General features: G+C 70.2%; 56 protein-coding genes, 1 tRNA gene and 1 rRNA gene (1 of these 58 only partly in view). 16 read left to right on the top strand and 42 right to left on the bottom strand.

Translation table 11 applies throughout. The annotated features are described in order from the left end of the window. Nucleotides 1-417: the 3' end of an AMP-dependent synthetase/ligase gene (locus AKH00_RS15730; protein ID WP_050723721.1), read on the top strand. 1,416 nt of this gene lie to the left of the window's left edge; only the last 417 of its 1,833 coding nucleotides appear in the window; its start codon lies beyond the left edge, outside the window; it ends in the stop codon at nucleotides 415-417. Nucleotides 418-477: 60 nt separating this feature from the next. Here the strand turns inward: AKH00_RS15730 and def are convergent, their stop codons facing one another. The 3 genes from def to AKH00_RS15715 all read right to left on the bottom strand — a co-directional run bounded on the left by def (nucleotide 478) and on the right by AKH00_RS15715 (nucleotide 6,184). Then, nucleotides 478-969, bottom strand: a complete 492-nt coding sequence (def, locus tag AKH00_RS15725) for a peptide deformylase (protein WP_050723720.1) — start codon at nucleotides 967-969, stop codon at nucleotides 478-480. After that, on the bottom strand, nucleotides 969-2,711 hold the full coding sequence (locus AKH00_RS15720) for a MinD/ParA family ATP-binding protein (RefSeq protein WP_050723719.1): 1,743 nt from the start codon (nucleotides 2,709-2,711) through the stop codon (nucleotides 969-971). Before AKH00_RS15720 ends, def begins: the two co-directional genes overlap by 1 nt. 65 nt (nucleotides 2,712-2,776) lie before the next feature. After that, a complete protein-coding gene (locus AKH00_RS15715; RefSeq protein WP_050723718.1) occupies nucleotides 2,777-6,184 on the bottom strand; it encodes a pyruvate carboxylase in 3,408 nt (1,135 codons plus the stop codon). 93 nt (nucleotides 6,185-6,277) lie between these two features. Between AKH00_RS15715 and AKH00_RS15710 the strand changes: the two genes are divergently transcribed. Then, on the top strand, nucleotides 6,278-7,090 hold the full coding sequence (locus AKH00_RS15710; protein ID WP_050723866.1) for a ParA family protein: 813 nt from the start codon (nucleotides 6,278-6,280) through the stop codon (nucleotides 7,088-7,090). A gap of 87 nt (nucleotides 7,091-7,177) precedes the next feature. Here the strand turns inward: AKH00_RS15710 and AKH00_RS15705 are convergent, their stop codons facing one another. The 3 genes from AKH00_RS15705 to AKH00_RS15695 form a co-directional block, all read right to left on the bottom strand. Beyond that, nucleotides 7,178-7,723, bottom strand: coding sequence for a MerR family transcriptional regulator (locus AKH00_RS15705; RefSeq protein WP_050723717.1), 546 nt, complete (start codon nucleotides 7,721-7,723; stop codon nucleotides 7,178-7,180). Between the two features lie 98 nt (nucleotides 7,724-7,821). Then, nucleotides 7,822-8,508, bottom strand: coding sequence for a transcriptional regulator FtsR (gene ftsR / locus AKH00_RS15700; protein WP_050723716.1), 687 nt, complete (start codon nucleotides 8,506-8,508; stop codon nucleotides 7,822-7,824). Further along, nucleotides 8,508-8,993 carry an FHA domain-containing protein gene (locus tag AKH00_RS15695; protein WP_152926228.1) on the bottom strand — a complete coding sequence of 162 codons (486 nt, stop codon included), beginning with the start codon at nucleotides 8,991-8,993 and terminating at the stop codon, nucleotides 8,508-8,510. Before AKH00_RS15695 ends, ftsR begins: the two co-directional genes overlap by 1 nt. Nucleotides 8,994-9,092: 99 nt before the next feature. Here AKH00_RS15695 and AKH00_RS15690 point away from each other — a divergent pair, with 99 nt between their 5' ends. Together AKH00_RS15690 and lpdA are read left to right on the top strand one after the other, a co-directional pair. Then, a complete protein-coding gene (locus tag AKH00_RS15690; RefSeq protein ID WP_050723715.1) occupies nucleotides 9,093-9,767 on the top strand; it encodes a copper resistance CopC family protein in 675 nt (224 codons plus the stop codon). Between the two features lie 9 nt (nucleotides 9,768-9,776). Continuing rightward, the gene (lpdA, locus tag AKH00_RS15685) at nucleotides 9,777-11,174 is read left to right on the top strand and encodes a dihydrolipoyl dehydrogenase (protein WP_050723714.1); all 1,398 of its coding nucleotides are present in this window, start codon (nucleotides 9,777-9,779) and stop codon (nucleotides 11,172-11,174) included. 66 nt (nucleotides 11,175-11,240) lie between these two features. Here lpdA and AKH00_RS15680 read toward each other — a convergent pair whose 3' ends face one another. From AKH00_RS15680 to AKH00_RS15655, 6 genes are all read right to left on the bottom strand, one after another. Beyond that, the gene (locus tag AKH00_RS15680) at nucleotides 11,241-11,957 is read right to left on the bottom strand and encodes a methyltransferase domain-containing protein (protein WP_050723713.1); all 717 of its coding nucleotides are present in this window, start codon (nucleotides 11,955-11,957) and stop codon (nucleotides 11,241-11,243) included. Continuing rightward, nucleotides 11,954-13,105, bottom strand: a complete 1,152-nt coding sequence (locus tag AKH00_RS15675; RefSeq protein WP_050723712.1) for a type III polyketide synthase — start codon at nucleotides 13,103-13,105, stop codon at nucleotides 11,954-11,956. Before AKH00_RS15675 ends, AKH00_RS15680 begins: the two co-directional genes overlap by 4 nt. A gap of 51 nt (nucleotides 13,106-13,156) precedes the next feature. Further along, nucleotides 13,157-13,801, bottom strand: a complete 645-nt coding sequence (locus tag AKH00_RS15670) for a CYTH domain-containing protein (RefSeq protein WP_050723711.1) — start codon at nucleotides 13,799-13,801, stop codon at nucleotides 13,157-13,159. Next, nucleotides 13,794-14,009, bottom strand: coding sequence for a hypothetical protein (locus AKH00_RS15665; RefSeq protein ID WP_050723710.1), 216 nt, complete (start codon nucleotides 14,007-14,009; stop codon nucleotides 13,794-13,796). The genes AKH00_RS15670 and AKH00_RS15665 overlap by 8 nt, the downstream gene beginning before the upstream one ends. Nucleotides 14,010-14,043: 34 nt before the next feature. Then, nucleotides 14,044-14,514: a prepilin peptidase gene (locus AKH00_RS15660; protein ID WP_050723709.1), complete on the bottom strand. Its 471-nt coding sequence runs from the start codon at nucleotides 14,512-14,514 to the stop codon at nucleotides 14,044-14,046. Nucleotides 14,515-14,584: 70 nt separating this feature from the next. Continuing rightward, nucleotides 14,585-14,875 carry a DUF1905 domain-containing protein gene (locus tag AKH00_RS15655; RefSeq protein ID WP_050723708.1) on the bottom strand — a complete coding sequence of 97 codons (291 nt, stop codon included), beginning with the start codon at nucleotides 14,873-14,875 and terminating at the stop codon, nucleotides 14,585-14,587. Nucleotides 14,876-14,989: 114 nt separating this feature from the next. Here AKH00_RS15655 and AKH00_RS15650 point away from each other — a divergent pair, with 114 nt between their 5' ends. From AKH00_RS15650 to AKH00_RS15640, 3 genes are read left to right on the top strand one after another with little or no spacing between them, the layout of a single operon-like run. Beyond that, a complete protein-coding gene (locus AKH00_RS15650) occupies nucleotides 14,990-15,766 on the top strand; it encodes a hypothetical protein (protein ID WP_050723707.1) in 777 nt (258 codons plus the stop codon). A gap of 14 nt (nucleotides 15,767-15,780) precedes the next feature. Then, nucleotides 15,781-17,319, top strand: a complete 1,539-nt coding sequence (locus AKH00_RS15645) for a DNA polymerase Y family protein (RefSeq protein ID WP_050723706.1) — start codon at nucleotides 15,781-15,783, stop codon at nucleotides 17,317-17,319. Further along, nucleotides 17,319-20,783 carry an error-prone DNA polymerase gene (locus AKH00_RS15640; protein WP_050723705.1) on the top strand — a complete coding sequence of 1,155 codons (3,465 nt, stop codon included), beginning with the start codon at nucleotides 17,319-17,321 and terminating at the stop codon, nucleotides 20,781-20,783. The genes AKH00_RS15645 and AKH00_RS15640 overlap by 1 nt, the downstream gene beginning before the upstream one ends. A gap of 44 nt (nucleotides 20,784-20,827) precedes the next feature. Here AKH00_RS15640 and AKH00_RS15635 read toward each other — a convergent pair whose 3' ends face one another. Together AKH00_RS15635 and AKH00_RS15630 are read right to left on the bottom strand one after the other, a co-directional pair. After that, nucleotides 20,828-21,223, bottom strand: a complete 396-nt coding sequence (locus tag AKH00_RS15635) for a hypothetical protein (protein ID WP_050723704.1) — start codon at nucleotides 21,221-21,223, stop codon at nucleotides 20,828-20,830. 293 nt (nucleotides 21,224-21,516) lie between these two features. Continuing rightward, entirely contained in the window at nucleotides 21,517-22,137 is a 621-nt protein-coding gene (locus AKH00_RS15630) for a TetR/AcrR family transcriptional regulator (RefSeq protein WP_050723703.1), read from the bottom strand. A gap of 181 nt (nucleotides 22,138-22,318) precedes the next feature. On the opposite strand from AKH00_RS15630, the gene AKH00_RS15625 reads away from it, so the two are divergent. From AKH00_RS15625 to AKH00_RS15615, 3 genes are read left to right on the top strand one after another with little or no spacing between them, the layout of a single operon-like run. After that, nucleotides 22,319-23,554, top strand: a complete 1,236-nt coding sequence (locus tag AKH00_RS15625) for an MFS transporter (protein ID WP_050723702.1) — start codon at nucleotides 22,319-22,321, stop codon at nucleotides 23,552-23,554. Beyond that, a complete protein-coding gene (locus tag AKH00_RS15620; protein WP_050723701.1) occupies nucleotides 23,551-25,140 on the top strand; it encodes an amidohydrolase in 1,590 nt (529 codons plus the stop codon). Before AKH00_RS15625 ends, AKH00_RS15620 begins: the two co-directional genes overlap by 4 nt. Before the next feature lie 41 nt (nucleotides 25,141-25,181). Continuing rightward, the gene (locus AKH00_RS15615) at nucleotides 25,182-25,685 is read left to right on the top strand and encodes a GyrI-like domain-containing protein (RefSeq protein WP_050723700.1); all 504 of its coding nucleotides are present in this window, start codon (nucleotides 25,182-25,184) and stop codon (nucleotides 25,683-25,685) included. A gap of 55 nt (nucleotides 25,686-25,740) precedes the next feature. On the opposite strand, the gene AKH00_RS15610 is transcribed toward AKH00_RS15615, so the two are convergent. The 4 genes from AKH00_RS15610 to AKH00_RS15595 form a co-directional block, all read right to left on the bottom strand. Then, nucleotides 25,741-27,024 carry a sodium:proton exchanger gene (locus AKH00_RS15610; protein WP_050723699.1) on the bottom strand — a complete coding sequence of 428 codons (1,284 nt, stop codon included), beginning with the start codon at nucleotides 27,022-27,024 and terminating at the stop codon, nucleotides 25,741-25,743. A gap of 354 nt (nucleotides 27,025-27,378) precedes the next feature. Then, on the bottom strand, nucleotides 27,379-27,666 hold the full coding sequence (locus AKH00_RS15605) for a hypothetical protein (RefSeq protein ID WP_050723698.1): 288 nt from the start codon (nucleotides 27,664-27,666) through the stop codon (nucleotides 27,379-27,381). Between the two features lie 102 nt (nucleotides 27,667-27,768). Continuing rightward, complete coding sequence (locus AKH00_RS15600; RefSeq protein WP_050723697.1) at nucleotides 27,769-28,305, bottom strand: hypothetical protein; 537 nt, start codon at nucleotides 28,303-28,305, stop codon at nucleotides 27,769-27,771. A gap of 134 nt (nucleotides 28,306-28,439) precedes the next feature. Then, nucleotides 28,440-28,513: transfer RNA gene (locus AKH00_RS15595), tRNA-Pro, on the bottom strand. A gap of 118 nt (nucleotides 28,514-28,631) precedes the next feature. On the opposite strand from AKH00_RS15595, the gene AKH00_RS15590 reads away from it, so the two are divergent. The 6 genes from AKH00_RS15590 to AKH00_RS15565 are packed head-to-tail and all read left to right on the top strand — an operon-like array spanning nucleotide 28,632 to nucleotide 32,504. Continuing rightward, complete coding sequence (locus tag AKH00_RS15590) at nucleotides 28,632-29,216, top strand: GNAT family N-acetyltransferase (RefSeq protein WP_050723696.1); 585 nt, start codon at nucleotides 28,632-28,634, stop codon at nucleotides 29,214-29,216. After that, nucleotides 29,213-29,410, top strand: coding sequence for a hypothetical protein (locus tag AKH00_RS15585; protein ID WP_050723695.1), 198 nt, complete (start codon nucleotides 29,213-29,215; stop codon nucleotides 29,408-29,410). Before AKH00_RS15590 ends, AKH00_RS15585 begins: the two co-directional genes overlap by 4 nt. Before the next feature lie 20 nt (nucleotides 29,411-29,430). After that, on the top strand, nucleotides 29,431-29,886 hold the full coding sequence (locus AKH00_RS15580; protein WP_050723694.1) for a hypothetical protein: 456 nt from the start codon (nucleotides 29,431-29,433) through the stop codon (nucleotides 29,884-29,886). Nucleotides 29,887-29,923: 37 nt separating this feature from the next. Beyond that, nucleotides 29,924-30,619 (top strand): lysoplasmalogenase, encoded by a 696-nt coding sequence (locus tag AKH00_RS15575; protein ID WP_050723693.1) that lies wholly within the window; start codon nucleotides 29,924-29,926, stop codon nucleotides 30,617-30,619. Next, complete coding sequence (locus AKH00_RS15570) at nucleotides 30,619-31,005, top strand: RNA-binding S4 domain-containing protein (RefSeq protein WP_050723692.1); 387 nt, start codon at nucleotides 30,619-30,621, stop codon at nucleotides 31,003-31,005. The genes AKH00_RS15575 and AKH00_RS15570 overlap by 1 nt, the downstream gene beginning before the upstream one ends. A gap of 38 nt (nucleotides 31,006-31,043) precedes the next feature. Continuing rightward, the gene (locus tag AKH00_RS15565) at nucleotides 31,044-32,504 is read left to right on the top strand and encodes an HNH endonuclease signature motif containing protein (protein WP_050723691.1); all 1,461 of its coding nucleotides are present in this window, start codon (nucleotides 31,044-31,046) and stop codon (nucleotides 32,502-32,504) included. 120 nt (nucleotides 32,505-32,624) lie between these two features. Here AKH00_RS15565 and AKH00_RS18035 read toward each other — a convergent pair whose 3' ends face one another. From AKH00_RS18035 to rrf, 24 genes are all read right to left on the bottom strand, one after another. Further along, nucleotides 32,625-33,233 carry a hypothetical protein gene (locus AKH00_RS18035; RefSeq protein WP_050723690.1) on the bottom strand — a complete coding sequence of 203 codons (609 nt, stop codon included), beginning with the start codon at nucleotides 33,231-33,233 and terminating at the stop codon, nucleotides 32,625-32,627. Further along, the gene (locus tag AKH00_RS15555; protein ID WP_050723689.1) at nucleotides 33,230-34,174 is read right to left on the bottom strand and encodes an NUDIX domain-containing protein; all 945 of its coding nucleotides are present in this window, start codon (nucleotides 34,172-34,174) and stop codon (nucleotides 33,230-33,232) included. The genes AKH00_RS18035 and AKH00_RS15555 overlap by 4 nt, the downstream gene beginning before the upstream one ends. 88 nt (nucleotides 34,175-34,262) lie before the next feature. Continuing rightward, on the bottom strand, nucleotides 34,263-35,783 hold the full coding sequence (gene der, locus AKH00_RS15550) for a ribosome biogenesis GTPase Der (protein ID WP_050723688.1): 1,521 nt from the start codon (nucleotides 35,781-35,783) through the stop codon (nucleotides 34,263-34,265). Continuing rightward, nucleotides 35,776-36,483, bottom strand: a complete 708-nt coding sequence (gene cmk, locus AKH00_RS15545; protein ID WP_050723687.1) for a (d)CMP kinase — start codon at nucleotides 36,481-36,483, stop codon at nucleotides 35,776-35,778. The genes der and cmk overlap by 8 nt, the downstream gene beginning before the upstream one ends. Then, on the bottom strand, nucleotides 36,476-37,567 hold the full coding sequence (locus AKH00_RS15540) for a prephenate dehydrogenase (RefSeq protein WP_050723864.1): 1,092 nt from the start codon (nucleotides 37,565-37,567) through the stop codon (nucleotides 36,476-36,478). The genes cmk and AKH00_RS15540 overlap by 8 nt, the downstream gene beginning before the upstream one ends. A gap of 56 nt (nucleotides 37,568-37,623) precedes the next feature. Beyond that, nucleotides 37,624-38,418, bottom strand: coding sequence for a pseudouridine synthase (locus AKH00_RS15535; RefSeq protein ID WP_050723686.1), 795 nt, complete (start codon nucleotides 38,416-38,418; stop codon nucleotides 37,624-37,626). 67 nt (nucleotides 38,419-38,485) lie between these two features. Then, on the bottom strand, nucleotides 38,486-39,094 hold the full coding sequence (gene scpB / locus AKH00_RS15530; protein WP_050723685.1) for an SMC-Scp complex subunit ScpB: 609 nt from the start codon (nucleotides 39,092-39,094) through the stop codon (nucleotides 38,486-38,488). Beyond that, entirely contained in the window at nucleotides 39,084-39,956 is an 873-nt protein-coding gene (locus AKH00_RS15525; protein WP_414685151.1) for a segregation and condensation protein A, read from the bottom strand. Before AKH00_RS15525 ends, scpB begins: the two co-directional genes overlap by 11 nt. A gap of 76 nt (nucleotides 39,957-40,032) precedes the next feature. Then, nucleotides 40,033-40,923, bottom strand: a complete 891-nt coding sequence (locus AKH00_RS15520) for a ParA family protein (protein WP_050723684.1) — start codon at nucleotides 40,921-40,923, stop codon at nucleotides 40,033-40,035. A 193-nt stretch (nucleotides 40,924-41,116) separates the two neighbouring features. After that, nucleotides 41,117-42,346 carry an ABC transporter permease gene (locus AKH00_RS15515; protein ID WP_050723862.1) on the bottom strand — a complete coding sequence of 410 codons (1,230 nt, stop codon included), beginning with the start codon at nucleotides 42,344-42,346 and terminating at the stop codon, nucleotides 41,117-41,119. A gap of 122 nt (nucleotides 42,347-42,468) precedes the next feature. Next, nucleotides 42,469-43,143: an ABC transporter ATP-binding protein gene (locus AKH00_RS15510; protein ID WP_050723861.1), complete on the bottom strand. Its 675-nt coding sequence runs from the start codon at nucleotides 43,141-43,143 to the stop codon at nucleotides 42,469-42,471. 62 nt (nucleotides 43,144-43,205) lie between these two features. Beyond that, a complete protein-coding gene (locus tag AKH00_RS15505; RefSeq protein ID WP_050723683.1) occupies nucleotides 43,206-44,789 on the bottom strand; it encodes a hypothetical protein in 1,584 nt (527 codons plus the stop codon). 1 nt (nucleotide 44,790) lies between these two features. After that, a complete protein-coding gene (locus tag AKH00_RS15500) occupies nucleotides 44,791-45,810 on the bottom strand; it encodes a hypothetical protein (RefSeq protein WP_050723682.1) in 1,020 nt (339 codons plus the stop codon). 133 nt (nucleotides 45,811-45,943) lie between these two features. After that, complete coding sequence (gene xerD, locus AKH00_RS15495) at nucleotides 45,944-46,846, bottom strand: site-specific tyrosine recombinase XerD (RefSeq protein ID WP_050723681.1); 903 nt, start codon at nucleotides 46,844-46,846, stop codon at nucleotides 45,944-45,946. A 2-nt stretch (nucleotides 46,847-46,848) separates the two neighbouring features. Continuing rightward, nucleotides 46,849-47,457 (bottom strand): NUDIX domain-containing protein, encoded by a 609-nt coding sequence (locus AKH00_RS15490; RefSeq protein WP_235556809.1) that lies wholly within the window; start codon nucleotides 47,455-47,457, stop codon nucleotides 46,849-46,851. Then, complete coding sequence (locus AKH00_RS15485; protein WP_050723679.1) at nucleotides 47,438-49,132, bottom strand: CTP synthase; 1,695 nt, start codon at nucleotides 49,130-49,132, stop codon at nucleotides 47,438-47,440. The genes AKH00_RS15490 and AKH00_RS15485 overlap by 20 nt, the downstream gene beginning before the upstream one ends. A 17-nt stretch (nucleotides 49,133-49,149) precedes the next feature. Next, nucleotides 49,150-50,841 carry a DNA repair protein RecN gene (gene recN, locus AKH00_RS15480; RefSeq protein WP_050723678.1) on the bottom strand — a complete coding sequence of 564 codons (1,692 nt, stop codon included), beginning with the start codon at nucleotides 50,839-50,841 and terminating at the stop codon, nucleotides 49,150-49,152. Further along, nucleotides 50,838-51,752, bottom strand: coding sequence for an NAD kinase (locus tag AKH00_RS15475; RefSeq protein ID WP_050723677.1), 915 nt, complete (start codon nucleotides 51,750-51,752; stop codon nucleotides 50,838-50,840). Before AKH00_RS15475 ends, recN begins: the two co-directional genes overlap by 4 nt. Then, nucleotides 51,749-52,546, bottom strand: coding sequence for a TlyA family RNA methyltransferase (locus AKH00_RS15470; RefSeq protein WP_050723676.1), 798 nt, complete (start codon nucleotides 52,544-52,546; stop codon nucleotides 51,749-51,751). The genes AKH00_RS15475 and AKH00_RS15470 overlap by 4 nt, the downstream gene beginning before the upstream one ends. Continuing rightward, nucleotides 52,543-52,719 (bottom strand): hypothetical protein, encoded by a 177-nt coding sequence (locus AKH00_RS18195; protein WP_200903880.1) that lies wholly within the window; start codon nucleotides 52,717-52,719, stop codon nucleotides 52,543-52,545. Before AKH00_RS18195 ends, AKH00_RS15470 begins: the two co-directional genes overlap by 4 nt. 116 nt (nucleotides 52,720-52,835) lie before the next feature. Further along, a complete protein-coding gene (locus tag AKH00_RS15465) occupies nucleotides 52,836-53,873 on the bottom strand; it encodes an HAD-IIA family hydrolase (protein WP_050723675.1) in 1,038 nt (345 codons plus the stop codon). Then, nucleotides 53,874-54,674 carry a hypothetical protein gene (locus tag AKH00_RS15460; RefSeq protein WP_050723674.1) on the bottom strand — a complete coding sequence of 267 codons (801 nt, stop codon included), beginning with the start codon at nucleotides 54,672-54,674 and terminating at the stop codon, nucleotides 53,874-53,876. A 38-nt stretch (nucleotides 54,675-54,712) separates the two neighbouring features. Continuing rightward, nucleotides 54,713-55,660: a hypothetical protein gene (locus AKH00_RS15455; RefSeq protein ID WP_152926227.1), complete on the bottom strand. Its 948-nt coding sequence runs from the start codon at nucleotides 55,658-55,660 to the stop codon at nucleotides 54,713-54,715. A gap of 212 nt (nucleotides 55,661-55,872) precedes the next feature. Continuing rightward, a 5S ribosomal RNA gene (gene rrf, locus AKH00_RS18510) occupies nucleotides 55,873-55,941 on the bottom strand; the annotation flags it as partial.

The following is a 55,941-nucleotide window of genomic DNA, read 5'->3' as shown; positions in this document are numbered from 1 at the left end:
GTCGCCCCCGCTGCACTCGAGGACCCGATCCGTGCGAACCCGATCATCGGTCAGGTCGTGGTCGTCGGCGACCAGAAGCCGTTCATCTCGGCGCTCGTGACCCTCGACCCGGAGATGCTCCCCACCTGGCTGGCGAACAACGGCCTCGACAAGGACATGTCGCTCGCCGACGCCTCGAAGAACGAGGCGGTCCGCGCCGAGGTGCAGAAGGCGGTGGATGCTGCGAACACCCGTGTCTCCCGGGCCGAGTCGATCCGCAAGTTCACGATCCTCGACAGCGAGTGGACCGAGGGCTCGGGCCACCTGACGCCGAAGATGTCCATCAAGCGCAACGTCATCATGAGCGACTTCGCCGACGATATCTCCGCGATCTACGACGAGCCCGTCTCGACGACGAACGTCGCGATCGGCGGCTGACCCCCGCGGATCATGACGAAGGCCCCCGCCGACCGGCGGGGGCCTTCCTCGTCGAGGACGTCAGAACCAGGCGCTCTCGCGCACCTCGCGCATCGCCCGCTTGCGGGTCTCGGCGTCGAGGCGCGAGAGATACAGCTTGCCGTCGAGATGGTCGGTCTCATGCTGCAGTGCCTGGGCGAGCAACCCCTCGCCTTCCAGCACGACCGGCTCGCCGTCGAGGTCGATGCCCTCGACCCGCGCCCACGGGTAGCGGAGCGCATCGTGCCACAGACCGGGAACCGACAGGCATCCCTCCCCCGTCGGCACGGGTTCGCCGCGCACCTCGGCGAGGACGGGGTTGATGACGTAGCCGATGTCGCCGTCGATGTTGTAGCTGAAGGCGCGCAGCGCCACCCCGATCTGCGGCGCGGCTACGCCCGCGCGGCCGGGCAGCTCCACGGTGTCGATCAGGTCTGTCACGAGCGCACGCACGCCGTCGTCGAGCTCGTCGATCGGCGAGCACATCGTGCGCAGTACCGGGTCGCCGAACACGCGGATCTCACGCACTGCCATCAGGAGCCCTTCGTCCGGAGGCCCTCGACGAGCAGAGCGGCGAGCTGGCGCGCCGCGACCCTGGTCTCGGGCTGGAGGTTGGCGAAGACGATCGCGCCACCTCCCGCGATCTGGGGGTCGTACGGCATCCGGACGACGTGCCGTGCTCGCGTGCGGAAGTGCGTCTCGAGCTCGGTCAGACGCACGAGAGGCGCTCCGGGTGTCGACTGATTGAGCACCACGACGGCATCCCGCGCCTGCTCGGCGTAGCCGTTCGTCTCGAGCCACGTGAGCGTCTCGGAGGCGAGGCGCGCCTCGTCGACGCTGAGGCCCGACACGATCACCAACTGGTCGGCGAGGTCCAGAGTCGCCGACATCACCGAATGCACGATCCCCGTGCCGGTGTCGGTGAGCACGAGCGAGTAGTAGTGAGCGGCGACCTCGGCCACGTCGCGGTAGTCGCTGTCGCTGAACGCCTCCGCGATGCGCGGGTCCGAGTCGGAGGCCAGCACGTCGAGACGGGTGGCGTCCCGGCTCACGATCGCGGAGATGTCGTGGTAGCCCTTGACCTCGTCGTGGATGCGCACGAGATCGCGCACAGAGCGGCTGTGGTTCGGGCGGACCACACGGTCGGCGAGAGTGCCGCGGTCGGGGTTCGCGTCGACCGCGATCACGCGGTCCTCGCGGGCATCCGCCAGGGCCATCCCGAGCAGACTGGTGATCGTCGTCTTGCCCACGCCGCCCTTGCGAGACAGCACGGGGATGAAGCGAGCGCCGCCGGAGATCGGGGCGGCGATGCGCGCGGTCAGCGCCTTGCGCTCGCGGGCGCGGCGCCCGTCGCCGATGTTGATGCGCCGACCGGAGATCGCGTACAGGAAGTGGCTCCACGCACCCTCGGGTTCGGGCTTGGCCACGCGGTGGGGGTCGAGCAGGCGGTCGGCGGTGAGCAGATCGCTGCTCTCCCGGGACGAGTCGCCGAGCTGGTCGAGGCGCTTGGAGGTCAGCTGCGCATCCGCGCGCGATGCGCGTCGTGCCGGTGCGGCCGCCGGAGCGCTCTTCGGGGTGTCCACGGCCGCTCTCTCCTTCTCGACGCGCGGCTGTCGTTCGAGGTTCGTCCGGGTGCGGGAGCGGGTCTCCAGGTCGGCCTTCGCCTGCGCGATGAATGCGGCGGCAGCGTCCGCCTCGGCAGCCGCGGCGGACGCGGGGGTGACGGCTGCGGCCGGGGTCTCCGCGAGAGCGGCGGTCGTCGAGATCGGCCGGGCAGCGGGCGCCGCCTCGGGTTCCGGCTCCGGCTCCGGCTCCGGCTCAGGCTCCGGCTCCGGCGCCGCCTCGGGTTCCGGCTCAGGCTTCGGCTCCGGCTCCGGCTCCGGCTCAGGCTCAGGCTCAGGCTCAGGCTCAGGCTCAGGCTCAGGCTCAGGCTCAGGCTCAGGCTCAGGCTCAGGCTCCACGATCGCATCCGCCTCGACCGCACGCCGCGGTTCCGGAGGCAGCTCGATCACCATCGGCGCCCCGAGAACCGCATCCGAGATCTCCGCCGCGGCCTTGGCCGCGGCGACGGGCTCGTCGATGATGAGGTCCGCGACGACCTCACCATCGACGACGCCGTCGTCTTCGAGCGCGTCATCCTCGTCCTGAGGGATCTCGACGTCGACCTGGGCGGTGTTCCCGAGGATGCCGATTCCCGTCGTGTCGATCGACGCGGTGTCGTCGAGTACGCCGCGGGACTCGTCGTCCGGCGGCTCAGCCACGTTCTTCGGGGTCACGTCGTCACTCCAAGCTCATGCGGGCCTCGGGTGCGCTGCGTCGAGCGCGGCCCTGCCGCACAAGATTAGTGCGCCGGACGGATCACGACCAAAAGGTCGCCCGCGTCGACCTGCTGCGTCGCCCCGATCGCAAGGCGCTCGACGACGCCCGCGACCGGCGCCGTGATCGCCGCCTCCATCTTCATGGCCTCGATCGACGCGACCGGCTCTCCGGCGCTCACGGACGCGCCGACTTCGACCTTGAGCGTCACGACACCCGAGAACGGCGCGGCGACCTGACCGGGCACCGAGGTGTCGGCCTTCTCGACCTCGTGGGCATCGACCGCGATCGACCGATCACGCACGAACACGGGCCTCAGCTGGCCGTTGAGCGTGGTCATGACGGTGCGCATGCCGCGCTCGTCCGCATCGCCCACCGCCTCCAGGCCGACGTAGAGCTGCACCCCGCGATCGATCTCGACCAGGTGCTCCTGACCCTGCACGAGCCCGTACAGGTAGTCGTTCGTGTCGAGCACGGAGAGGTCGCCGAACTGTTCACGGACCTGCGCGAACTCGCGCGTCGGAGCCGGGAACAGCAGCGTGTTGAGGCGCGCACGACGCTCCGCGCCGCCCGCGGCGAGGGCTGCCTGGTCCTCGGCCGAGATCTCGGTGAGGCCCGTGCGCACCGAGCGGCCCGCGAGGACCTTCGACCGGAACGGCTCGGGCCATCCTCCGGGGAGATCGCCGAGCTCACCGGCCATGAAGCCGACGACCGAGTCCGGCACGTCGTACTTCTCGGGGTTCGCCTCGAAATCGGCCGGGTCGGCCTTGACGGCGGCGAGGTGCAGGGCGAGGTCGCCGACGACCTTCGACGAGGGCGTCACCTTGGGCACTCGCCCGAGGATGCGGTCCGCGGCCGCGTACATGTCCTCGATGAGTTCGAAGTCCTCGGCGAGGCCGAGCGCCTTCGCCTGCTGGCGCAGGTTCGAGAGCTGACCGCCCGGAATCTCATGGTGGTACACGCGTCCCGTGGGCCCGGGCAGTCCCGACTCGAACGGCGCGTACATGCGCCGCACGGCCTCCCAGTAAGGCTCAAGGTCGGAGACCCCGGCGAGGTCGATGCCGCTGTCGCGCTCGGTGTGCGCGAGCGCCGCCACGAGCGACGACAGCGACGGCTGGCTCGTCGTGCCGGAGAGCGGTGCGGATGCCGCATCCACCGCATCCACGCCTGCGGCGCTGGCCGCGAGCAGCGTCGCGAGCTGGCCGCCGGGGGTGTCGTGGGTGTGCAGGTGCACGGGCAGGTCGAAGCGCTCGCGCAGCGCCGTGACGAGCCTCGCCGCGGCCGCGGGACGCAGCAGACCCGCCATGTCCTTGATCGCGATGATGTGGGCGCCCGCCTCGACGATCCGCTCGGCGAGGTCGAGGTAGTAGTCGAGCGTGTAGAGGTCCTCGACCGTATTGAGCAGATCACCCGTGTAGCACAGCGCCACCTCGGCGACGGCGGTTCCGGTCGCCCGGACCGCCTCGATGGCGGGTCGCATCTGCTCGACGTCGTTCAGGGCGTCGAAGATGCGGAAGATGTCGACCCCGCTCGCCGCGGCCTCTTGGACGAAGGCCTCGGTCACCTCGGTCGGGTACGGCGTGTATCCGACCGTGTTGCGCCCGCGGAGGAGCATCTGGATCGCGACGTTCGGGAGGGCCGCGCGGAGCTTGTCGAGACGCTCCCACGGGTCCTCGCCGAGGAAGCGGAGGGCGACGTCGTACGTGGCCCCGCCCCAGGCCTCGACCGAGAGCAGTCCGGGGGTGAGACGGGCGATGTAGGGCGCCGCCGCCGCGAGGTCGCGTGTGCGCACGCGTGTCGCGAGCAGCGACTGGTGCGCGTCGCGGAACGTCGTGTCGGTGATCGCCAGGGCGCTCTGCTCGCGCAGGCTCCGCGCGAATCCCTCGGGACCGAGCTCGAGCAGCCGCTGACGCGAACCCGCCACGGGCTCGGTCGTCAGGTCGATTTCCGGGAGCTTGCTGCGCGGATCCACCACACCGGTATGCGCGCCGTGCGGCTTGTTGACCGTCACGTCGACCAGCCAGTTGAGGATCTTCGTGCCGCGGTCCTTGGACGCACGACCGCGCAGCAGATCGGGACGCTCGTCGATGAAGGAGGTGCTCACGTCGCCCGCGATGAAGGCGTCGTCCTCGAGCAGCGCCTGCAGGAACGGGATGTTGGTCGAGACCCCGCGGATGCGGAACTCGGCGAGGGCGCGTCGGGCTCGGGCCACGGCGGCGGGGAAGTCACGCCCGCGGCACGTCAGCTTCGCGAGCATGGAGTCGAAGTGAGGGCTGATCTGCGCGCCCTGGTGCACGGTCCCGCCGTCGAGTCGGATGCCGGCGCCGCCGGGCGACCGGTACGTCGTGATCTTGCCGGTGTCGGGCCGGAACCCCTGGGTCGGGTCTTCGGTCGTGATGCGGCACTGCAGCGCCGCTCCGCGTACGTGCAGGTTCTCCTGCTGCAGCCCGAGCTCGGCGAGGGTCTGTCCGGAGGCGATGCGCATCTGGCTCTGCACGAGGTCGACGTCCGTGACCTCCTCGGTCACGGTGTGCTCGACCTGAATGCGCGGGTTCATCTCGATGAACACGACCTCGCCGGTGCGCTCCCCCGCGGTCTCGAGCAGGAACTCCACCGTCCCGGCGTTCTCGTAGCCGATCGACCGCGCGAAGGCGACCGCGTAGCCGTGCAGCGCCGTGCGGATGTCGTCGTCGAGGTTCGGCGCCGGGGCGATCTCCACGACCTTCTGATGGCGGCGCTGCACCGAGCAGTCGCGCTCGAACAGGTGCACGGTCTCGCCCGACTTGTCGGCGAGGATCTGCACTTCGATGTGCCGCGGCCGTACGACCGCCTGCTCGAGGAACATGCGCGGGTCGCCGAAGGCGCTGGCCGCCTCGCGCATGGCCTCGGCGAGGGCGGGAGCGAGCTCGGCGGCGGTCTCGACGCGCCGCATCCCTCGTCCGCCGCCGCCCGCGACGGCCTTCGCGAAGAGCGGGAAGCCGATCTCCTCGGCCTGCGCGACGAGCGCGTCCACGTCGTCGGATGCCTCGGTCGATCGGAGCACCGGGACCCCGGCCTCGATCGCGTGCCGCTTGGCCTCGACCTTGTTCCCCGCCATCTCGAGCACCTTCGCGGGCGGCCCGATGAAGACGATGCCGTTGGCGGCCGCCTTCTCGGCGAGCTCGGGGTTCTCGGAGAGGAAGCCGTAGCCCGGGTAGATCGCATCGGCGCCGGCTTCCTTGGCCACGCGGATGATCTCGTCGACGTCGAGGTACGCACGCACGGGATGCCCGCGCTCCCCGATCTCGTAGGCCTCGTCGGCCTTGAGACGGTGGACCGAGCCCCTATCCTCGTGGGGGAAGACCGCCACGGTCCTCGCTCCCACCTCGAATGCCGCACGGAAGGCTCGGATCGCGATCTCGCCGCGGTTGGCCACCAGGATCTTCTGGAACATGCACACCTCTGAAAGCTCGATGCGCGACGTTTTCGGCACGCATGGGGCGGGGCTGAGTGTGCACCCAGCCTAGGGGAAGGTAACGTGGTGTCCGTGCACGTACTCAGCGTCAGCTCTCTCAAGGGTGGCGTCGGCAAGACGACCGTGACTCTCGGACTGGCCTCCGCGGCCTTCGCCCGTGGTGTTCGCACGCTCGTCGTCGACCTCGACCCGCAGTCGGATGTGTCCACCGGAATGGACATCCAGGTAGCCGGACGGCTCAACATCGCCGATGTCCTGGCGAACCCGAAGGAGAAGGTCGTCCGTCAGGCGATCACCTCCAGCGGATGGGCCAAGGTCCACCCGGGAACGATCGACGTCCTCATCGGCAGCCCGTCGGCCATCAACTTCGACGGCCCGCACCCGAGCGTCCGCGACGTGTGGAAGCTCGAGGAGGCCCTCGCCTCCGTCGAGGCCGACTACGACCTCGTGCTGATCGACTGCGCACCGTCCCTCAACGCTCTCACCCGCACCGCATGGGCCGCGAGCGACCGCGTCATGGTCGTCACCGAACCCGGACTGTTCTCCGTCGCCGCGGCCGACCGCGCGCTGCGTGCGATCGAAGAGATCCGCCGTGGTCTCTCGCCGCGTCTGCAGCCGCTCGGCATCGTCGTGAACCGCGTGCGCCCCCAGTCGATCGAGCACCAGTTCCGCATCAAGGAGCTCCGCGACATGTTCGGCCCGCTGGTGCTCTCGCCGCAGCTGCCGGAGCGCACCTCGCTGCAGCAGGCGCAGGGCGCGGCGAAGCCTCTGCACATCTGGCCCGGCGACTCCGCGCAGGAGCTCGCCGCGGACTTCGACCAGCTGCTCGACCGGATCATCCGCACCGGACGCATCCAGGTTCCGGAGACCGGCCCGCAGGCCTGATCACCCGGACCGTCGACACACAGCAGAACGGCCATCCTCTCGCGAGGGTGGCCGTTTCTCGTTGTCCGCCGAGCGGCGCGGATGCCGTCAGGCGGAGCGCTTGGCGCGTCGGGCGCTGAGCTCGTCGACGGGATCGGGAGCGGTCGGGTCGAACTCGACGAGGGTCGACTCGACCTCGCGCAGCACCTTGCCGACCGCGATGCCGAAGACGCCCTGGCCTCGACTCACGAGGTCGATGACCTCGTCGTTCGACGTGCAGAGGTACACGGAGGCACCGTCGCTCATGAGCGTGGTGCCGGCCAGATCGCGGATGCCGGCGCGACGCAGCTCTTCGACAGCGGTGCGGATCTGCTGCAGCGAGATACCGGTGTCGAGGAGGCTCTTCACGAGCTTGAGCACGAGGATGTCGCGGAAGCCGTAGAGGCGCTGCGACCCGGAGCCGCTCGCGCCGCGCACGGTCGGCTCCACGAGTTCGGTGCGCGCCCAGTAGTCGAGCTGACGGTAGGTGATGCCGGCCGCTCGTGCGGCGACCGCACCGCGGTAGCCGACCTCGTCGTCCATCGCCGGCAAGCCGTCGGTGAAGAGGAGTTCGGTCACGAACCGCGGGTCGCCTGCGCGCTCATCCGCATCCATCTGAATCCTCCTCGGGGCTGTTACCTCCACGCTAGAGCAGGCCCTCGGCAGCGGCAATGACATCCGTGCGAGCGTGAAGGTGTGTCGCAATCAGTTCGTTACGAAAGCAGTCTGTTCAGCGCGTCCTTGACGAACAGCGCACGCACTTCGTCGATCTTCGCCGCCAGCGTGGGCGCCATCTCGTTCGCCTTGGCGCGGGAGGCTGCGTCCGTGCGGCGCAGCAGCGCCGACATGGCCGACTCGATGAGCGCGACCTCGCGATCGGCGCCCTGACGCAGCGAGCGGAGGTGTCGCGGCTCGATGCCGTGGCGGTCGAGGGCGACCAGACCGCGCAGCAACGTGACCGTGCCCTCGGCGTACGACTCCTGGGCCGTGATGACCCCGGTGCTGATGGCGTCGTTGAGGAGCTGCGGTCCGGCGCCGGCCGCCGACAGCAACTCGTCGCGGCGGTAGCGGCGAGGGGTCGGCGTGATCGAGGGCGGCGGCACGATGGCGGCGGACTCGCCGCTTGCCTCAGCCTCGTCGAGCTGCTCCCTGATCACGCTGAGCGGCAGGTAGTGGTCCCGCTGCAGGGTGAGTCCGAGACGGAGTCGCTCGATGTCGGAGCCCGAGAACTTGCGGTACCCGGATTCGGTGCGTGAGGGAGTCACGATGCCCTGGACCTCGAGGAAGCGCAGCTTGCTGGAGGTGAGATCGGGGAACTCGGGCGTGAGCCTCGCGAGCACCTGGCCGATGCTCAGAAGGCCCGCGGACGCTGAGCGTTCACGGGCGGGTGCGGCCGCCATCAGCCGTTCGCCGAGACTCGATCGACCGGGGATACGAAGAAGTTCAGACGGAACTTGCCCACGCGGAGCTCGGAGCCGTCGACCAGAACGCTGCGGTCCACGCGCTCGCCGTTCACGTACGTGCCGTTGAGCGAACGCTGGTCGATGATCTCGAACGACGATCCCGTGCGGGTGATCTCGGCGTGACGACGCGACACGGTCACGTCGTCGAAGAAGATGTCGGCCTCGGGGTGGCGGCCCACGGTCGTCACGTCGGTGTCGAGGAGGTACCGGGCCCCCGCCAGCGCGCCGGAGCGCACCAGCAGCAGGGCGGAACCGGCGGGCAGTGCGGCGATCGCGCTCTGCTCGACGTCCGTGAGCTCCACGCCGAACGGCACGAAGGAAAGATCCGAATCGTGCCCGAACGTCTGGGTCACGTCGTGCCTCTGCTCGCCGGAACGGTGGATCGCGGCGTCTTCCGCCGGTCGGCTCTCGCTGTCTGTCACTGTGCCCTCCTGACAACCCAGACTAACGGATGCGGAGGCCCGGGCGGGAGGCCGGATCGCACTCAGGTGCTGCATACCGGAACTCCATAGGCTGGGCACGTGAAAACCACAGCCCGTCGCCGTTCCACAGCCCCGGTCGCCCTCGCCGCAGCCCTTCTCGCGGCGTGCCTGATCCTGGTCGCACCCCTCTCGGCATCCGCGCACGACTCCCTCCTGGCCTCCTCTCCCGAGGCCGACGGGACGGTCGACACGCTGCCCTCCGCCCTCACGCTCACGTTCAGCGCCAAGCTGATCGACGGCGAGGGCGCGACCGAGGTCGTCGTGACGGATGCCTCCGGCGCCTCCGTGACCGACGGTCCCGCCACCGTGGACGGCGCGATCGTGACGCAGCCGCTCGTCGCCGAGGCCGCGGCCGGCGCGTACCGCGTGGTCTGGAAGATCGTCTCGAGCGACGGTCACCCCACCTCGGGCGAATTCTCCTTCACGGTCGCGAACAGCTCCGTCACCGAGCCGCCCGTCGAGACCCCGGCGACGACCCCGAGCGCCGCGCAGACGGTCTCCCCCACCGCGGAGACGCCCACGCCCTCCCCGGTCGCCACGCCGGACGAGGGGTCGTCGGCGTCGAACTGGATCTGGCTGCTCGCGATCCTCGGCATCCTGGTGATCGTGGTCGCCGTGGTCATCGCGTTCGCCCTTCGCGGGCGTCGCACCGGCACGGAGGACGCCGCGGACGGGGGCCCGGACTCTGATTCCGACGCCCCGACGGAGCGCTAGGCTTAAGGCATGCCACACTACGACGTCGTCATCCTTGGTGCAGGTCCTGGCGGATACGTCGCTGCGGTTCGCAGCGCGCAGCTCGGCCTGTCCACCGCGATCATCGAGGAGAAGTACTGGGGCGGTGTGTGCCTCAACGTCGGCTGCATCCCCTCCAAGGCGCTCCTGAAGAACGCGGAGATCGCGCACACGCTGAACCACAAGGCCGACTTCTTCGGCATCTCGGGTGAGTTCACGATCGACTACGGCAAGGCGTTCGACCGCAGCCGCGTCGTCGCCGACGGCCGCGTCAAGGGCATCCACTTCCTGATGAAGAAGAACAAGGTGACCGAGTACGACGGCCGCGGCACCTTCACGGGCCCCAAGGCCATCTCGGTCGCCAAGTCCGACGGCACGACCGAAGAGGTCACCTTCGACAACGCGATCATCGCGACCGGCTCGAAGGTCCGCCTGCTCCCCGGGGTGCAGCTCAGCGACAACGTCGTGACGTACGAAGAGCAGATCATGAGCCGTGAGCTGCCGAAGTCGATCGTGATCGTCGGCGCCGGCGCCATCGGCATGGAGTTCGCCTACGTCATGACGAACTACGGCGTGAAGGTCACGATCATCGAGTTCCTCGACCGCGCCCTCCCCAACGAGGACGCCGACGTGTCGAAGGAGATCACCAAGCAGTACAAGAACTACGGCGTCGACATCCTCACCTCGACCAAGGTCGAGAGCGTCGTCGACAACGGCTCGTCGGTCACCGTCTCCTACACCGGCAAGGACGGGCAGCAGTCGTCCATCGAGGCCGACAAGGTGCTCATGTCGGTCGGCTTCGCGCCGAACGTCGAGGGCTTCGGTCTCGACAAGACCGGCGTGAAGCTCACCGAGCGCGGCGCGATCGACATCGACGACCACATGCGCACGAACGTCGAGGGCATCTACGCGATCGGCGACGTGACCATGAAGCTGCAGCTCGCGCACGTGGCCGAGGCGCAGGCCGTCGTCGCCGCCGAGACCATCGGCAAGGCCGAGACGCAGACCCTCGGCGACTACCGCATGATGCCGCGCGCGACGTTCTGCTCGCCGCAGGTCGCGTCGTTCGGCCTCACCGAGCAGCAGGCCAAGGACGAGGGGCGCGAGATCAAGGTCGCGACGTTCCCGTTCATGGCGAACGGCAAGGCGCACGGACTCGGCGAGCCCGTCGGCTTCGTGAAGCTCATCGCCGACGCCGAGCACCTCGAGCTCATCGGCGCGCACATGATCGGCCCGGACGTGTCGGAGCTCCTTCCCGAGCTCACGCTCGCGCAGAAGTGGGACCTCACCGCGCTCGAGCTCGCGCGCAATGTGCACACGCACCCGACGCTGTCGGAGGCCCTGCAGGAGGGCTTCCACGGCCTCGCGGGGCACATGATCAACTTCTGATGCGGTACGAAGGGCTCGGATGCGTCGGCATCCGAGCCCTTCGTCGTCCCCGTCCTGCACCGGCGATCAGCCCGCGGGTTCCTCCCAGCGCAACTCCAGGCGTGCGGGCAGGGCTCCACGCACCGTCCAACCCGGCGGTGCGACGGCACGGAGCTCGCGCGGCGTGTACGAGCGGCGGATGCTGAGCAGACCGTCGACCCGGATGAACGAGCCGCGCAGGAAGCTCGACGCGAGCGCTCTCGTGCCGAGGTCGAACAGCGCGTACGCGGCGGTGCTCCGCGCGATGTCGCGGTGCACGACGACGCCGCCCGGATTCACGAGACGGCGCGTGTCTTCGAGCACCTCCTGGCGCTCGGCATCCGTGAGGTGATGCAGCACGTGGTTGGAGAACACCACGTCGTACCGCTCCCCGTCGGCGACGAGGTCCGCGGCCAGCGCACGGCGATAGCGCACTCCCGCTCCCCCGTCGTTCGCCTCGGCCCAGTGGACAGCCCTCTCGTCGGCATCCAGCGCCGTGACCTCGGCCGCGAGTCCGTCCCGGCGGAGCCTGCGTGCGATCATCCGGCTCACGTCGCCGCCGCCCGCTCCGACGTCCAGGATGCGGACGGGGCCGCGCCGGGCGCGCGACAGGATGTCGCGCCGAAGCAGCAGTCCGGGCCGCGCGACCGCGGCGTTCACGAGCCGGAATCGGTCGTACGTGCGCTCGAGCATCGCGAGATCGGCGTCGGGGTCGTCCATGAGCTCGACGAGCTCGGGCGCCCGCGCCGACAGGTCGATTTTCATCCGCCCGCCACGACCGTCAGGAGAGCGCTCTCGGCCGTGAGGCCGGGGCCGAAGGCCATGGCCGCCACGCGCGAGCCGTCCGCGGCCCCGCTCGCGAGGATGTCGCGGATCACGAACAGCACGGTCGCACTCGACATGTTCCCGTACTCGCGCAGCACCGTCCGCGCGGGAGCGAGCTGACCATCGCTCAGGTGCAGCCGGTCCTGCACGCGGTCGAGGATGCCGCGTCCGCCTGGGTGCACGGCCCAGTGCGCGACCTCGTCGCCGATCCGTCCGCCGTCGAACGCGCCGAGCAGTTCCTCGTCGGCGTCGAACAGCGGGCGGATCGCGTCGAGGATCGTCTCGCCGATGATGTGCGGGACGGCCGTCGACAGGACCATCTCGAAACCCGTGTCGCCGATCGTCCAGGCCATGTCCTTCTTCCCCTCCGGGGCGATGGCGGTGTGGAAGCGGTCGAGAGCGACCGCTTGGACCCGGGTGCTCAGGTCGCGCGCGGTGACGATGCCGGCGGCTGCCCCGTCGGCGAACAGCGAAGAGGCGACGATCACATCCGGATCGTCCGACGAGCGCAGGTGCAGGGTGCACAGTTCGACACTGGCGACGAGCACCACGGCGTCGGGATCGGCGAGGCAGAACTGGCGGGCGGCGCGCAGCGCGGGCATCGCGGCGTAGCAGCCCATGAACCCCAGGTGGTAGCGCTGCACGGAGTCCGGGAGGCCCAGGGCGCGCACGATCTCGTAGTCGGGTCCTGGTGCGTGGAATCCGGTGCACGATGCCGTGATGACGTGCGTGATGTCGGACACGTCGAGGTCGGGGTCCGCCGCGATCGTCCGCCGTGCGGCCTCGACGACGAGCCGGGTGGACTCCCGCGTGTAGAGGTCGTTGCGCGCCTTGGTTCCGGGTGCGAGCAGCAGACCCGACGCCCGATCGTAGAACATCGGCTCGTCGACCTGCGCGGACGACGCGAGCTCGTCGACCACGGTATGCCGCGTGGCGATGCCCGACTCGTTGAAGGATGCGCCGATCAGACGCTGCGCGAGTCGACCGATCCCGGGCTGCGAGGCGAAGATGTCTCGCACCTCGTCCTGCGCGATCACGGTCTCGGGGACCACCGTCTCGAGGGAGCGGAGGAGGACGGAACGGCTCATGGTGTCACTCAAGCATGCCGGGGAGAGCCGAGGAAGGGGCTTGCGCCCCGCTCAGAATCCCAGCGCTCTGGCGAGCTTCGAGCCGAATGCCGCCTCGCGCCCTCCTGCGGCGGACACGGCCCGCTCGACGGCGGCGAACAGGGTCTCGCGACCCGCAGCATCCGCGGGTGCGGCCGGTCCGAGCTCGAACTCCCACTCCCGCCACTCGCGCACGACGTCGGCGCGGAGATCCGTGGCGCGGACGTGGTCGTCGACGAACTCGGCGATCACACCGCCCGGACCCGTGAGCTGGAATGCGGTGCGGCTGTTCTCGATGCGGGCGAGGGGCAGCAGCTCCCCCGTCGTCCACCGAGCGAGAGTCTCGGTGACCGCGGAGGGCACGACGTCGGCGTCGCCCAGCGGCCAGCCGATCTCGAGTCGGCCGTCCCCCTCGCGCGGCCCCTTGATGTGCCAGCCCTCATCCGGTCCGCCGGTGCGTCGCCGCAGAGCGACCCCGGCGCGGGAGAGCTCGGCGTCGCCCGTGTCGAGGTAGCGCGCGTCGAGCTCGCGCAGCGCTCCTGCCGAGACCTCGTCGACCCCGGGCAGGCCGGTCCAGTCAGGCAGCGGAGTGTCGGCATCGACGTCGTACTTGCGCTCGACTTCGACGACCCGCGAGGGCTCCACCGAGGACCGTGCCGCGTCGTGCGACTCAGTCATCCGCCGGATTGATGTCCTCGAGGGACTCGTCGTACCAGTAGTCCACCTCGGTGGGGCCGTCGGAGTCGCCCGTGTTCTGAGCGTCGCCGCGACGGTTGTAGACGATCTGCGTCTCGCTGTACGGGACGATCAGCTTGTCGTCTGCGTCGGCGTCGAGGGGGATGATCTGCCCGTCCAGCGGGCCTCCGTGGAGTCGTGCGAGTGCCATCCCCTCACCATAGCCCGGTCTCGATCGATCCTCGTCACGCCACGAGGATGCCGAGCACGGCGCCGGCGATCATCCACGGCCCGAAGGCGATGCGCGTACGCCGATCCGCCCGTCGGAGCAGCAGGAGGACGCCCGCGTGCACGGCCCCGAGCACGAAGGCCGCCGCAGCGCCGATCGCGAGCGCCTGCCAGCCGTGCCATCCGAGGAGCAGGCCGATGACCGCCGCGAGCTTGACGTCTCCCCCGCCCATGCCGTTCCGGCTGAGCAGACGCAGCACAGCGTAGAACCCGCCGAGCATCACGAGTCCACCGCCCGCGCGGAGGAGCGGGGCCGTGTCGTGCGTCGCGAGGGCGTCGATCGCGATCAGGGCGAGGAGCGCGGCCAGGGTCGGCAGGACGATCCGGTCGGGTAGACGGTGCGTGCGCACGTCGATCACGACGAGACGTGCGGCCACGACGAGCAGCGCGAGGTGCACGAGGACGATGAGCGCGGTGCGCGGTTCCATGCGGGAAGGCTAGGAGGTCTGCGCCACCGTCGATCGAGCGGTGTGGATAACCTCGGGCCGGGTGGGACGATCAGAGGTCGAGCACGTCGAGGTCGACGAGCACGATGTCGCCCTCGGAGATGTCCTGCGCGGTGCGGATGGCCTTCTTGAGCGGGAGCACGAAGGCCGCGCCGTCGAAGAAGATCGAGGTGTTCCAGATCGAGGCTCCGATCCGCGCCTGCACCCGCAGCGAGCCGAAGCCGCGCGGAGGCGCCGGCAGTTCGCGCAGCTCGACGGAGATCTCCCCGGGCATCGTGGCGAAGAACCAGTCGTCGACGCGCTTCTCCCACCGGGTGACGACGCTCTCGAACTCGATCCTCATGCGCTCAGCGTACCGACGGCATCCGACATCGCTGTGCCGATGCGGATGTCGGAGGTTCGAACTATCGTTGTTCCTCCAGTTGAATTATTAGAATATACGTTCGAGGATGGAGGCATGGCGATGGATGCGATGGCGGCGATCTCTCCGGCGGGCGACTCCCGCGCCGGAGAGGTGCTGCGACTGCGCCGCGAGATCAGCCGTATGCAACGGCGGCGCAGCGAGCATCCGCTGCTCCCCCTCGACCCGGCGCTCTCCTCCCTGCTGCCCGAACAGGGCCTGCAGACCGGCACCGCCTATACCGTCTCCTCCTCGCCCAGCCTGATCCTCGCGCTCCTCAGCGCCGCCTCGGGCAAAGGGCTCTGGTGCGCGGTGGTCGGGATGCCGACCCTCGGCGTCGAAGCGGCGGCCGCGTTCGGCATCGCGCTGCCCCGCTTGATCCTCGTCCCCGATCCGGGCGACCGCTGGCTCGCCGTGACCTCCGCCCTCGCCGAGGTCGTCCCCCTGATCGCCCTGCAGCCAGGAGGGAGGGTCCGCGATGCCGAGGCGTCGCGACTGAGCGCCCGGCTCCGCGATCGCGGCGCCACCCTGCTCGTCGCCGAGTCCGAGGCCGCGGGCCCCTGGCCGCAGAGCGAGGGCTCGATCCGCCTGCACGACCAGCAGTGGCAGGGCATCGGCGAGGGCTGGGGCCTGATCGAGGGGTCCACCGCGACCGTGACCGCGCGGACGCGGAACAGCCCGCTGGCGTCGAGCGTGCACGTGCGCCTGCCCGGCAGCACCGGAGCCGTCGAAGCCGTGCCGGAGCAGAGCCCCACCGAGCTGGTCACGCTGCCCGGTCTGCGGGTCGCGGATGCCGCCCCGGCGGAGTACCCCTCCCTGGCGGTGGCCGGATGACTGGCGGTGGCCGGATGAACGCTCCTCACCGGGTCCTCGTGCTGTGGTTCCCCGACTGGCCGCTGCGGGCGGCGCTGAGGGGTGCTCCCCCGCATCCGCCGACCGCTCTCGTGCACGCGAACACCGTCATCGCCTGCACGGCCTCGGCGCGCGAGCACGGCGTGCGGGCGGGGCAGCGCCGCCGTGAGGCGCAGGGCTGCATCTCGTCGCTGCGGGTGCTCCCGCACGACCCCGCCACGGACGAGAGGGCGTTCCTCCCCGTGCTGCAGCTCATCGAGCGGCACGCCCCCGGCGTCGCGCTGCTGCGCCCAGGACTCGCCGCGCTCCGCGCCCGCGGCATCGCCCGCTACCACGAGGGCGAGGCCGAGGCGGGGGCGGCTCTGATCCGCGTCCTCGCCGAGGCCGGCTACCCCGAGGTGCGCGTGGGAGTCGCCGACGGCCCGTTCACGGCCGAGCTCGCCGCTCGCGGGCCCGCGCCCTGCACGGTGATCCCGGCCGGGCGCGCCGAGGAGTTCCTGCATCCGCTCCCCGTGCGGGTGCTGCGCGACGAGCAGCTCACCGGCCTGCTCGTGCGCCTCGGGGTGCGCACCCTCGGCGACTTCGCGGCCCTCGACGAGATCGAGGTGCGGGATCGCTTCGGCGAGCGCGGCGCCCGGCTGCACGCGCTCGCGGCCGGCGCCGACTCCCGGGCGGTCGTCGCACGCCCTCCCGACCCGGAGCTCGTGCGTGCGATCGAGTTCGACTCCCCGCTCGCCGGAGCCGACCAGGTGGCGTTCGCGGTTCGGCAGACGGCGGATGCGGTGCTCCTCGCTCTCGCCGACGCCTCGGTCGTCTGCACCGAGGTGCGCATCGACCTGACCGACGACGACGGGCGGGTGCATTCGCGCACCTGGCTGCACCCGACCTGCTTCGACGCCGCCGACCTCGTCGACCGCGTGCGCTGGCAGCTCGAGGCCCTCGCCGCCGAATCCGCGAAGGAACCCGTCGACGAAGCACGGGCCTTCGGCGGCATCGCGATGGTGCGCGTCGTGCCCGTGGCCGTCGACGACGCCGCCCATCACCAACCAGGCCTGTTCGGTTCCGGCACCGACGAGCGCCTGCACCACGCCGTCTCCCGAGTGCAGACCATGCTGGGACATCAGGGCGTCGTGACCGCGGCGCTCTCGGGCGGGCGCTGGCTCGCCGACCGTCAGGTGCTCACACCCTGGGGTGAGCGGAGCGTCGCGCCGCGCGACCCCGACCGCCCCTGGCCCGGCAGCCTGCCCGACCCGCTGCCGGCCGAGGTGTTCCGTCCCCCGCGGCCGATCGGCGTGCAGACGGCGAGCGGCGAGGCCGTGGCCGTCGACGAGCGGGGCGCACTGTCGGCCGTCCCCGCACGGATCGACGGCGACGAGGTGCGCGCCTGGGCAGGCCCCTGGCCGATCCACGAGCGCCGCTGGGAGAGCACGGGCGGCAAGCGGGGGCATCGCCTGCAGATCGTCGACGGCCACGACCGGGCCTGGCTGGTGTTCTCGGCCGGCGACCGGTGGTGGGCCGAGGGACGGTACCGCTGATGGGCTGGCACAACCCTCCGCAGACCTGGCGCGAACTCGAGCGCACGCTGAGCGGTGAGGAGTCGCCGTATCCGATCGGCGGCCCCGAGCCCTGGCTCGACCGCCCGGACCCGGGGCCGGTGAGCACACGGAAGAAGCGCACCCCACCGACGACGGTCACCCGGCCCGAGGATGCCGTTCCCTACGCCGAGCTGCACGCGCACTCCTCGTACTCCTTCCTCGACGGGGCGTCGTCGCCCGAGGATCTGCTGGCCGAGGCGGAACGCCTCGGCCTCTCCGCACTGGCCCTCACGGATCACGACGGCTTCTACGGCGCCGCACGCTTCGCCGAGGTCGCCGAGCTCATGGACGTGCACGTGCAGACCGTGTACGGAGCCGAGCTGTCGATCGGCCTCGACGCGCCGCAGCGGGGAGCCGCCGACCCGATGGGAGACCACCTGCTCGTGCTCGCCGACGGCCTCGAGGGCTACCACCGGCTCTCCGCCGCGATGACGTCCGCCCATCTGCGCGGCGGAGAGAAGGGCCGCCCGGTCTACGACCTCGAGGAGCTCGCGGCCACCGCCGAGGGGCACTGGACGATCCTCACCGGATGCCGCAAGGGCGGTGTCCGCCGCGGGCTCGAGACCGGCGACGCCGCGACCCCCCTGCGCCGCCTGGTCGACCTGTTCGGGCGGGACCGCGTCGCGGTCGAGCTGTTCGACCACGGCGACCCCCTGGACACCCGGCGGAACGACGCCCTCGCCGACCTCGCCCGCCGGCAGCGTCTGCCGGTGGTGGCGACCAACAACGTGCACTACGCGACCCCCGATCGCGCCGCCCTGGCCGAGGCGGTCGCGGCGGTGCGCGCGGTGCGGAGCATGGACGATCTCGACGGCTGGCTCCCCGCGCACGGCGGGGCGCATCTGCGCAGCGGCGCCGAGATGGCGGCGCGGTTCCGGCGGTACCCCGGGGCGATCTCGTACGGACTGGAGCTGGCCGGGGCCTCCGCCTTCCCGCTGCGCCGCGCACGCCCGGCTCTGCCCCGTCAGGAGGTGCCGGAAGGCCACACGCCCATGACGTGGCTGCGGCATCTGGTGTGGGAGGCCGTGCCGTCCAAGTACCCGCGACTGGACGACGATGGCCGCCGCCGCATCCACCGCGAGCTCGACGTGATCGAGGAGAAGGACTTCCCCGGCTACTTCCTCATCGTGCACGGCATCGTGTCGGAGGCGCGACGCCTCGGCATCCTGTGCCAGGGTCGCGGATCCGCTGCGGCGAGCGCGGTGTGCTACCTGCTGGGCATCACCGCGGTCGATCCGATCCTCTACCGGCTCCCGTTCGAGCGCTTCCTCGCGACCACGCGCTCGGAGGAGCCGGACATCGACGTGGACTTCGACTCCGACCGCCGCGAGGAGATCATCCAGTGGGTGTACCGGGAGTACGGGCGGGAGCGGGCGGCGCAGGTCGCGAACGTGATCCAGTACCGTCCCAAGAACGCCATCCGCGACATGGCCAGGGCGCTGGGGCATTCGCCCGGACAGCAGGACGCGTGGTCGCGGCAGGTCGACGGGTGGAGCCACGGCCTGGAGATGGCCGAGGGGCACGACATCCCGGCGACCGTGATCGAGTACGCAGGAGAGCTGCTGAAGGCGCCACGGCACCTCGGCATCCATTCCGGGGGCATGGTGCTCACGGCCCGTCCCGTCGGCGAGGTCGTGCCGGTCGAGCACGCCCGCATGGAGAACCGCACGGTCATCCAGTGGGACAAGGACGACGCGGCCTGGATGGGACTCGTGAAGTTCGACCTGCTGGGCCTGGGGATGCTCGCCGCGCTGCAGCACTGCTTCGACCTGATCCGCGAGGCGACCGGTGAGGAGTGGACGCTGGAGACCCTCCCGAAGGAGGAGCCCGGCGTCTACGACATGCTGTGCCGTGCCGACTCGATCGGTGTGTTCCAGGTGGAGTCCCGCGCACAGATCGGTCTGCTCCCCCGGTTGCAGCCCCGGTGCTTCTACGACCTCGCGATCCAGATCGCCCTCATCCGCCCCGGGCCCATCCAGGGCGGGGCCGTGCATCCCTTCGTCCGCCGCAAGATGGCGAAGGATGCCCTCGACGAGGAGAACCGCGCCAGGGCGGCACGCGGCGAGGAGCCGGTGCGGCTCGACATCCCCTATCCGCACAGCGACCTGCAGCCGATCCTGGAGCGCACGCTCGGCATCCCGATCTTCCAGGAGCAGCTGATCCAGATGGCGACGGCGATCGGCGACTGCACGGCCGACGAGGCCGATCTGCTGCGGCGGGCGATGGGCTCCAAGCGCGGGCTGGAGAAGATCGAGAAGGTGCGCGACAAGCTCTACGCGGGGATGACCCGGCGCGGCCTCTCGAAGGATCAGTCCGACCGCATCTACGCGCAGATCCAGGCGTTCTCGAACTTCGGGTTCGCGGAGTCGCACTCGCTGTCGTTCGCGCTCCTCGTCTACGCGAGCTCCTGGCTCAAGCTGCACTATCCCGCGGCCTTTCTCGCCGGGCTCCTACGGTCGCAGCCCATGGGGTTCTACTCGCCCTCCACTCTCACCTCGGACGCGCGCCGACACGGGGTGGAGGTGCGGCGTCCCGACCTGCACGCCTCGGGCGCCACCGACCTGCTCGAGCCGCTCGACGGTTCGACCGAGCGGATGCCGACGGGTGTGGCCTCGTGCGCTGAGCACGATCAGCCGGAGGTGCCGCGCTTCGACCGGTCCCTCCCGGATGAGTCGGCCGCGCACCGTCGCGACGGCGGATACGCGGTGCGTCTGGGTCTCAGCGGTGTGCGCGGCATCGGCCTCCCCCTGGCACGGCGGATCGTCGCCGAGCGCGAGGAGCACGGGCCGTATCGCGACCTGCACGACCTGGTGCGGCGCACGGACGCCACGGCCGCACAGCTGGAGTCCCTCGCCACGGCCGGCGCCTTCGAGTGCCTCGGGCTGCAGCGGCGGGAGGCGATGTGGCTCGCGGGGGCTGCGGCCGACGACCGCTCCCGGTACCTGCCGGGCACGACGGTCGCGGTGCAGCCGCCCCTGTTCGCCGACCAGTCCAGCTACGAGCGCCTCTCCGCCGATCTCTGGGCCACGGGCGTCTCGACCGACGACCATCCGATGACGCACTTCCGCGCGGCGCTGAGCGACCGGGGCGTGCTCTCGTCCCGTGACCTGCAGGGGCACGAGACAGGCCGGCGGGTCGAGGTCGCCGGGCTCGTGACGCATCGGCAGCGCCCGGCCACGGCGGCGGGCGTGACGTTCCTCAACCTCGAGGACGAGAGCGGACTGGTCAACGTGATCTGCTCGACCGGCGTATGGGGGCGCTATCGCCGGGTGGCGCGAGATTCTCCGGCGCTGATCATCCGCGGCATCCTGGAGCGCTCCCCCGAGGGCGTCATCAACATCCTCGCCGATGCGTTCGAGGATCTCCGCACCGGGGTCGCGCATCGATCGCGCGACTTCCGGTGACGGGTCAGCGCCACGGGGAACGCCGGGTCACCAGAGGCGCCCGGTCACCAGAAGCGTTCGGGTTCCGGTTCGGGGAGGCGGTCGCCGCCGCCCCACCGGTCGGCTTCGGCTTTCGCGGCGTCGACCGCGGCATCGGCACCGTGCAGCGCTGTGCGCGCTCCGGTCGCGCCGGAAGCGCCGGCTTCGACGTCGGCGTCCACGCGCAGAACGGTGTGCGCTCCCGGACCTCCGAACGTGACGGTGCAGTCGAGGACCCGACCGGTCCAGCGCACGATCTCGCCGTGGAGTTCCTCGACGCGGCGGTAGCGGATGCCGGTGTCGAGGTCGACGATCGACAGCACCGACGCCTCTCCGGTCGTCTCGTCGATCTGCTCCGTCACGTCGAGACGATGGCCGCTCGGGATGGCGAGCGGGGAGTGCAGCGCGAGCCTTCTGTCCATGGATCCACTCTAGGAGCGCGTGCCCGGAGGGCAAGGGTGAATGCGAACTCTCAGAAGCCGCGAAAAACTCGGTAGAAACATTCGTAGATTTCTTTGTCCCCCAAATGGCGGACAAGCGGGAATAGCGATATTCTGCTACGAGTAGCGGGGGCTACCGGCAGTCATCTGGGGAGAGACAGCCGATGGAAGCAGCGAGATCTTCGCCGCCTCCCCTACCGTCCGGGAAGGACGGTGCGCCCTCTCGAGAGATCCATCTGGGGTGGATGACTCGAGAGGGCTACCGGCCCGCATCCTCAGGGGGAGGATGCGGGACGGACACCCAGCAGGGCACGCAGCGAGTCGATCAGCAGCTCGACTCCCAGGTCGAACGTCCGGTCGGCTCGCGCGTCGCCCCGCTCGGAATCCTCCAGGATGCGCCCGAGCGTGCGCGTGCTCTCGCCCGGATCCCACACATCGTCGGGTGAGGCCAGGTCGAGTCCGAAGCCGATCGCGAACGCGTCGATGATCGCGATGACCGTGAGCACCTGCGACTCGGCGAAACCGCCGTCGACGAGCACGGTCGCGAGATCGTCGTAGGCCGCGATCACGGCCGGATGCGTGATCGTCTTGCCGATCAGGAGCGGCACGAGCTGAGGGTGGTCGGCGTACATGCGTCGCTGCGCCCGGAGCAGGTCCACCACGAAGCGGTCCCAGCTGCCCCCATCGGGAACGACCCGGTAGTCCTCCACGAGGCGCCCGCGCATCAGCTCGACGATCCCGTCCATGCCCTCGACGTGGTTGTACAGCGAGGACGGACGGACGCCCAGCCGACGGGCGATCGCGTTGACGCCGAACGGCTGACCGTCGCGCACCAGCGCGAGCCCGGCGGCGCCGATGATGTCGGGCGACAGCAGGGGGGCCGATGGGCGGGGCATGGATCTCTCGCTTCCGTTCACGCGGATGCCGCGAAAGCCACGCTTCCCTCCGGCATCCCTCCTGTGCATAATAGTGAACACCATTCGTCGACGAACACTATTCGTTTTAATGGACGACGCTCACCCCGCGCCTCCCGACCCGCCCTCCGCACAGTGACGTGCCCTCTCCCCCTGGAGCTCCATGACCGCCGTCGACCTCAGCACCCGCGTCCCCCTCCGGTTCCCGACCGCGTCCGCCACGTTCGCGATCGGCATCGCCGGCTACCTCGGCGTCAACCTCTCGCCGTACATGATCACGGCCGCGCAGACCGGCCTCGGCATCGACGTCCTCGGTGCGAGCTGGCTCGTCACCGCGACGCTCCTGCTCACCGCCGTCACGGGACTCGCGATCGCTCCCCTGTGCGCAGGAGCGCATCGTCGCACCGTGGCCCGCGCCGGCCTCGGTCTCGCCGCACTGGGCTTCGCGACCGCCGCCCTGGTTCCGGCGCTGCTCCTGCCCGGTCTGCTGCTGGGCGGCGCAGGGGCCGGAGGCGCGGTCGCCGCGTCGGGCGCCGCCCTGGCGGCCTTCCGCAACCCCGACCGCGTCGCCGGGTTCAACGGACTCGCGAATCGCGGCATCATCACGATCGTGCTCGCCGTGATCCCGCTCATCGGCCTCGCCCCGATCGACGTGTTCGGCGCTCTCGCCCTGTTCGGCGTGCTCGGTCTCGCCGTCTCCGCCTGGCTCCCTGCCGCCCCCGTCGTCGATCCGCAGGCGGCGGCCGCGGTCGGTGACGCCATGCCGATCGAGATCCCCCCGACCGGCACGGTGCGGACGGCGCCGGCACGATCCCGCACGGTCACGATCGCGGGCTTCGGGCTGCTCGTGGTGTTCGCCCTGTGGGCCGCGAGCGAGGACTCGCTGTGGGCCATGGCCGGAGTGATGGGCGCCGAACAGGCGGGCCTGAGCCCCGAGGGCCTGGGCATCGCGCTGAGCGGAGCGACCGCCGGAGGACTCCTCGGTTCACTGCTGCTCATGATCGTCGGCTCCCGTCTCGGCCGGGCGCTGCCGCTCGTGATCCTCCTCGCCGCCGGCGGCATCCTCAAGATCGTGGAGGGCTTCACGACCGATGCGACCGCCTTCATCGTCGTCTTCATCGCCTGGAACACCGTGTACGCGATCGCCTTCATGTACTTCGTCTCGACCTCGGCTGCCCTGGATGCGGATGGCCGATGGTCCGGCCCGCTCCTCGCCGTCTACCTCGTCGGCTCGGCCCTCACCCCGGTGATCGGCGCCGCCCTCGTGGGTGTGCTCGGCTTCCAGGGGTTCGCGATCGCCCTCGGCGTGGCGAGCTTCGTGCTGGCCGTGCCCGCCGGGGCGATCGCTCTGCTGTCCACGCGCCTCGAGCGCGCCGTCACCCCGGAGGCTCTGTCATGACCCGCACCCTGTACCGCAACGCCCGCATCCTCACCGCCGACGCACCCGGATGGGTCGACGCCATGGTCGTCGACGACGACCGATTCGTGTTCGCCGGGGCCGACGCGGACGCACCGGACGCCGATCACGAGGTCGACCTGGACGGACGGCTCGTGCTGCCCGGATTCACCGACGCGCACACCCACCTGCTGATGATGGGCGAGGCGCTCGGGCAGGTCGGCCTCACCGACGCACGCTCGCTGGAGGAGATCCAGGAGCGGCTGCGGGCGGCGCGGGCCTCGGCGGACGGCGTGCTGCGCGGTCGGGGGTGGCTTTTCGACGCTGTCCCCGGCGGGGCCCCGACCGCCGCCATGATCGACGCCGTCGTGGCGGACGTGCCGGTCTACCTCGACGCGAACGACTACCACTCCTGCTGGGTGAACTCCGCGGCCCTCGCCGAGCTGGGGATCGACCGCGACACCCCCGACCCGATCGGCGGCCGCATCGAGCGCGACGCCGACGGCGAGGCGACAGGGATGCTGTACGAGACCGCGGCGCAGCAGTACGCGTGGGCGCATCGTGACGCGACGACGACTGATGCGCAGCGCGACGCCGCCGTCGATCGCGTGGTGGAGGCGTACCTCACGGCCGGGGTCGTCGGAGCCGTCGACATGGCGTTCGATGGGCTCGGTCTCGCCGCTCTCGAGAGGGCCGCCGCGCGAGGCGCGCAGCCCCTCCGCATCGCGGCGCACTGGTTCGTCGCGAACACGGGAGACGACGAGGCGAACCTCGCCCAGGTCGCCGAAGCCGCATCGCGGGCTGCGCAGGAGACGGCGGGCGTGCGGGTCGTCGGCATCAAGCTCGTGCTCGACGGCACGATCGACGCCTGCACCGCCGCGATGCGCGATCCCTACGCGAACGGTACGAACGCGGGGCCGATCTGGCCCGCCGAGCGTCTGCTGCCGGTCGTCGCCGCTGCCGACGCGGCCGGTCTGCAGGTGGCGTTGCACGCGATCGGCGACGCCGCGAGCACTCTCGCCCTGGATGCGCTCGAGCACGCGATCACGGTGAACGGAGACCTGCCCCGACGCCATCGCATCGAACATCTGGAGTACGCGGCGCCGGGGACGGCGGAACGCATGGCGCGGCTCGGCGTGACGGCGTCGATGCAGCCCGTGCACGCGGATCCCGCGATCTTCGCCAACTGGGCGGCGCAGCTGGGCGACGAGCGCGTCGAGCGTGCGTTCGCATGGCCGGAGTACGAGGATGCGGGTGCGCTGCTCGCCTTCTCGACGGACGCCCCGACCGCCCCGCATGAGGCGCTCGCGAACATGTTCGTCGCGGCGACCAGGGCGTCGGCTCTCGACCGGGACGTCGCGGCCGTGCATCCGCAGTTCGCTCTGCCGCTCGACCGGGCGATCGCCCACGCGACGAGAGACGCCGCCGCCTCGGTCGGCGATGGCGACTGGCGCGGGCGCATCGCCCCCGGGCAGGCGGCGGACTTCGTGGTGCTCGCCGATGACCCCTTCGTGCACGGCGAGGAGACGCTGCTGTCGACGCGGGTGGTTCGGACGGTGATCGGAGGCCGCACGGTCTTCGAGGTCTGACGGGGCTTTGCTTCCGGGCGGTGCGCCGGGATCATGGGCACATGGGAGTCGACATCGAGGACGGTCCGCGCATCGAGGCACGGGCCGAGCGGCCGACGGTCGGCATCCGTCTCGTCACCCCTTTTCGAGGGATGCTGGCGGTGCGCGACGACCTGATCGCCGAGCTCACCCTCTGGCTCGCCGATCGGGAGATCGAGCCCGGTGGGCCCTTCTTCCTCAGACTGCACCGGGTCGACATGGCCGGCGACATGGACATCGAGGTGGGCGTCCTCGACACGTCCGCTGCGGATGCCGGGGACGAGCGCGTGCGTTCCGGGACGGCCTCCGCCGGCGACTACGCCCTGCTCGCGTACCGCGGAAGCTCGATGACCGCGAACAAGAGACTGCTCGCGTGGGCGCCGGAACAGGGACGGACGTTCGACAGCGATCCCGAGTCCGGCGTCTGGGCCGGGAGGTTCGAGATCCTCCGCACGGATCCGCGCGTCGAGAAGCGCAAGACCGCGTGGACGGTCGAGCTCGCCTTTCTCCTGCGGCCCGCGGGCTGAGGTTCCTGTCGGAGGCCGGCGGCTGAGGTTCCTCTCCTGCGGCCGCGGCTGACGGTCAGCGGGAGACGGGAATCGTGCCGGTGTCCGCCGTCGAGCCCCTCCCTGTCATCGCCGCCTGCCTGTGCGCCGCCGGCAGGGTACGACGGAACGGCGCCGCGAGCGTCGGCAGGACGTCCTTGCGGTGCAGGATCAGCAGCCCCACGGCGATCGCGACCTGGATGATCGACAGCACGTAGCGCCCCGTCGTGTCGGTCACGAAGAACTGCACCGCGAAGATCGCGGCGAGAGCGACGGCGGACCGCCAGTGGAAACGCAGCGCCATGATGATCGCGACCCCCATGACGGTCTGCGTGCCGGTGAGCACGAACTCCTCGATCTGCCGGGCGTCGAGCGGCAGATCGCCCCCGCCGCCGCCGAAGAAGTGCGCGACAGGCAGCGACCCGACGAGCAGGCTCCACTGATTGACCTTGGAAGCGATCAGGGTGCCGATCGCGGCGGCGCCCATGCCGCGCAGCGCGAAGAGCACCGCGATGATGAACTCGGGCGCTTCGGACGCGAGCGGGGCGAGCCACTGCACGAGGAAGTAGCTGTCGATCCCGAGCGAGGTGCCCGAGTCGACAAGGGCCGTGGCGAACGGCTCGGCGCAGGCGAGGATGATCGCGGCCGAGACGACGAACATCGTGACGACCGTGATGCGGCGGGTGCGCGTCGGCATCCCGGCGATGTCGGCGGCGGCGCCGACGAACTCCTCCTCGCCGTGGTCCTCGACCCGGCTCGCGCGCCAAAGGTACAGTACGAAGGCGGCGATCAGCACGAGGCCGAACCAGATCGGGATGGTGCCGAGCAGCGGGATCGCGAAGGCCAGCACGGCGAGGATCGCGAGAAAGCCCACGTCGAGACGGGCGGTGACGGGAAGGCCGAGGCTCGAGACGCGCCGCGTGTCGCCGCGAGCGAGTCCGCGATTGGCGACGACCAGCGCGACGATCACGACGAGCGGCCAGCCGAAGCCGAGCAGCAGCCGGTTGGAGCCGGTCATGTTCGCGGCGGCGTACTGGGCGTACTCGGGGTCGGAGCCCGAGCGGAACGCGTAGTACAGGTCGACCGCGTACTCGGGGAGCACGGCGATCAGCGCCAGGATCGCGATCGCGAGGGCGCCGGAGATGTCCTTCTGCGCCGCCTCGGCCGCCCAGGCGAGTAGGAAGCTCGCCGCGACGACCGCGGCGCCGAACACGAGCAGGTCGATGACGGGGTGCGGGTGGAATCCGAGGATCCGGAAGACGACGGCCGGAGCGGCGATCGTGAGACACAGCACGATGCGGCTGATGAGGGCGCGAGGCATCGCGCTCTCCTTTCGGTCTGGGCGCGACCGAAGAGACGACACAGCGGAGCTCCGGCCACACAGAGGGGCCGAAGGTCTCGCTCATCCCGGATCGGAACGGGGCACCGGACGATCTCCGTGAACGTCAGTATGTCGATGCACCCTCGGGCGGACGGCCCGGAGCTACTCCCCTTCGTTCCCACCAGTCTTCCGGGATGCCGGTGCGCGATCCAAGCCAGGAGAAGGGATTCGGAGGGTTTCGGGGAGCCTGAAGCGGAATCACGCGGGCGGGGTTCGGGCGGTTCTTAAGGTTTCGGGGAGGTGAAACGCGGGATGCCGGGCGTGTCGTCGCTTGGTGCTGCTTATGGGCCGTTGTCAGAGCGGGAAGCCGGGTGACCAGGCGACCACCGCGTAGGCGACGAACGGCGCGACAGCGAGGAGGACGACACCGGCGGTCATCGCGACTCGTCGTGTCCCGGGGAGCACGGCGGCGAGAAGCGTCACGGCGTAGACGACGCCGACGACGAGGGTCATGATCAGCGCGCTGCCCTCGCGATTGCCTTCGAAACAGTTCGGCGGGGCCGGGTACACCGCGGGGCAGACGAGCGGGCCGAACGGGACGGCCGCGAGCCAGATGAGCGCGACCGTCCCGATGGCGAACACCGACGCGAGAGAGAGAGAGAGAGAGAGAGAGACGGAGCCACGGCGCCGTGCGGGCGGAGCGTCGCGTCGGGAGTGGGGCGTCCGTCGTCTCCGTCATGGCGATCAGCCGCGTGCGGCGTTCTCCTGCGCGACGATGGCCCGCGCGAAGAACGCGATGCTGTCCTCGTCGCCGTTCTCGACGCGCTTGAAGGCCTTGTTCACAATGTTGTACGTCCCCGAGCCATGGGGGCTGACGACCGCGTAGTTGAGGACCTCGGGCACGTTGAGCTCGGGGAAGTCGTTCGCAAGCACCCAGTGGAGCCCTAGCGTGCGCACGAGAACCTCGCCGGCGTAGAACCCGGAGGCTGCCGTGACCTCGGCCGTGCGCTCACTGCCGCGCTCCTCGAAATGGGTGAGGATGCTGTCGACGTCGGCGAGACTCCGGAGCGAAAAGTCGAGATCCACGTCGGAGTCCTCCGCGAAGATGCCGACGAACCACTCGGCGATCACGGGGGCGGACTCGACCGCGAGCGGCGCGGGGAGCCCGAGCTCTCGTCCGCCGTACTGCGTGCCCCACGGGATCTCCTCCTTCCACGGCTGCGGCTCTGCGGCGGGCGGTGTGGGCTCCGGCGACTTCTTGCGGCGGTTGAACAGTCCCATGGGGATCCTTTCGATGGGCGTGATGCCTATCTTGGCGGGTCGCTGCGACATCGCCCGCGATCCGCCTTGGCCGGAGTGTCCCCCGGACATGCAGAAGGCCCGGAGACTCTTGCGAGTTCCGGGCCTTTCTTCGGTCGGGCTGACAGGATTTGAACCTGCGACCCCTTGACCCCCAGTCAAGTGCGCTACCAAGCTGCGCCACAGCCCGTTGTTCTGCACTCTCGCGCAGGCAACTCACCCATCTTAGCCTGACTCGCGGCACGTCCGCGAACCGACGGTCCGCCGGGCGTTGCACGGTGTCGGTGGCCAGGCGTAGCGTCGCGGGCATGGCGACGATCACGACAGAGGTGGCGACGACCGCCCGATGGGACGACGTCCAGCATGCGCTCACGGGCGGCGGCGATGGCGCCAGCTGTCAGTGCATCTGGCCCATGCTGCGCAACAAGGACTGGAACGAGACCTCGACTCCGCAGCGCACCGAGATGTTGCGCGAGGAGATCGCTGCGGGTCCAGCGCCGGGCATCATCGCGTACTCCGACGGCGAGGCCGCGGGGTGGATTCGCATCGGCCCACGCCCACGGCAGGCTCGCCTCGCGTACACGCGGGCGATCGCCGCCGCGACGAGCGAGCCCTTCGACGACGAGAGCGTGTGGGCGGTGACGTGCTTCGTGGTGCGTCGGGAGCATCGCGGAGCGGGACTCAACCGGGAGCTCCTTGCCGCGGCGGTCGACTTCGCCCGCGACTCGGGCGCACGGATCATCGAGGGGTATCCGGTCGACACCCGCGGCGCGAAGCAGCACAGCAACGAGCTGTTTCACGGCACGCTCAGCACGTTCCTCGCGAGCGGCTTCTCCGAGCACGGCCAACTCAAACCCGGGCGCCCGCTCGTGACGCTCGAACTCGACGCATGACCGGGGATTCGCAGCTGCCCGCCGCGATGGGCACGGTGGCACGACGAGAGCTCGCGCTGCACGGTCTCACACGGCTGGACCAGTTCGACGGAGCATCCGTACGCGACCTCCTCGCGATCCACGGCGTCGGCCCGAAGGCAGTCCGCATCCTGCGCGAGCATCTGGAACCCGAAGGACGATCCCTCGCCCCCTGAGCCGGCGCTAGCGTAGAGCCATGACCGACCAGCATCCGATCATCGACGACCCCGACCTCGGCATCCTCGTCCGCGCGACGACGGAGCTCAGCGACGGTACCGTCCTCACCCACGACTGGTACGCCGGCACGGTCACGGTCGACGACTCGGAGCTCGAGCTGATGCTCGAGGGCACGACTGCTGACGAGGCACGCTCCCTGATCCCTCGAGTCCGCGAGACGATCGCCGCCCTCGGCGGGCTGCGCCGCCTCGCATCGGATGCCGTCGTCACGGCCTTCAGTCAGGGAACGCCCGAGCCCACAGAACTCGACACCGCAGCATCCGATCTCGCGCTCGAGACGATCGAGGCCTCCGCCGACGGCACGATCGTGCTGCATCTGATCGATACCTGCGGCGAGCACTTCCCCGAGGGCTACTGGCCCGCAGTCCACCTCGGCGCGGAGGGGCAGATCGCTCAGGTCACCGTCGAGTCCTGAGCCGCAGCATCCCGGCATCCGACCATACGATGGAGGGATGCAGCGCCGCTCCGTCCTCCCGACGCTGGCGTGGGCGTTCCTCCCCTTCGCCGCGATCTCGATCGCGCATGTGCTGCTGCTCGCGCTCGACAGTCCCGCCGCGGGACCCACGAAGCTCATGCTCCTCCCCTTGCTGGCCCTGCCGGTCCTGGTGTCGATCGGCCGCATCGACAGCCGTGGCGCGCTCGTGCTGTTGCTCACCGCTCTGCTGTTCTCCTGGTTGGGCGACGGCGCCGGCGCGTTGTTCCCCGCTGCTCCGGAACTGCCGCTCATGCTCCTGTTCTTCGGCATCGCGCATCTGGCATACATCGCACTGTTCGCGCGTCATCTGAGCCTGCGACGGATGCCGTGGTGGGCGCTCGTCTACGCGGCATGGTGGATCGCGATGATGGTCGGACTCGGTCCGCATGTCGGCGGGCTGCTCGTCGCGGTCGCGATCTATGGGCTGGTGCTCGGGTCCACGGCGGCGTTCTCGACGCGGTGCCATCCGCTCGTGGCTGTCGGCGGGGCGTTCTTCCTGGCGAGTGACACGATCCTCGCGCTGCGCCTGTTCCTGCCGGATTCCCTTCCCGCCTGGAGCAGCCCCGCGGTCATGCTCACGTATACGCTCGGGCAGGGGCTGATCGTCGCCGGAGCACTGCTCTCTCTGCGCACCCGCCTTCCTGCTCTCGCCACATCACGGAAGGATGCATGATGGTGGATGCTGCGCGGATCGACAGCTGGCTCTGGGCCGTGCGCGTCTACAAGACCCGGTCGGCGGCGACGACCGCATGCCGTGCGGGGCATGTACGCCGGAACGGCGACAAGGTGAAGGCCGCGCAGCAGGTGCGGGTCGGTGATGAGCTTCGTGTGCGGATCGCGGGATTCGATCGGATCATGGTGGTGCGGCAGATCCTGGTCAAGCGCGTCGGCGCTCCGCTCGCGGCGCTCGCCTTCGAGGACAGGACGCCACCGCGTGAGCCGCAGGCCATGATCGGCGTGCGCGACCGAGGTGCCGGTCGGCCCACGAAACGCGAGCGTCGGGACATCGACCGGCTGCGCGGACGCGGTGAGGAGGATGCTGGTATGTTCCGTGACTGACCCTCGGTAGTTTCGAACATTTGTTCTAGGCTGGGGGTATGACCCGGCGCACCGATCTCGACCTCGACATGGAGGAACGGTGCCGCCTGCTCGATGACTGGGTCGACACCCGGCGACAGATCGCGGCACTCGAAGCACACGCGTCGGATCTGCTGATCGGCAGGATCGCGGTGCACGACGCGGATGTGGCGGAGAGCCCGTTCCACCGGGACGCGATCTACCGGTCGATGATCGCCGAGTACGCCGCCGCCGGACACATACCGCGTGCGACGGTGGAGCACGCGTTCACCGACGCCCGCACCCTCTCCCGCGACCTGCCCGCGGTGCGGGCCGCGTTCCAGGCTGGGACGATCACGGTCGGACACGTCCGCGAGATCGTCCAGGCGAGCATGGTCGTCTCCGAGGCGGTGCTCAACAACGTCGTGGATGCCGAGACGCTGGGCCTGTACGAGCAGTCGGTGCTCGTCGTCGCCGAACAGGACACCGCAGCCCGCACCCGAGCACACGCCCGCAAAGTCGCCGCCGCTCTCGCGAAGCAGACCGTCGTCGAACGCCACCGCCGCGCCACCGACGAACGATGCGTGAGCGTCCGCTCCGTCGACGACGGCCTCGCCCTGCTCACCGCCGTGCTCCCCGAATGGCTCGCCGTCGCGATCGCCGACCGCCTCACCCGCATGGCCCGCGAGATCGTCCGCAGCCGCAACGACCGCGAACCCGTCCTCCCGCCGCTCGAACCCTCCGCCCCCGACGACGAGTTCGCGCGCGACCTCCTGCCCGGCGATCCCCGCCTCGACGCCGACCAGGGGCAGAACATCATCCACGGCGAAGACGGAACGTACACGACCGACCCGCTCGCCGGACTCGTCGACCCGCTCACGGATCCGTCCAGCCCCGACATCGAGCACGCCATCGCCGATGAGCGCACCCTCGACCAGATCCGTGCCGACCTCCTCACCGACCTGCTCCTCGCCTCAGCCCCCTCCGAGACGCTCGGCACCGGCCTCGACGCCGTCCAGGCCCGCATCCAGGTCACCGTCGCCGCGACCACCCTCACCGGCACCGACGACCGGCCCGCCGAACTCGACGGCCACGGCCCCCTCCACCCCGACATCGCACGGGGCCTCGCCGGACGCAACACCGGATGGTCCCGCCTCTTCCTCGATCCCACCGGACTCGTCACCGAGACCGACACCTACACCCCCACCGCACCCATGCGCAGGTTCCTCCGCGCCCGCGACCAACACTGCCGCTTCCCCGGATGCCGAATGCCGACCCACCGCTGCGACATCGACCACACCCACGACCACGCCCGCGGCGGACGAACACGCACCGACAACCTCAGCCACCTCTGCCGCACACACCACACCCTCAAACACCCCGACATCGACGACCCCTACCGATGGACCGCACACCAGCACCCCGGAGGCGACCTCACCTGGACCAGCCCCCTCGGACGCACCTACACCGACCCACCACGACGACGCGTCATGTTCACCTGACACACGCACCGGCCGCGGCTGAGACGGCGTGGTCGCCAGTCCCCGTCGCGCCTCAAGGCACGCAGGGCGAACTCGCGAAGCGCGTCGCCCGCCTGTGGGAGAACGAGCAGACCGGACCGTTCAGGAGCCGCTCTCGCCGACGCTCACGGCACGGAGCACGATGTGGACGGCGGCGATGAGAGCGGCGGCGATCAGGAAGATGACCGCAAACATCGGGATGACGGCTATAGGGAACACGATCATGAAAAGAGCGTTGAGCACAGCGACCATCGCGGCAGTGCGCAACGCGCGACTTGTGACGGCCCCGGGGACGACGAATGCGGGGAGCGGCTTCTCCCCCGGCTGCGCCACGAACTCGGTGCCCTCCCGGCCGTCCGCACCCGCCGCGCCCTCCGCCACCGCAGCATCCGGCATACCCGTCGCACCCGATGCGCCGGCAGAGCTGGAATCCGCCACATCCGTGTGCGCTTCCGCGGTCGTCCGCGCGAGCACGCTCCAGGCACCGGCCCGCGACGCCCGGACGAGAGCTACCGCGAGCAGCACGAGCGTCAGCACGAACGCCGCGAAGGAGATCGGATTTTCGACCGGTGATAACAGGAAACGCAACGAGAAGTATCGATCGCCCCCGAACAGGAACAGGTGCAGAGCAATCGTGCCGACCGCGGCCGCGCCCACACCGAACACGTCACCGATCCGGTCGGTGGCGCGTGATCGCGGACGAACCGTCATCGCCTCTCGCCGTCGAGCAGTCCGAGCAGCCACCCCGACGAGTGGACCTGTGCGGCGCCCGCCGAGGCCACGCGCTCCTGCAGCTCCCGATCGCTCGTCACCACCACGACGTATCGACCGGCCTCGACCTGTCGCGCGACCTCCGCGACGATCGCATCATCACCAGAACCCTCCGCATCGACGACCGCGACATCGCCGCCGAGACGCAGATCCGCGAAATCCTCGATGTCGGCCTCCGGAGCGTCGATCCCACGCGCCGCACCCTCCACCACGAGCGCGATCGACGGGAACCATGCGTCGCCGCCGAGCCCGAGCTCCGCCCCGGACACCGACAGTCCCGTGAGCCGACCGGCGAGGCGACGTGCAGCCCCCGCCCGGTCCTTCCACCATCCGTCGGGCACCGATCCCACGACGTTCGCGGCATCCACCACCACGACCGGCCGCGCACGCACCAACTCGCGCAGCGCGGGCCACGCCCGCGCGAAGCCCGGGTGCAACGGCCGCTCATCGACCTCGTCGAAGGGCACCCACTCCAGGGCGACGCTCTCGGGGTCACTGATCACGGGTTCGAAGGGCTCGACCACATCGGCGATCACGGTCGTGTACGACCAGATGCCGAGGTCCAGGACGCTCGTGAACCGGGGCCGCACCGATCCGTCCGGAACACCGGCCTCCTCCTGCGCCTCGCGCACCGCGCCGACGATCGCCCCCTCGCCCTCGTGCAGTGCTCCACCGGGCAGACCCCACGTGCCGCCGAAGTGGCTCCACGCGACGCGGTGCTGCAGAAGCACGCCGCGTTCGGCATCCACCGCCAGAAGCCCTGCGGCGCCGAAGCGCCCCCAGTACTTCTCCCCCGACGGCGCGACGACCCACGCATCGCCGGGATTTCGCGGCCCGTCGGGACGACGGGGCTCACCGGCAGCAGGGGGTACGACAGTCACCCCTTCAGCCTTTCACAGCATCCGGGAATCGGCACCGTCCACGGTCACACGCGGGAACAGCGTGTCACCGCAGACGGCCGCGCAGATATCAGCGCTGACGCTTCTCACGCACGCGCATGTTGACCACGATCGGCGTTCCCTCGAAGTCGTACAGCTCACGCAGACGACGCTGGATGAAGCGGCGGTAGCCGGGGTCCAGGAAGCCGGTCGTGAAGAGGACGAACGTCGGCGGACGCGTCGACGCCTGCGTGCCGAACAGGATGCGCGGCTGCTTGCCTCCGCGGAGCGGGTGCGGGTGCTCCGCCACGAGCTCCGCGAGGAAGGCGTTGAACTTGCCGGTCGGGATGCGGCGATCCCAGTTCTCCAGCGCCGTCTCCAGAGCGGGCACGAGCTTGTCGAGGTGACGTCCGGTCTTCGCCGAGATGTTCACGCGCGGAGCCCACGCGACATGCGCCAGATCTTGCTCGATCTCGCGCTCCAGGTATCGCCGACGATCGGCGTTCTCGAGGTCGTCATCATTCAGACGGTCCCACTTGTTGAACGCGAGCACGAGCGCGCGACCCGACTCGAGAACGAGGTCGATGATCCGCACGTCCTGCTCGCTGATCGTCTCCGAGACGTCGAGGACGACGACCGCGACCTCGGCCTTCTCGAGCGCGGCCGAGGTACGCAGCGACGCATAGAAGTCGGCACCCTGCGCCATGTGCACGCGACGACGGATGCCGGCGGTGTCGACCAGGGTCCACAGCTTGCCGCCCAGCTCGACGATCTCGTCCACGGGGTCGCGGGTCGTGCCGGCGAGGTCGTTCACGACCACGCGCTCCTCGCCCGCTGCCTTGTTCAGCAGCGACGACTTGCCCACGTTCGGGCGACCGAGGATCGCGACCCGACGAGGTCCGCCGATCTCCGCCTTCGCCACGGCCGACACGTCGGGGAGCTTCTTCAGCACCTCGTCGAGCAGGTCGGCCACGCCGCGACCGTGGATCGCGGATACCGGGTGCGGCTCCCCGAGACCGAGGTTCCACAACGCTGCCGCCTCGGGCTCCTGACGGGCATCGTCGATCTTATTCGCGACGAGGAACACGGGCTTGCCGCTCTTGCGCAGCAGACGCACGACGTGCTCGTCGGTCGACGTCGCACCGACCATGGCGTCCACCACGAACAGCACGACGTCGGAGAGGTCGATCGCGACCTCCGCCTGCGCGGCGACCGAGCGGTCGATGCCGCGGGCGTCGGGCTCCCAGCCACCGGTGTCGACGAGGGTGAAGCGGCGGTCGCTCCACTCCGCCTTGTACGTGACGCGGTCGCGGGTGACACCGGGGGTGTCCTCCACGACGGCCTCACGACGGCCGAGGATGCGGTTCACGAGCGCGGACTTGCCGACGTTCGGTCGTCCGACGATCGCGACCACGGGCAGGGCAGGAAGGAACTGGATGCCGTCCTCGCCCATCGTGATACCGGCGAGGAGGGCAGCGTCCTCATCGTCGAGCTCGTAGTCTGCGAGACCCTGACGCAGCGTCTCCGCCCGCGCCTCGGCGAGCTGCTCGTCGAGCGCGTCCATCTTCTCGGCGAGCTGATCGGGGCCGCCTTCGTATTCGTCGTCAGCCATGCTGTGCTCCTCGGAGTCGTTCGATCACCGTGAGGACGGCGTCGATGGTCTGGGGGAAATCGAGCGCGGTCGAGTCGACGACCTCGACGCCGTCCGCGGCGTTCAGGAAGTCGACGACCGCGCTGTCGGAGGCGTCGCGCTTGTGCAGCGCCTCCGCGACCGCCTGGGCGTTCTCACCCGCGAGCTCGCCCGCGCGGCGAGCGGCGCGCACCTCGGCGGCGGCGGTGAGGAGGATGCGGACGGGGGCGTCAGGGGCGACGACCGTCGTGATGTCACGCCCCTCGACGACGACAGCGGGGTACGGCGCCTCCGCCACGAGCGTGCGGAACAGACGATTGACCTGCTCGCGTACGGCGGGAACACGCGCGACGCCGCTCACGGCGCCGGAGACTCGAGGCTCGCGGATCGCCTCGGTCACATCGACGTCACCCACGCGCACGGTGCGGTCGTCGGGGTCGAGTCCCAACTGCACGGGGAAATCGGATGCTGCGGCGAGCACGGCATCCGGCTCGGAGGTGTCCGCTCCGCGATCCAGCACGTGCCAGGCGAGCGCCCGGTAGGCCGATCCGGTGTCGAGGTAGCCGAAGCCGAGAGTGCGGGCCACGGCCTTGGACACACTGGACTTGCCCGACCCTGCCGGCCCGTCGATCGCGATGAAGTCGACGCGCGACGCGTCGGAGGAGGTAATCGTGTCAGTCATTCGTGTTCCCTGCGATCCGCCAGCCGCGGTCCTGGAGTCCGGTGATCGCGCCGTGCAGCGCAGCCGGGTCGACGCTGATCTCCGCAAGTCCGAACTGCGCGCCCGGCGAATGCTCGAGACGAAGGTCCTCGACGTTGACCGACAGCTCTCCGAGCTCGCCGAAGAGCCGACCCAACTGGCCGGGGGTGTCGTCCACCATCACCACAAGCGTCTCGAAACGCCGGTTCTGTCCGTGCTTGCCCGGCAGCCGCTCGACGCCGTCGTTGCCGTGCTTGATCGTCTCGGCGACCACGCGACGCGCGCCCGGGGCCTCGGGTGCGCGCAGCGCCTCCGACACCTCGCGGAGATCGGCGGCCAACGCGTCGAGGATCTCGACCACAGGCTCGGCGTTCGCCCCGAGGATCTGCACCCAGAGCTCAGGTGCGGATGCCGCGATGCGGGTCGTGTCGCGCACACCCTGGCCCGACAGGCGCAAGGCGCCCTCATCGGCCACCGCGAGTCGCGCCGCCAGGAGGCTCGCGACGACCTGGGGCACGTGCGAGGTGAGCGCGACCGAGCGGTCGTGCTCCTCCGGAGTCATCTCGAGCGGCATGGCGCCCACGTCGAGCGCGAGGGCCTCGACGAGGGCGAGGTCGGCCGCACTGGTCTCACCGTCGCGGCACACGACCCAGGGCCGTCCGATGAAAAGGTCCGCCCGTGCGGAGATCGCCCCGCCGCGCTCACGGCCGGCGAGGGGGTGCGAGCCGATGTAGCGGCTGAGGTCGACGCCGCGGCTGCGCAACTCGCGGAACGGCTCGAGCTTCACGCTCGCGACATCGGTCACGACGGCATCCGGGAATCGGGCGAGCTCGGCCTCGATCACGTCGGCCGTCACATCCGGCGGCACCGCGACCACGACGAGCGACGGCGAGTCCCCGTCGGCGGAGGCGCGGCCGGCGCCGTAATCGATCGCGAGTCGGAGCTGGGCCGGTGAGGTGTCGTCGAGCACGACGTCGACGCCCTTCGCCCGCAGAGCATGGCCGATGCTGGCGCCGAGCAGCCCCGCGCCGACCACGCGGACGGTGCCGGACAGGCGCGTGGCCACGCGGACGGGCGCGACGGAGCCGGCGGGTGCTGCGCTGGGCGCACTCGTCGTATCGGTCACTGGGTCTCCTGCTCGCCTGGCGCCTCGGCGACACCGGAATCACGGCGCGCCAGAGTCAAGAGCGCACCGAGTTCGATTTTAGTCAGTTCCCGGGTGCGCCCAGCCGGGAGGGTTCCCAGGTGCAGCGGGCCGAACTGGCGGCGTACGAGTTCCGTCACGGGATGCCCCACCGCGGCCATCATGCGGCGGACGATGCGGTTGCGACCGGAGTGCAGCGTCAGCTCGACGAGACTCGACCCGCGTGACGTGTCGAGGAGGCGCGCCTTGTCCGCGGCGATCGGGCCGTCCTCGAGCTCGATGCCCTTCGTGAGCTTCGCGATCGTCTGCGCCGTGACAGCGCCCTCGACCTTGGCGATGTACACCTTGGTCACCCCGAACGAGGGGTGCGCGAGCACGTGTGCGAGCTCGCCGTCGTTCGTGAGGACGAGCAGCCCGCTGGTCTCGGCGTCGAGTCGCCCCACGTTGTAGAGGCGCTCCTCGAAGTCCTTCGTGAAACGGCGCAGGTCGGGGCGACCGCTCTCGTCGCGCATGCTGCTGACCACCCCCGTGGGCTTGTTGAGCATGACGTACCGCTTCGAGACGTCGAGTTGCACGGCGGTACCGTCGACGTCGACGAGGTCGGTCTCCGGATCGATGCGGGTGCCGAGCTCGGTGACGGTCTGCCCGTTCACGCGGATGCGCCCCTCGACGATGTACTGCTCGACGACGCGACGGGAGGCAACTCCGGCCGCGGCGAGCACCTTCTGCAGGCGGACGCCCTCGGGCGCACCCTCAGCGGGGAAACCGGTCATCGGACCACTCCTTCATCGAAACCGACCCGATGACCACCGCGCACATCCTCAACCAGTCGGCGCTCGGTCATCGGACCACTCCTTCATCGAAACCGTCGGCGCCGTCGTCGAGCAGCGGAGAGATCGGCGGCAGCTCGTCGAGCGCGTTGATGCCGAGGTGCTGCAGGAGGGCATCGGTCGTGCCGTAATTGATCGCCCCGGTCTCCGAGTCGGCGAACAGTTCGGTGATGAGACCGCGGGCGAGAAGCGTGCGCACCACCGAGTCGACGTTGACCGCACGGATCGACGCGACCTGGCTGCGGGTGACTGGCTGCTTGTAGGCGATCACCGCGAGGGTCTCGAGTGCCGCCTGCGACAGCCGCGCGGGCGCCTGTCCCCCGACGAACTCCGCCACGAGCGCATCGTGGTCCTCTCGCACGTAGAGTCGCCACCCTCCGCCGACCTCGCGCAGCTCGAAGCCGCGCCGCGGTCCGGTGCCTCGTCCGTCGTAGTCCTCCACGAGCGACTCGATCGTCTGACGCACCGCAGGCACCGGCGAACCGACCGCCGCGGCGAGGGCGACGAGCCCGATCGGCTCGTCGATCACGAGCAGGATGGCCTCGACCCGCTCGGCCAGCGGCGACTCGAGAGACGAGGCCTCAGCGGTGTCGTTCTCGACGGACAGATCATCGGTCATAGTCGGCTCCCAGCGTCGCCAGCATCTCATCCGACCAGGAGTCGGCTGCCCAGCGCAGCGTGAGCTCGCCGAGCGGTTCCAGTTGTTCGAAGGACAGTGCCGCATGCCGATACAGCTCGAGCACCGAGATGAAGCGCGCGACGACGATACCTGGCTCCCGGATGCCGGCGACCAGCTCACGGAAGTTCAGCGATTCCGCGCCGCGCAGCAGAGTCACGACGATCGCGGCCTGTTCGCGGATGCTGACGAGCGGCGCGTGCAGGTGGTCGAGCCCGACGTGCGGGATCTCCTTCGGCGCGAACGCGAGCAGCGCGATCGCGGCGAAGTCGTCGACGCTGAGCGTCCAGACGAGCTCCGGGGTCTGCGCCCGGTGCTTCTCGTCGAGGCGTACCGCGCGCACATGGCGCCGATCTTCACGCTGCAGGCAGCGCGAGAACCAGGCGGACACCTCTTTGAAGGCCCGGTACTGCAGCAGGCGGGCGAACAGGAGGTCGCGTGCCTCGAGGAGCGCCACGGCCTCGGCATCCACGAGCTCTCCCTGAGGCAGGAGCCCGGCCACCTTCATGTCCAGCAGCGTCGCGGCCACCACCAGGAACTCGGATGCCTGATCGAGTTCCTGCTCGTCTTCGAGGTCGCCCAGATAGGCGATGAACTCGTTCGTGACCGCGCTGAGCGACACCTCCGTGATGTCCATCTCGTGCTTCGAGATGAGGTTCAGGAGCAGATCGAAAGGGCCGTCGAAGTTGGAGAGCGACACCCGGAAGCCGGCCTCGGCAGGCTCGGAGTGCTCGGCGGGCTCGGTCGGGTCGGCGGGCTCGTCGGACTCCGGCGGCGCATCGGCCGACACGACGGTCGACGACACGGACGTCGAACCGACCGCATCCGACTCCTCGACCGCGACGGCGGGCGCGACCGTGTCGGTGTTCTCGGAGATCTCGTCAGGCGACGGCGCCACGGGCGACCAGCTCCCGCGCCAGCCGCAGGTAGGCCTGGGCGGCGGCGTGCTCCGGAGCGAACTCGGTGATGGGCACGCCCGAGACCGACGCATCGGGGAACTTCACGGTGCGGCCGATCACGGTCTCGAGAACGTCGTCGCCGAAAGCCTCGACCACGCGTTCGAGCACCTCGCGCGAGTGCAGCGTGCGGGGGTCGTACATGGTCGCGAGGAGACCGTCCATCGTGATCGACGGGTTCAGTCGATCACGGACCTTGTCGATGGTCTCGATCAGCAGGGCGACGCCGCGCAGCGCGAAGAACTCGCACTCGAGCGGGATGATGACGCCGTGCGCGGCGGTCAGCGCGTTCACGGTGAGGAGCCCCAGCGACGGCTGGCAGTCGATGAGGATGACGTCGTACTCCCCCGCGACCTGACGCAGTACCCGGGCGAGGATGGTCTCACGCGCGACCTCGTTCACGAGGTGCACCTCGGCCGCGGACAGGTCGATGTTCGCGGGCATGACGTCGAGGCCCTCGACACCCGAGTGCACGATCGCGTCGTGCGCGTCGCGCTTGGTGTCGAGCAGGAGGTCGTAAATGGTGGGGACGTCGTGCGTCTGGATGCCCAGCCCCGCGGAGAGGGCGCCCTGAGGGTCGAAGTCGACCGCGAGCACCTTGCGCCCGTACTCGGCGAGTGCCGCGGCGAGGTTGATGGAGGTCGTCGTCTTGCCGACCCCGCCCTTCTGGTTGCACAGGGCGATGATGCGCGCAGGTCCGTGGGACGCGAGCGGCTCGGGGGTCGGGAACCCGTGGTACGGCCGTCCGGTCGGTCCGAGGGGTGTCTCGTCGGCCTTCCGTGCCTTCGCCCTGGACTTCGCCGCTTTCTCCGCCACCGCTTCTCCTGCTCCCTCGTTCTTGGTCGATTGTAGCGGGCGGGGCGCGGCGGAGAGTCCCCGGCGCGCGGCACCGGGGACTCTCCGTGGTCCGATGACCGGCACACGGCCGTCAGCGAGCGCCTGAGCCACCGCCGCGACGCGCGCCCGAGTCAGCCGCCGCGCAGCATCCGAGTCAGCCGCCGCGCCCGAGTCAGCCGCCGCGCAGCGCCGCCACGGGTTCGATACGTGCGGCGCGGCGAGCCGGGTACCATCCCGAACCCCACCCCACCACGGCACCGAGTACGGCGCCGGCCGCCGCGACGAGCGGATCCGTCATGGGCGTCCACCCCTGGACCGCGGCCACCACGATGACCGCCACGACACCGAGCGCCGAGCCGATCAGTCCGCCGATGAAGCCGATCACGATCGACTCGACCATGAACTGTGCGCCGATCTGTCGCCGGGTCGCTCCAAGCGCACGCCGCAGACCGATCTCGCCGATCCGCTCCATGACCGACAACAAGGTCACGTTCGCGATGCCGAGTCCACCGGCCAGGAGCGCGATGACGCCGAGGATCAGGAACACGACGTTCACATCGGACTGCACACTTTCGCTGAGATCGGATGATCCCGACGGGGCCCGCGCCTCGAGGCTCTCGGGATCGTCCGGCTGGAGAGCGATCACCGCCTGCTTCGCGACCTGGGGTCCTGCTCCGACCGCGATCCGGATGTCGAGCTCCGACGGAGCCTCCAGACCGAAGTCCGCGCGTGCCGACCCGGTGGGGATGATCACGGCGTCCAGCAGCTCGCTGCGACGATCCATCCCGTCCACGATCCCGACGACCGCGTACGCCACACCGCCGATGAACACCGACGGCTGCGAATCCACGCGGTTGATGCCCATCCGCTCGGCGATGCGTGCGCCCAGCACCGCGACGCGGTCCGCGCGCGCATCGTGCCCGCGGTCGAAGAACCGCCCGGTGACGAGCGCTCCCTCCGCGGTGTCGAGCAGCTCCGGCGACGCCGAGAACAGACGGGGCGAGGCGACAGCAGCCGCCGCCGGATCGTTGACCGGCACCGCCGTGATCGTCTCCCCCTCGGCGAGCTCGACCTCGCCGAGGAGCGTCGCACTCTCCACGCCGGCGAGGAGCTCGACCCGCTCGGGCGAGTCCCAGGGCAGGCGACCGGCCGCGACGCTCTTGTTCTGAGACCCGGACTGCGCCTGCGCCGCCGACACGACGACCCGCGTCGCCGCCGCGCCATCGAACTGGCTGGCGATCTGCGCCGCCGCGGTCTGCGCGAATCCGATCGTCGCGACCAGGGACGCGATGCCGAGCACGGTGCCGAGGATCGTCATGATCAGACGCGCCGGCCGCGACCCGATGTCCGCGGTCGCCTCGGCGACGAGATCCTGGAAGGTGAAGCGATCGGCATGCGCGATCGCGGGGACGAGGGGCGCGGCACCACCGGGCGCCTCACCAGCCGGTGCGGCTGCCGACGCGCCGACATTCCCCACCTCCACGCCCTCCTTCGGCGCGCGACGCCTGCGCCAGGGCAGCCGGATCACAGTTCGCTCAATCGACCGTCGGCGATGCGGATGCAGCGTCGTGCACGACGAGCCACCGCGTCGTCGTGCGTGATCACCACGAGGGTCAGACCGTCCTCGTTGAGCTCCTCGAACAACGACATCACCTCTCCGGAGGTGCGCTGATCGAGGTTTCCGGTCGGCTCGTCAGCGAGAAGGAGCCGGGGTCCGCTCACGACGGCACGCGCCACGGCGACGCGTTGCCGTTCTCCTCCGGAGAGCGAACTCGGGAAGAAGTCCATACGGTGCCCGAGACCGACCCTCTGCAGGGACTCGCGGGCGCGGGACTCGCGCTCCCGGCGAGGGACGCCGCTGTAGAGCATCGGCATGAGCACGTTGTCGAGTACGCTGCGGCGCGGCAGCAGATGGAACGACTGGAACACGAACCCGATGAAGCGGGCGCGCACGGCCGCGCGCTCGTCATCCGAGAGGTCGCCCGTGAGCGACCCCGCCAGGCGGTACTCCCCCACGCTCGGTCGATCGAGCAGGCCCAGGATGTTGAGCATGGTCGACTTGCCGGACCCGCTGGGTCCCACGATCGAGAGGTAGTCGCCCGGAGCGATCGACAGCGTCGCGCCTTTCAGCGCCTGTACCTCCGGCGGGCCGGGAAAGGATCGCGTCACGTCACGCAGCTCGACCAGCGGTGCGACCACCCCATCCTCGGCTCCAGCGACCAGCGCCGCCGGGTCCCGGTCGATCTCCGCGTCCAGCGTGCTCACTCGCCCACCACCACGAGGTCGCCCTCCTCGAGATCGCCGTCGACCGGGGTCACCTCCACGGCCCCCTTCGCGGCGAGCCCGGTCTCCACGAGCACGAGGCGGGTCTTCGCATCCTTGCCCTCCCGGGGGTCGGACTCGACGACCTCGACCCGTGACTCCCCTCCGGGCCCTGCCGTGAGGGCTGCGAGGGGAACCGACAGCACATCGCCCTCGGTCGCGCCGACCGCGATCCGCACCCGGACGTTGCTGCCCTGCAGCTGGGTGATCTGCTCGGCGGTCAGCGGATCCGGTTGGAACAGCACCTCCCAGCGCGCCTTCGCGTCCTTGCCGGGCTTCAGCTCGGAGATCACCGCTCGGTGCTCCGTCCCGTCGGGGAGCTCGAACACCCCAGCGGCACCCGCCTCGAGCAGCCGCGCGTCCGCCTCCGCGGCGGCGCCCGTCAGGCGCACGGTCGCGCCCGACACCGTCATGACAGCTCCGGAGATGGTCGAACCGCGCTTGACGTTCACGGCGTCGACGCGTCGCGGGAGTTCGGTGAGGAACAGCACCTCGCTGGCGGGGAGGAACGGGAGCACGTTCTGCCGCGCGATCTCGAGCGCCTGGTTGGCCGAGTCCACCTGCGCGCGCGCCGCGTCGAGAGCGGCCTTCTCGGCGCCGGTGTTCTTGGCGGCCCACAGCTGGTCCCGCTCGAGGCGGGCTGTCTGGAGATCCCACTCCGCCTGCTGCGGTGTCGGCGCACCCTCGACGCCGTTGCGCGCGTCTGCGAGAGCCTGCTCTGCCTTGGCCACCGCGACATCCGCCTGAAAGCTCTCGACCTTCGACGGCCCGGCACCGGCGGCCGTGAGCGCCTGCTGCGCCTGCGCCACACCGCTCTTGGCCGACTGCACGGCCTCCTCCGCGGAACGCACGGCCTCGTCGGCACCCTCCTCGGGGGTGGGCAGCGGATATCCCGCCTGCGCGTAGAGCTGACCGACCCCGTTCGCAGTTGCCTGGTCGAACAGGTTCGACGAGACGTCACCCGCATCGATGCCGAGACTCACGAGTGCCTGCTTGAGCTGGAGCACGTCCGGGCCGGACACGCCGATCCGCAGGGTGCGGTAGGCGGGGAGCTCGCCCGGCAGCGTGATCACCGGCCGACCCTCGATCTCGAGTGCGATCGACAGCGGCGTCAACGTGGCGCCGATCTCGGGCACCGAACCCGTCACGACGTTGCCGCCGCCCGTCGTGTCGATCGTCACCTCGACGGCATCCGCATAGCCCACGTCCGCACGCAGCGTCACGTCGTTGCTCAGCGAGCCGAACTCGACGGGAACCGTCACGAGGCCAGGGTCCGGGGTATCACTCGCCTGCGCCGGAGAGATCAGGAACCGTCCCACCAGCAGTCCGGCCACCAGGCTCACCACCGCGCACAGCGCGACGATCCACAGCGTGCGGTTGCCCCGCAGGATGCGCCTCCAGCCGCTGACGCGCGACGTGTCGACGCTCTCGTCGGGGTCGCTGCCCTCCGGGCCGTCCGCCTCGGCGTCGACAGGGAGCAGGTCTGCGGGAAGTTCTGTCGTCGGGGTCTCGTCGCCCTTCATGTCAGCTGTTCTGCTCGGCGGCGGCCTTGAACGCCTCGAGGTCGGCCTTGTTCTCGGCGATGAACTTCTCCTCCAGCGCGAACTGGATCTTGAGGGACTCCTCCATGTAGGAGGTCTTCGTGCGGCACTCGAGGTCGACCAGCGCCAGCTCGATCTCCCGCTCGCCGAGCGCCTTCATCTCGGGGCTCTTCGACGGATCCATGGCGTCGGGGTCGGCCTCGGGATCCAGTTCGCCCGAGGCTCCCCCGGACGCGTCCTCGTAGAGCGCGCTCTGCTCGTCGGAGATCGACTGCTGAGCATCGCCCTGCAGTGTGAAGCCGGGCTCGCCGCCGTCATCCATGCACGACGCCCAGGCGGCGTTGAGCTCCTTGAGCTCGGGTGCATCCGCCGACGATGTCCAGAGCTCTTCCATCTTCGTGCGCAGATCGGCGAACTCGTCGGACTGCCACGGGTCCTCCCCTTGGAGCTCGTTCTGGGCCCAGCCCTGGCAGCCGGCATCCTCCCAGTTGTACTCGAAGCTGCCGTCCTCACCCAGCTCGTCCTCCTCGGGAGGAACACCGTAGGCGGTCTCGTAGTATGCGGTCTGCTCCGACTCCGACAGCGACTCCACGTACTCCTGGTTCGGGTCGACGTACTCCTCGGCCGTCGACTCCTCGCCCATCTCGTTGTACGGGTTGTTCACGATCCCGTAGCCGTACTTCTCGACCCAGTCCTTCTTCTCGGGCTCCCATTCGACGTCGTCGCCCGAGACGATGAACGAACCGTCCTGCACATTGGGCTCGTACTCGAAGCCCTGCTCGGCCATGCACTCGGCCATCAGCTCTTCCTGCTTGCGCTGCTGCTCCTCGAACTGCTTCTGCTGCTCCTCCGGCGAGAGATCGCCGCCGTAGGCCGCGGAGAGGTACTGGCCGAGCGGGGAGTCCTCATACGTCAGCTCGCCTCCCGCGGCGCCCCCGCACCCGGTCAATGTGAGCGCCAGAGCGGCCGCGGCGATGCCCGCGAGAGGTCCAGTGGTACGCATGTCTTGCTCCTTCGTAGGCCGACCGCAGTCGGAGGTCTCGAGCAAGCATAGGGAAGCGGCGACATCCTTCGCGTCCCCCAAATGGCCGGTGTGGATAATCCTCCAGGATGACGACACCGGCGATCGCGATCGACTAGCGCGCCCGCGGATGCGAGGTCGCGTAGACGTCCCGAAGCGTGTCCACCGACACGTGCGTGTAGATCTGCGTCGTCGCGACCGAGGCGTGCCCCAGCAGCTCCTGCACGACCCGCACGTCGGCCCCGCCCTGCAGGAGGTGTGTCGCGAAGGAGTGCCGCAGCGTGTGCGGCGAGACCTCGCTCGTGATCTGTGCGCGCTCGGCAGCGGAGCGGATCACGAGCCAGGCGCTCTGCCGCGACAGGGGCGCTCCGCGGGCCCCCAGGAAAAGACGCGCCGACGCGCGTCCCTTCGACGCGAGAGCCGGGCGCACCCGCGTGAGATAGGCGTCGACCGCGGCGCGCGCGAACGAGCCGACCGGGACGATGCGCTCGTTCGACCCCTTGCCGCGCAGTCGCAGCACATCGCCGTGCGAGAGGTCGTCGACGTCGAGCCCCACCGCCTCGGACACTCGTGCACCCGTCGCGTACAGCAGCTCGAGCAGCGCACGATCGCGGATGCCGAGAGGCTCCTCCGCGGACGGCGCGGAGAGCAGCCGCTCGACCTGATCGATCGTGAGAGCCTTGGGCAGGCGCCGCGGAGCCTTCGGCGGTCGCAGGCGCCCGCTCGGATCGTCCTCCTCGATACCCTCGCGCGCGAGAAAGCGGTGCCAGCCCCGTACCGACGACTGCAGTCGGGCGAGGCTCGTCGCGGCAGGCGGAGGATCGGCGGCTGCGCGATCCGCGACGAACCGCCCGATCACGGTCGGCGTGATCTCCGCCGTGTCGGCGATGCCCTCTCCTGCCAGCCACGTCAGGTAGCCGTCGAGGTCGCGACGGTAGGCCGCGATCGTGTGCTCGCTCAGTCCGCGCTCGATCGTGACGTGGCGCAGGTACGAGTCCGCGGCGCGATCGAGCTGCATGCTCAGCCCCGGAAGCCCGGCCTCTGCGCGGCCGCGAGCACGCCGATGCCGAGGATGCCGTTGCGCATCCGCCCGTTCAGCACCGCGTCCACGGCATCCTGCAACGGCACCCACTCGACTCGGATGTCCGCTTCCTCGTCCTCGCGCGCATGCGCCGACGGCGCAGACGAGAGCCCGGTGGCGAGGAAGATGTGGATCATCTCGTCGTTGCCGCCGGGCGTCGTCCACGACGAGACGAGCGGCTCCCAGTGCGCGGCGACGAGATCGGCCTCCTCCGCGAGCTCCCGGCGGGCTGCCTCGAGCGGATCCTCGCCGGCGACATCGAGCAGACCCGCGGGGAGCTCCCAGTCACGGTGACGGATCGGATGCCGGTACTGCTGGATCAGCAGCACCCGGCCGTCGTCGTCGAGCGCGAGGATCGCGACGGCACCGGTGTGAGCGACGTACTGGCGGCGGATCTCGCCGTCGCCGTACCGCACTCGGTCGTCACGGACGTCCCACACCGCGCCCTCGAACGCGAGGACGCTGCTCAGCACCTCGGGCTCGGACGGCTCGTCGCGAAGCTCGGACGTCGCGGCACGGGACTCCGACTCAGGCATCTGCTTCGACATCGAACAGCTCGCTCGCCCGGTGGCGGTCGATCGCCGCCCCCACGAGCCCACGGAACAGCGGGTGCGGGTCGGTGGGGCGCGAGCGCAGCTCGGGGTGCGCCTGGGTCGCGATGTAGTACGGGTGCACGTCGCGCGGCAGCTCCACGAACTCGACGAGGTCGAGATCGGGGTTCAGCCCCGAGAACACGAGACCGGCGTCGGCGAGGCGCGCGCGGTACGCGTTGTTGACCTCGTAGCGATGGCGGTGACGCTCGGACGCCTCCGGCGAACCGTACAGCTCATGCGCCAGGGATCCCTCCGCGAGCGCGGCCTGGTACAGGCCGAGCCGCATGGTGCCGCCGAGGTCGCCGCCGTCGAGGATCTCGATCTGCTCGGCCATCGTCGCGATCACGGGCTCGGTCGTCTCGGGGTCGAACTCGCTCGACGAGGCGCCGACGATGCCGGCGACGTCCCTCGCGTACTCGATGACCATGCACTGCAGGCCGAGGCACAGGCCGAGAGTGGGGATGCCCTGCTCGCGGGCGAACTTCAGTGCGCCGAGCTTGCCCTCGATGCCGCGGATGCCGAAGCCGCCGGGCACGCAGATGCCGTCGAGCGATCCGAGATGCTCCTTGGCGCCCTCCGGGGTCTCGCACAGGTCCGAGGGGATCCAGCGGATGTTGACCTTGGTCTCCTGGGCGAACCCGCCGGCCTTGAGCGCCTCGGTCACGGAGAGGTAGGCGTCGGGCAGGTCGATGTACTTGCCGACCAGACCGATCGTGACCTCGTGCTTGGGGTTGTGCACGGCGTGCAGGACCTTGTTCCAGCGGGTCCAGTCGACGTCGGCGGCCTTCGTGTCGAGACCCAGCCGGCGCACGATGTAGGAGTCGAGGCCCTGCTCGTTGAGCGTCGAGGGGATGTCGTAGATGCTCGGCAGGTCGACCGTGTTGATGACGCCCTCGGCATCCACGTCGCACATGAGGGCGATCTTGTTGCGGTTGCTCTCGCTCACCGGACGGTCGCTGCGGAGCACGAGCGCGTCGGGCTGGATGCCGACCTGGCGCAGGGCCGCGACGGAGTGCTGGGTGGGCTTGGTCTTCTGCTCGCCCGAGGCGCCCATGAAAGGAACGAGCGACACGTGCACGAAGAACACGCTGTCGCGTCCGAGCTCGTGACGGAGCTGGCGCGCCGACTCGAGGAAGGGCTGCGACTCGATGTCACCGACCGTGCCGCCGACCTCGGTGATGATGACGTCGGGACGCGGGTCCTCGCTGGCCTGGAGACGCATGCGGCGCTTGATCTCGTCGGTGATGTGCGGGATCACCTGCACGGTGTCGCCGAGGTACTCACCGCGCCGCTCGCGCGCGATGACCTGCGAGTAGATCTGGCCGGTCGTGACGTTCGCGGCCTCGGACAGGTTGATGTCGAGGAACCGCTCGTAGTGGCCGATGTCGAGGTCGGTCTCGGCCCCGTCGTCGGTCACGAAGACCTCGCCGTGCTGGAACGGGTTCATCGTCCCCGGATCGACGTTCAGGTACGGGTCGAGCTTCTGCATCACGACGCGGAGTCCGCGGGCGGTCAGGAGGTTGCCCAGGCTGGCCGCGGTGAGGCCCTTGCCCAAAGACGAAACGACACCACCAGTCACGAAGATGTGCTTGGTCGTGTCGTTCTTGGGCCCCGCAGAAGAAGAGTTCATCACGGGCTTCGATCCTATCAGGAGGTGGGGGCTCCGAGGCTGAGAAGCTCTCGGGCGTGGGTGAGTGCGGCATCCGAATCCGTCAGCCCGGAGAGCAGGCGAGCCATCTCGGCCTCGCGCTCCTCCCCATCGAGCCGACGGACGCTCGACGCCGTGACGGCTCCGTCGTTCGACTTCACGACGGAGAGATGGTTGTTCGCGAAGGCCGCGACCTGGGCCAGATGCGTGACCGCGATGACCTGCGACTTCTCGGCGAGTCGGGCGAGTCGCCGCCCGACCTCGATCGCGGCGGCACCGCCGATCCCGGCGTCGACCTCGTCGAACACGAACGTGGGGACGGGGTCGGTCCCGGCGATCACGACCTCGATCGCGAGCATCACCCGCGACAGCTCGCCCCCGGACGCTCCCTTCGCCACCGAGCGCGGTTCGGCGCCGGGGTGCGGGGCGAGGAGGATGCCGACATCGTCGCGTCCGTGCGTGCTCTCGGCGCCGCGGGTGACCGCGACCTCGAGGCGCGCATCCGGCATCGCGAGGGCGTGCAGCTCCTCCGTCACGGCGGCGCCCAGGCGTGCGGCGGCGGCAGCGCGCTCGGCGGTCAGGGCGTCCGCGTGCTCGTCGAGCGTCGTGCGCGCGGCATCGCGCTCGGCCTCGAGGCGTTCGATGCGGTCGCCGTCGTCGTCGAGCTCCGCCAGGCGCGCGGATCCGGTCTGCCAGAGCGCAAGAGCCTCTTCGAGGGAGCCGTGAGCCCGGATCAGCGTGCCGAGGGCGGCCCGCCTCTCCTCGACTGCTGCGAGCTCGTGCGGACCGGACTCGTCGAGGTCGGCGAGATAGGCCGACAGCTGTCCGGCGAGGTCGGACACCCGATAGCCGATGTCGGCGAGACCGTCGGCGATCTCGGTCAGCGTCGGATCGGAGGCGCGTTCGAGTGCGCGACGAGCCTCGGCGACCAGGGCCGTGACGTCCGGCTCTCCGTCTTCGTTCGACAGCGTGCCGTGCGCGAGAGCCGCGGCGACGCGCAGCTCTTCGGCGTTGGTCAGGCGCTCCGAGCGCGCCGTCAGCTCGGCATCCTCTCCCGGTTCGGGGGCGGTCGCCTCGATGAGCGCGAGCGCCTCCCGCAGCCGAGCAGCCTCTTCCGCACGACGATCGCGATTCTCCGTGATGTCGGCGATCTCGGCATCCAGCTCGCGCCAGCGTGCGAAAGCCGACGCATACGCCTCGAGTGCGGTCGCGATGGGCGCGCCGCCGAAGCGATCGAGCGCATCGCGCTGCGCTGCCGCCGACCGCAGGCGCAGCTGCTCGGACTGTCCGTGCACGACGACGAGCTCTTCCGCGAGGGCCGAGAGCACACCGGCGGGAGCCGCACGTCCGCCCACACTCGCACGGCTGCGACCCTCGGCGCTGAGGGTGCGGGAGACGTAGAGCTCTGCAGCACCGGCTCCGGCCGGCTCCAGGTCTCCCCCGGCATCCGCGACGATGTCGGCGACCTCACCCTGCTCCGGAACGATCCAGACACCCGCGACGGATGCCTGGCCGGAGCCCGCCCGCACGGCACCCGAGTCCGCGCGCTGTCCGAGCAGCAGTCCGAGACCCGTCACGACCATGGTCTTGCCCGCACCGGTCTCGCCGGTGATCGCGGTGAAGCCCGTACCGAGGGGCAGCACGGCGTCGGCGATCACGCCGAGGCCCTGCATCCGCATCTCCTCGATCATGCGCCGCCCCCCTGTCCGCGCCAGCCGGCGACCGGCAGCTGGAACTTGCGCACCAGCCGGTTGGTGAACTCTGCCGGATGCAGTCGAGCCAGGCGCACGGGTCGTGACGAGCGGCGCACGACCACACGGGCACCGGGCGGGAGGTCGTGCGAGCGTCGGCCGTCGCACCACAGGATGCCGGAGCCTGACGCGCTCTCGAGCATCTCGATCGCGACGGCGGCGTCCGGGCTCACGACGAGCGGCTTGGCGAACAGCGCATGCGCCGAGAGCGGGATCACGGCGATCGCCTCGACACTCGGCCAGATGACGGGACCGCCCGCCGAGAAGTTGTACGCGGTCGAACCGGTCGGGGTGGAGACCACCATCCCGTCGCAGCCGAAGCTCGACAGCGGGAGCCCGTCGATCTCGAGCACGACCTCGATCATGCGCTCGCGACTGGCCTTCTCGACAGTGGCCTCGTTGAGCGCGAACGTCTCGTAGACGACTGCTCCGTCCGCGTCCTTGACCCGGACGGAGAGCGCGAGACGCTCCTCCACCTCGTAGTCCCGCGCGATCACCCGGCGGACCGCATCGTCCATGTCGTCGCGATCGATCTCGGCAAGGAATCCGACGTGACCCATGTTGATGCCGAGCACAGGCGCCGAGCAGCCGCGCACGAGCTCGGCCGCGCGCAGGATCGTGCCATCGCCGCCGAGCACGATCGCGAGCTCGAGCTCCTCCTGACCGACCGTCACGCCCAGCACGTCGACATCCGCGAAACTCGGATCGACCGCGCTCAGGTCGAGGCTCTCGTCGGGGGCCAGCACGGGCCGTGCCCCGGCGTCGCGAAGGGCCTCGATCACGCGTCGCGCCGCGGCGACGGTGTCGTCGCGGCGCGCGTGGGCGACGACCAGGATGCTGCGCTCTTTCATCGTCCCCCTGCCAGTTCGTTGATGCGGTCCGACCATTCTGACGGATCCGTCCCCCGCCCCGGCGCGAGATGCACCAGATACTCGGTGTTGCCGTGCGTTCCGAGAATCGGGGAGGAGAGGATGCCGAGCATCCCGAGACCGACGTCCCATGCGCTCCACACCGTGCGCGCGACGGCATCCGCTCGCGTGACCGGATCCGTCACCAGTCCACCGCGCACGGCGGTGCGACCGACCTCGAACTGAGGCTTCACCAGGAGCACGATGTCGGCGGCTGGCGCGGCGACCTCGGCGATCGCGGGAAGCACGAGCTCGAGCGAGATGAACGAGAGATCGCCGACCAGGAGGTCGGGCGCTTCCGGCTCGCCCGTCGCCTCGGAGAGGTTTCCGGGCGTCATGTGCCGGACGTTGTACCCCTCGACGAGGACGACGCCGGGGTCCGCGGCGATGGACGGCGCGAGCTGGTCGTGCCCCACGTCGACCGCAAGGACCCTGCGGGCGCCGCGCTCGCGCAGCACCTGGGTGAACCCGCCCGTCGATGCACCCATGTCGAGCGCGAGCCGCCCTTCGACCGGAACAGAGAATCCGTCGAGCGCGGCAATCAGCTTGTGCGCGGCGCGTCCGACGTAGTGGTCGGCGCCTGCCACGCTGATGTCCGAGTCGTCGGCGACCGGCGTCGAGGCCTTGACGATCGGGCGGCCGTCGACGCTCACGAGCCCGTCGCTGATCAGCGTGGCGGCGTGCGTGCGGGAACGAGCGAGTCCCCGAGCGGCGAGAGCGGCGTCGAGTCGGGTCATCGGGTGCCCGGCGCGTCGCGCTGATCGAGCTTCGCGCCACTGTCGAGTCGGCGCGAGAGCTCGTCGTGCAGGCCGGAGTACGCGTCTGCCCTGGCAGCGAGAGGCTGCCCTTCGATCAGACGCAGGCGACTCCACAGACCGTCGGTCGGCGCGTTCGTCGTCTCTTCGCTCACGTCCTCTACTGTACGCGGCGCGGCCGACAGTGCTGCCGAGCCACGGCGCGAACGCGCCCGTCACACCCTCCGCGCGAAGCCGAAGCCGGGACGTGAGAGGTCAGGGACGTGAGAAGTCAGGGACGATGGAACGGGTCGTCGTACAGCCGTTCGGGAACCCGCAGCACGAAGACCGGGGTCCCGGACGCCCAGATCGCGGCGGCACCGGCGCGCAGCAGATCGACCTGCCGCGTCCCCTCCGCGATGATCTCGACGTCGGCTCCGCTCACACGGACCGACGCGTCGTTCACGGTGTGCACACCGTCCTTCACGTGCACCTCGGGGTACGGTTCGTGCAACTCCCGCAGATCGCTGAGGATGTACGTCGGCCGCGACCCGTCGGGGGCGGCGAGCACGTGCTTCGGACGGTCGATGCCGGTGAGCACGAGCGCGGAGTCGATGCCGGCGCGCACGGCTCCGAGGATGTCGGTGTCCAGCCGGTCCCCGATGAAGAGGGGCTTCGCCGCCCCGAAGCGCGCCATCGCCTCCTCGAAGATGGGCACCTCCGGCTTGCCGGCGACCGTCGCGAGGCGGCCGATCGCGGTGTGCACCGCGGAGACGAGCGTTCCGTTGCCCGGTGCGACGCCGCGTTCGCGTGGGATCGTCCAGTCGGTGTTCGTGGCGATCCACGGAATGCCGCCCTCGTCCTCCGGCACCTTGAGCGCGAACGCCGCCTCGGCGAGATCCGTCCACGCGACCTCGGGCGCGAAGCCCTGCACGACCGCCGCGGGCGAGTCCTCCGCCGAGCGCGTGACCGTATAGCCGGCCTTCTCCGCCTCGTCGACCAGCCCATCGCCTCCGATGATCAGCAGTGTCGCCGGCGGAGGCACGAGGCCCGCCAGCAGACGCATCGCCGCCTGGGGGCTCGTGATGACATCAGCGGGAGCGACGGTCAGGCCCAGGCTGCTCAGATGCGCGGCGACCGACGCGTCGGTCCGCGAGGCGTTGTTCGTGATGTAGCCCAGACGGACGGTCGTGGCCGCCCGGTTGAGGCTCTCCACGGCATGAGGGAGCGCGCCGGGCCCGGCGTACACCACGCCGTCGAGGTCGGCGAGAACCGCATCCACTCCGTCGAGCGGGGTGCGGCCTGCAGCCTTCTTGGAGAAGAAGCCCATTCACGCGTCCTTGTCGGAGGGCTCGGATGCGTCCGGCGTGGTGGATGCGCCGTCCTCGCCGAGGAGCTCGCGGACCTCGTCCTCGATCGACGGCTCAGCTGCGTCTGCGTCGGCGTCAACAGATGCGTCGGCGTCAACCGATGCGTCGTCGGTGTCGGGCTCGTCGACCGCCGCGGCCCCGTCGACTGCGTCGAGATCACCGCTGGCGAGCTCGTCCTCGTCGTAGTCGTCGACCCAGTCCTCGATCAGGCCGTCCTCGACGAACATCTCCTCGTCGCCGGCCTCATCGACTCCGAGCGCCTCTGCCGCAACCTCGGCCCGACGGGCCCAGAACTCGGCCTCCTCGGCGCGGCCGAGGTCTTCGAGAACCGCCGCGCGTGCGGAGAAGAGCGCCGGGCTCCACTCGAAAGCGCGATCGGGGTCGAGCTCGGGGATCTCGAGCTCACCGAGGGCGAACTCCAGGTCGCCCTGGTCAAGACGTGCGCCGGACATCGCGATCGCGAGCGCGACGCGTACAGGTGTGTCGAGAGTCGTCCGGTCGACGGCACGACCTGTCTCGAGTGCGCGGTCGGGCCGTCCGATGCCACGCTCGCTGTCGACCATGAGCGCGATCTGGTCGTCCTTCCCGGAGATGCGACGGTACGTGCGCAGCTCGCGGAGGGCGAGAGCGAAGTCCTCGGTCGCATAGGCGGTGATTCCGAGCGTCTCACGGACGATGGCGATGCGGCCGGCGCGACGGGATGCGGCGAGAGCGTGCTTGTGGGCGAGCTCCGGATCCTCGTCGATCAGGCGGGATGCCATGGCGAGGTGGCGCGCGACGTGCTCTGCGTTCTCCTTGCTCAGCGTCTTGAGTTCATTGCGGGCAGACGGGTGCAGGTCGCGCGCGGTGACCTCGTCCGGGACGATCGGGTCGTTGTGGCGCGGACGCTCATCGGATGCCTGGACCGGACGCTCGCGGCCCGCTCCACCGCGCTGCGGGAATGACCGGCTGCGGTCGTCGCGGTCACGACGCGGGGCACCGCCACCGTCACGGGAGTACGCGCCTTCGCGACGCGGGGAGCCGCCGTCACGGGAGTACCCGCCTTCTCGACGAGGGGAGGCGCCGTCACGGGAGTACCCGCCTTCGCGGCGCGGAGCGCCACCCTCGCGGTTGTACCCGCCTTCGCGGCGCTGACCGCCATCGCGGGAGTACCCGCCTTCGCGACGCTGGGAGCCGCCGTCACGGGAGTACCCGCCTTCGCGGCGCGGAGCGCCACCATCACGGGAGTACCCACTCTCGCGACGAGGAGCACCACCATCACGGGAGTACCCACCCTCACGACGCTGACCACCATCACGGGAGTAGCCCCCTTCACGACGAGGAGCACCACCATCACGGTTATACCCACCCTCACGACGCTGACCACCATCACGGGAGTAGCCCCCTTCACGACGCGGAGCGCCACCCTCGCGGTTGTACCCGCCTTCGCGGCGCTGACCGCCATCGCGGGAGTACCCGCCTTCGCGACGCTGGGAGCCGCCGTCACGGGAGTACCCGCCTTCGCGGCGCGGAGCGCCACCATCACGGGAGTACCCACCCTCGCGACGAGGAGCACCACCATCACGGGAGTACCCGCCTTCGCGATGCTGACCGCCTTCGCGGGAATAGCCGCCTTCACGACGAGGGGCACCACCGTCGCGGGAATAGCCACCCTCACGGCGCTGACCACCATCACGGGAGTACCCGCCGTCGCGGCGCGGAGCACCACCATCACGGGAGTACCCGCCGTCGCGACGCGGAGCGCCACCAACGCGGTTGTACCCACCCTCACGACGCGGGGCACCACCGTCACGACGGGGCTGCGAGGAGCGATCTCCGGAAGGGCGTTCGCGGCGCGGTCCCTGATCGTCGTTACGACGCGGGCGGCGCTGTTCGTCTTCCGGCATGATGCTCCTCTGTTGATGTGTGTGTTAACGCAAAATGGCCACCCAACGATGGGTGGCCATTTGCTTAAAAGGAGTCCGGCGGTGTCCTACTCTCCCACAGGGTCCCCCCTGCAGTACCATCGGCGCTGTGAGGCTTAGCTTC

It is taken from the genome of Microbacterium sp. GCS4 (genome assembly GCF_001262495.1).
GTDB lineage: Bacteria > Actinomycetota > Actinomycetes > Actinomycetales > Microbacteriaceae > Microbacterium.
The sequence above is the reverse complement of the archived record's forward strand: the minus strand, read 5'-3'. Positions and strand labels throughout refer to the sequence as shown.

Bases quoted from the DNA above. Each gene is read 5' to 3' on its own strand.
- AKH00_RS15580 (WP_050723694.1), top strand. From the start codon at position 29,431: ATGACCGACCAGCATCCGATCATCGACGACCCCGACCTCGGCATCCTC.
- AKH00_RS15465 (WP_050723675.1), bottom strand. From the start codon at position 53,873: ATGGGCTTCTTCTCCAAGAAGGCTGCAGGCCGCACCCCGCTCGACGGA.
- AKH00_RS15500 (WP_050723682.1), bottom strand. From the start codon at position 45,810: ATGCGTACCACTGGACCTCTCGCGGGCATCGCCGCGGCCGCTCTGGCG.
- AKH00_RS15640 (WP_050723705.1), top strand. From the start codon at position 17,319: ATGGGCTGGCACAACCCTCCGCAGACCTGGCGCGAACTCGAGCGCACG.
- AKH00_RS15715 (WP_050723718.1), bottom strand. From the start codon at position 6,184: ATGTTCCAGAAGATCCTGGTGGCCAACCGCGGCGAGATCGCGATCCGA.
- lpdA (WP_050723714.1), top strand. From the start codon at position 9,777: ATGCCACACTACGACGTCGTCATCCTTGGTGCAGGTCCTGGCGGATAC.
- AKH00_RS15485 (WP_050723679.1), bottom strand. From the start codon at position 49,132: ATGAACTCTTCTTCTGCGGGGCCCAAGAACGACACGACCAAGCACATC.
- AKH00_RS18035 (WP_050723690.1), bottom strand. From the start codon at position 33,233: ATGACGGTTCGTCCGCGATCACGCGCCACCGACCGGATCGGTGACGTG.
- scpB (WP_050723685.1), bottom strand. From the start codon at position 39,094: ATGACCGATGATCTGTCCGTCGAGAACGACACCGCTGAGGCCTCGTCT.
- AKH00_RS15675 (WP_050723712.1), bottom strand. From the start codon at position 13,105: ATGAGCCGTTCCGTCCTCCTCCGCTCCCTCGAGACGGTGGTCCCCGAG.
- AKH00_RS15575 (WP_050723693.1), top strand. From the start codon at position 29,924: ATGCAGCGCCGCTCCGTCCTCCCGACGCTGGCGTGGGCGTTCCTCCCC.
- AKH00_RS15535 (WP_050723686.1), bottom strand. From the start codon at position 38,418: ATGACCGGTTTCCCCGCTGAGGGTGCGCCCGAGGGCGTCCGCCTGCAG.
- AKH00_RS15615 (WP_050723700.1), top strand. From the start codon at position 25,182: ATGGGAGTCGACATCGAGGACGGTCCGCGCATCGAGGCACGGGCCGAG.
- recN (WP_050723678.1), bottom strand. From the start codon at position 50,841: ATGATCGAGGAGATGCGGATGCAGGGCCTCGGCGTGATCGCCGACGCC.
- AKH00_RS15565 (WP_050723691.1), top strand. From the start codon at position 31,044: ATGACCCGGCGCACCGATCTCGACCTCGACATGGAGGAACGGTGCCGC.
- AKH00_RS15645 (WP_050723706.1), top strand. From the start codon at position 15,781: ATGAACGCTCCTCACCGGGTCCTCGTGCTGTGGTTCCCCGACTGGCCG.
- AKH00_RS15620 (WP_050723701.1), top strand. From the start codon at position 23,551: ATGACCCGCACCCTGTACCGCAACGCCCGCATCCTCACCGCCGACGCA.
- xerD (WP_050723681.1), bottom strand. From the start codon at position 46,846: ATGCAGCTCGATCGCGCCGCGGACTCGTACCTGCGCCACGTCACGATC.
- AKH00_RS15660 (WP_050723709.1), bottom strand. From the start codon at position 14,514: ATGGAACCGCGCACCGCGCTCATCGTCCTCGTGCACCTCGCGCTGCTC.
- AKH00_RS15655 (WP_050723708.1), bottom strand. From the start codon at position 14,875: ATGAGGATCGAGTTCGAGAGCGTCGTCACCCGGTGGGAGAAGCGCGTC.
- AKH00_RS15470 (WP_050723676.1), bottom strand. From the start codon at position 52,546: ATGACCCGACTCGACGCCGCTCTCGCCGCTCGGGGACTCGCTCGTTCC.
- AKH00_RS15630 (WP_050723703.1), bottom strand. From the start codon at position 22,137: ATGCCCCGCCCATCGGCCCCCCTGCTGTCGCCCGACATCATCGGCGCC.
- AKH00_RS15680 (WP_050723713.1), bottom strand. From the start codon at position 11,957: ATGAAAATCGACCTGTCGGCGCGGGCGCCCGAGCTCGTCGAGCTCATG.
- AKH00_RS15600 (WP_050723697.1), bottom strand. From the start codon at position 28,305: ATGGGACTGTTCAACCGCCGCAAGAAGTCGCCGGAGCCCACACCGCCC.
- AKH00_RS15705 (WP_050723717.1), bottom strand. From the start codon at position 7,723: ATGGATGCGGATGAGCGCGCAGGCGACCCGCGGTTCGTGACCGAACTC.
- AKH00_RS15475 (WP_050723677.1), bottom strand. From the start codon at position 51,752: ATGAAAGAGCGCAGCATCCTGGTCGTCGCCCACGCGCGCCGCGACGAC.
- AKH00_RS15590 (WP_050723696.1), top strand. From the start codon at position 28,632: ATGGCGACGATCACGACAGAGGTGGCGACGACCGCCCGATGGGACGAC.
- der (WP_050723688.1), bottom strand. From the start codon at position 35,783: ATGGCTGACGACGAATACGAAGGCGGCCCCGATCAGCTCGCCGAGAAG.
- AKH00_RS15570 (WP_050723692.1), top strand. From the start codon at position 30,619: ATGGTGGATGCTGCGCGGATCGACAGCTGGCTCTGGGCCGTGCGCGTC.
- AKH00_RS15650 (WP_050723707.1), top strand. From the start codon at position 14,990: ATGGCGATGGATGCGATGGCGGCGATCTCTCCGGCGGGCGACTCCCGC.
- AKH00_RS15505 (WP_050723683.1), bottom strand. From the start codon at position 44,789: ATGAAGGGCGACGAGACCCCGACGACAGAACTTCCCGCAGACCTGCTC.
- AKH00_RS15670 (WP_050723711.1), bottom strand. From the start codon at position 13,801: ATGACTGAGTCGCACGACGCGGCACGGTCCTCGGTGGAGCCCTCGCGG.
- AKH00_RS15460 (WP_050723674.1), bottom strand. From the start codon at position 54,674: ATGGCATCCCGCCTGATCGACGAGGATCCGGAGCTCGCCCACAAGCAC.
- AKH00_RS15490 (WP_235556809.1), bottom strand. From the start codon at position 47,457: ATGTCGAAGCAGATGCCTGAGTCGGAGTCCCGTGCCGCGACGTCCGAG.
- def (WP_050723720.1), bottom strand. From the start codon at position 969: ATGGCAGTGCGTGAGATCCGCGTGTTCGGCGACCCGGTACTGCGCACG.
- AKH00_RS15665 (WP_050723710.1), bottom strand. From the start codon at position 14,009: ATGGCACTCGCACGACTCCACGGAGGCCCGCTGGACGGGCAGATCATC.
- cmk (WP_050723687.1), bottom strand. From the start codon at position 36,483: ATGACTGACACGATTACCTCCTCCGACGCGTCGCGCGTCGACTTCATC.
- AKH00_RS15610 (WP_050723699.1), bottom strand. From the start codon at position 27,024: ATGCCTCGCGCCCTCATCAGCCGCATCGTGCTGTGTCTCACGATCGCC.
- ftsR (WP_050723716.1), bottom strand. From the start codon at position 8,508: ATGGCGGCCGCACCCGCCCGTGAACGCTCAGCGTCCGCGGGCCTTCTG.
- AKH00_RS15585 (WP_050723695.1), top strand. From the start codon at position 29,213: ATGACCGGGGATTCGCAGCTGCCCGCCGCGATGGGCACGGTGGCACGA.
- AKH00_RS15635 (WP_050723704.1), bottom strand. From the start codon at position 21,223: ATGGACAGAAGGCTCGCGCTGCACTCCCCGCTCGCCATCCCGAGCGGC.
- AKH00_RS15625 (WP_050723702.1), top strand. From the start codon at position 22,319: ATGACCGCCGTCGACCTCAGCACCCGCGTCCCCCTCCGGTTCCCGACC.